Source organism: Xanthomarina arctica (genome assembly GCF_014638915.1).
GTDB classification, from domain to species: Bacteria; Bacteroidota; Bacteroidia; order Flavobacteriales; family Flavobacteriaceae; genus Xanthomarina; species Xanthomarina arctica.
Window position 1 is genome coordinate 980,412 of record NZ_BMFQ01000001.1, and the last position, 57,671, is coordinate 1,038,082.

A 57,671-nucleotide genomic window follows, 5' to 3' on the forward strand; every position below is an offset into this window, starting at 1 on the left:
AGGTCCACCAGTCCAACCAGTATTAATTAGCCAAACGTTCACTCCAGTTTCTTTCATTTTGGCACTTAACATTTCAGCATACTTCGTTGGATGCAAAGGCATAAAAGGTGCGCCAAAACAAGCCGAGAAGCTTGGTAATGGTTCATCAATTCCTGCTTCTGTTCCAGCTACTTTTGCAGTATAACCTGAAATAAAATGATAAGCTGCTTGACCTGGAGTTAATCGTGAAATTGGAGGTAACACACCAAAAGCATCTGCAGTTAAAAAGAAAATGTTTTTAGGGTTTTTTCCAATAGATGGAACTTGAATGTTTTTTATATGTTCAATAGGGTAACTTACACGTGTATTTTGAGTAATGGATGTGTCTTCAAATTGAACCTCTCCTTTGTCATTCATAATAACATTCTCAAGAATAGCTCCTGGCTTAATGGCATTAAAAATATCTGGTTCGTTCTCCTCTGATAGGTTGATAACTTTAGCATAACAACCTCCTTCAAAATTAAAGACTGTGTTTTCTTTTGTCCAACCGTGTTCGTCGTCTCCAATTAATTTACGAGATGGATCTGCAGAAAGTGTTGTTTTTCCTGTTCCAGAAAGACCAAAGAAAATGGCTGTATCATCATTTTCTCCTACATTGGCACTACAGTGCATTGGTAAGGTATTTTTAAATACAGGAAGTATAAAGTTTAAAGCAGAAAAAATACCTTTTTTAATTTCTCCAGTGTAACCTGTTCCACCAATTAAAGCTATTTTTCTAGTAAAATCTAAAATGGCAAAGTTGTGTTGACGTGTTCCATCAACTTCTGGGTCTGCCATAAATCCTGGAGCATTTACTATGGTCCATTCTGGTGTAAAGTTTTTCAACTCTTCTTCGGTAGGGCGTAAAAACATATTGTAAGCAAACATGTTGCTCCAAGGTGTTTCGGTAATAACTCGAATGTTTAATTTGTATTTTTCGTCTGCGCAAGCGTAGCTATCTCTCACAAAGACTTCTTTGTCAGATAAGTAATTAGTTACTTTGTCGTATAATTTTTGAAATGTATCAGATTCAAAAGGGATGTTTATATTTCCCCACCAAATTTTATCTTCAGTAATACTGTCTTTAACAATAAATCTGTCTTGAGGAGATCTTCCTGTAAATTCTCCAGTATTTACTGCTAATGCTCCAGAGGATGCTTCCACACCTTGTCCTTTAGCTATCGTTAAATCGTGAAGTTGTTTTGGTGATAATTGATATTGCACTTTGGCATTTTTGATTCCGTATTGTTCTAACGAAATCGATTTCGCACTTTGGGTATGATCAACCATAATTATTTTGTGTTGTTTAAAGTGCAAAATTATAATTTTAATTTAAACTAAGCACCTATTTTACAAATTATCAGTCTTGATTCTTAAAAAGTTTATTAACAATATTATCCATGAAATAATTAATAACAGACCACCAATTGGTGTTATAAATCCAATACTTTTAAAATTAAAGCTAGTTAATTCGTTTGTAGCTAATCCATAAATGGAGCCTGAAAAACAGATCAATCCTACTAATACTAAATAAAAGATAGCTTTTTTAGAGCTCAAACTCACATAAGTAGAGCTTCCAACAAACAAGAGTAAGAGTGCATGATACATTTGGTATTTAACTCCAGTTTCGAAAGTTCCTAAGGCCTGTTCCGAAATTGATTCTTTTAAGCCATGAGCGGCAAAGGCACCCAAAATAACACTTAAAACACCTAAAATACTTGCAGCAATTAATATTTTTTTGTTCATATAAATTAAGTTATAGAGTTTTTAAAACCCTTTGTATTTATTACTTTCGTGATTACAAAAATACTCAACAAATCTCATTATGCGAAAGATTTTGATTATTGGTGCAGGAAAATCTGCATCATACCTTATAAAATACTTGTTAGACAAGTCTGAACAAGAAAATTTGCTCATCATTGTTGGTGATGTTAATTTTACAAATGCCAAAAAGCTAATAGGAGACCATGAAAATGCACAAGCTATTATGCTTGATGTTTTCGATAAAAAATCAAGAGAACAGGCGATACAAGGTTCTGATATTGTGATTTCCATGTTGCCAGCACGTTATCATATAGAAGTTGCTAAAGATTGTATTACTTTTAATAAAAACATGGTAACAGCTTCCTATGTAAGTGAAGAAATGCACAAGCTGGACAAAGCAGCAACCGATAAAGGCCTCATTTTTATGAATGAAATTGGTGTTGACCCAGGGCTAGATCATATGAGCGCCATGCATGTTATTGATAAAATTAGAGACAAAGGAGGCGAAATTATTTTGTTTGAATCTTTTACAGGTGGTTTAGTTGCCCCAGAAAGTGATAACAATTTATGGAATTATAAATTTACTTGGAACCCTAGAAATGTAGTAGTTGCTGGACAAGGTGGTGCAGCAAAGTTTTTGCAAGAAGGCACTTATAAGTATATTCCATACAATAGATTATTTAGACGTACCGAGTTTTTAGATGTAGAAGGTTATGGACGTTTTGAAGGTTATGCTAATAGAGATTCTTTAAAATATCAGTCGGCTTATGGTTTAGACCATGTAAAAACTCTCTATCGTGGTACTATGCGACGTGTTGGGTTTTCAAGAGCCTGGAATATGTTTGTTCAATTAGGAATGACAGATGATGAATATACAATAGACGATAGCGAAAACATGAGCTATCGCGATTTTGTGAATGCATTTCTACCTTATAGTCCAACAGATTCAGTTGAACTAAAATTTAGACACGCTTTAAAAATAGACCAGGATGATATTGTTTGGGATAAACTTTTAGAATTAGACCTTTTTAGCAATAAAAAAATGGTTGAACTCAAAAAGGGAACTCCAGCACAAATTCTTCAAAGAATATTAGAAGATAGTTGGACCTTAAATGATAACGACAAGGATATGATAGTGATGTATCATAAATTTGGGTACAAATTGGAAGGAAAAATGCATCAAATAGATGCAACTATGGTAACACTTGGAGAAGATAGAGTTTATACAGCAATGTCTAAAACCGTTGGTTTGCCAGTTGCTATTGCGGCCTTAGCTATTTTAAATAAAAAAATTGTTACTCCTGGAGTTCAAATTCCTATTACTAAAGAAGTTTACGAACCTATTTTAAAGGAATTAGAAGCTTATGGAATTACTTTTAAGGAAACTGAAGTGCCATATTTGGGATACAACCCTTTAAACTTATAAACTCCATTATTTGAAAGTTGTTAATCAAAATATTGAAATAGACGGAATCGATAAAGCCATACTTCGCGCTTTAATGGGCGATGCCAGAACACCGATTTTGGAAATTGCCAGACTGGTAGGTATTTCTGGAGCTGCTATTCATCAGCGCTTGCGTAAACTAGAAAAATCAGGTATTATTTCTGGTTCTAAATTTGTAATTAACCCAAAAGTTTTAGGGTATACAACCATGGCTTTTGTTGGTATTTATTTAGATAAAGCCATGAGTAATCCGGAAGCTGTTAAGCAACTTCAGAAAATTCCTGAAGTATTGGAATGTCATTACACTACTGGAAATTGGAGTGTTTTTATTAAAATACTTTGTAAAGACAATGAGCATTTAATGCACTTATTAAACAAGGACATTCAATCTATTGAAGGAGTTTCCAGAACTGAAACCTTCATTTCTTTGAATCAGCAAATAGATAGACAGATTAAATTATAATAAAAGGCTCCTGAGAAATCAGGAGTTTTTTTTAACTTTCTCGGTATAATTAGAATAGGAGTAATATTTCCTTTTAGAATGTAACTCCAATTATATATTTAAATTTGAAAAAGTTACGAGGAATAACTTTTTTTGAAATTAATGAGTTGATATTCATCCATAAAAAAACCTTCAACATATAGTATGCTGAAGGTTTTATGTTTTTTATACGGTTATATTAATCTTTAGACATAAAAATACTCAACACATACCAGAATAATAACATTAAGGATGCAAACAGTCCTAAGGCTGCAGGAATATAATCGTCGGTACTGTATTTATTAACCAAATTAGATGTTTGATATAAGATAGAACCTCCGGCCAATAAACACATACCTGCAGAAAACCAAAGACCCATGTTAAAACCAAAGATGGTTCCGGCTATAATTAATCCAATAGCAATAAAGAAACCGATGGTTAATCCTGTTTTTAAAAATGAAAAGTCTTTTTTAGTTAGAAAAACCACAGCAGATAAGCCAGTAAATAAAGCTAATGTAACAATGGCAGCTTGATTTAACATTTCTGGACCAGAATCCATGTAGTAAGCAGCAATATATATTAGAGGCACAAAAATAAAAGCTTCAGCTAGAATGTATAAACCAAAAGCTAAGTATTGCTTGTTTTTATCAGGTGATTTCATGGTCATTTTTTCCGCATAGTTGGTTATAAACATAAAACCTCCTAACATGATAAGCCATTTAAAACCTTCCGTCATTGAAAGTGCAAATTGAACTATCATATCACTTTGAAGCAATAAGTATTCAAATAAAATAAAGACTAAAACACCACCCGCAACGTGCGCATAGGTTTTTTTGTAAAATTCAACTCTGTCTGTTGCAGAAAGTGTGGCTAGTAAAACCTTAGGTTTATTGTTCTCAAAAGGGTTGGGCGTTTGATTTTCCATAAGTAGTTTTTTTAGTTTGTTAAATGTAATAAAAAAATAGAACCGAACACTTTTTAAAAAGTGTTCGGTTTAAAATATGTCTTTTAATTTTTAGTTTCTATTACCGCCAAAAACCTGCATCGCCCAATATAATAAGGATGCTAAAGCGCCAATTGCAGCTACCAAATAGGTTCTTGCAGCCCATTTAAGCGCATCTTCAGAGCCTTTGTATTCTTCTGGTGTCACCATGTTTTTCGCTTTTAACCAAGCCAAAGCTCTGTTACTCGCGTCGTATTCTACAGGAAGTGTGATAAAACTAAAGATGGTTGCTAGTCCCATAAAAATAACACCAGCAACTGCTACGTACCAACCTAATCCAATTCCTGCCGCTCCACCTAAAATTAAGCCACCAATAATTAACCATTGAGACATTCCAGAAGTAACACTAACCATGGGTACCAAAGTTGAACGCATTGTTAACCAGCTATAAGCTTGTGCGTGTTGTACAGCATGACCACATTCGTGAGCTGCAACAGCAGCAGAAGCAGCATTTCTTTGATTATAAACGGATTCACTTAAGTTTACCGTTTTGTTTTTAGGATTGTAATGGTCTGTAAGTTGTCCTGGAGTAGAAATAACCTCTACATCTGTAATCCCATTATCTGCCAGCATTTTTTTGGCAATTTCTTTACCACTCATGCCGTTTTGTAACTGCACTTTAGAATAGAAAGCAAATTTCTTTTTAAGCTTATTACTTACCAACCAACTTACAAGCCCAATGGCTCCTATTAATATATAATATCCAATCATTTTATTTTGTTTTAAAAGATAAAGTTACATGAAATATATCAAATTCTAAGCCAAATATTTGTTAGGAAATTTTGTCATATTTATATGACGCCTCGAACTCAAAGATATTTGTAATGACCTCTCTTCAGATTCTGACTTCTAATTTTTTATGATGAGATTCCTGCCTTTTCAGCGACACTAAAGTTTCGTTGAAAAGGCAGAAGTTTTTAACCTACAATGTTCACAATCTTGCCAGGAACAATAATGACTTTTTTAGGCGTTCTACCTTGTAATTGTTCTTGAGTTTTCTCGTGAGCCATAACGGTTGCTTCAATATCTTCTTTGCTCATATCCATTGGTAATTCTAAAGTAAAACGCATTTTACCATTGAAAGAAATTGGATAATTTTTAGAACTTTCTACCAAATGACTTGCATCAAATATTGGAAACTCTGCAGTTGAAATGGATTCGTTATGTCCTAATTTATTATATAATTCTTCAGCAATATGTGGCGCATAAGGTGATAACAAAACTAATAAAGGTTCTAAAACTTGTTTGCTAGTACATTTTTGAGCCGTTAGCTCGTTTACTGCAATCATAAAGGTTGAAACAGAGGTGTTGAAAGAGAAATTCTCAATATCTTCTTCTACTTTTTTAATAGTTTTATGAAGTGTTTTTAGATTGTCTTTTGTTGGTTCGGTATCATTAACATTAAGTCCGTTTTCCCCAACATACAATTTCCATAATTTCTTAAGAAAACCATGTACACCTGTAATACCTGCTGTATTCCATGGTTTGTATTGTTCTAATGGTCCAAGAAACATTTCATAAAGTCTTAAACTATCTGCTCCATATTGTTCACAAATACTGTCAGGATTCACGACATTATATTTGGATTTAGACATTTTTTCAACTTCGCGACCTACTTTATAAACATCATTGTCACCTTCAATAATTTCACCTTTTTCTCCTATAAAAATAGCACTTTTGTAGTCTTCTCCAAATTCACCATCTTTCTTTAATCCTTCTATATCTAATTCGTCTGAAGCATTAACGTATTGTACTTTTACATGAATAGGTAATGGAACAATCATTAAGTTTTCTAATGCATCAGCATCCTGCAAACCAGCTATTTTTGCAAGCTTAACTTTAAGCTCTTTTAAATACAGTTTATTAGATTTCAAATCCCCTTTACTACTAAATTCGGAATGAGAGATATAAATATTTTCTAATTTTTTTAATAATTTGGCATTAGTTTTTTCTTCTTCTTTAGGATTAGCAAACATATAGCTAAGTCTGTAAGCAAAAGCACTTGTTCCCAAAATCATTCCTTGGTTTATCAGCTTTTTAAAAGGTTCTTCGATACCAACGAAACCTCTGTCTTTCATGAATTTTACCCAAAAGCGAGAATAGAGTAGGTGTCCTGTTGCATGTTCGCTACCACCAATATATAAATCGACATTTTCCCAGTATTTAAGAGCCTCTTCACTTGCGAAATCTAAGTTGTTTTGCGCGTCCATATATCTAAAGAAATACCAAGAACTTCCTGCCCAACCTGGCATGGTGTTTAATTCAAGAGGAAATACAGTTTCATTATCAATTAACTGATTACTGACCACTGAACACTGTTTAGTGTCCCAAGCCCAAACATCTGCACGACCTAAAGGTGGCTCGCCAGTTTCGGTTGGTAAATATTTTTCTACTCCTGGCAAACGAATTGGTAAATGTGCTTTATCAATCATTTGTGGCATGCCATTAACGTAATAAACAGGGAAGGGTTCTCCCCAATATCGTTGTCTAGAAAATACGGCATCACGTAATCTGTAATTGGTTTTGCCTTCGCCTTGACCTAGTTTTTCTAACTCGTAAATAGCCAGCTTAGACGCTTTTTTATAGTTCAAGCCACTAAGGAAATCACTATTTGCAATCACGACATTATCTTTTGAGGCGTAAGCTTCTTCAGTGATATCTACCCCTTCAAAAATGTTAGGAATAGGAATACTAAAATGTTTTGCAAAATCGTAATCACGTTGGTCTCCACAAGGTACAGACATAACCGCTCCTGTTCCATACCCAGCTAATACGTAATCACCTATCCAAATTGGAATAGGCTCTTTGCTAAAAGGATGTTCTGCATAGGCACCAGTAAATGCGCCAGAAATGGTTTTTACATCTGCCATTCTATCGCGTTCGCTACGTTTTGAAGTCGCTAAGATGTAAGCTTCCACTTCAGCTTTCTGTTCATCAGTAACAATTTGTGATACAAGTTCGTGTTCTGGAGCTAATGTCATAAAGGAAACCCCGAAAATGGTATCAGGTCTTGTTGTGAAAACTTCGATCTGGTGATTGAGCGTAGTCGAAATCACATCATGCTCACTTCGACTACGCTCAGCGACCACATTAGGAAGAACATTAAAAGTTACAGAAGCTCCAACCGATTTTCCAATCCAGTTTTTCTGACTTTCTTTTAAGGAATCGTTCCAATCTATCGAATCTAAGCCTTGAAGCAATCTTTCAGCATAAGCCGAAATTCGCATAGACCATTGGGTCATTTTTTTTCTTATTACTGAATGACCTCCACGTTCTGAAACGCCGTTAATTATTTCGTCGTTCGCCAAAACGGTTCCTAAAGCAGGACACCAGTTTACTTCGGTTTCAGCTAAATAGGTTAATCTATATTGTAAAAGAATTTCTTGTTGTTTTTTAGAGGAAAAATTATTCCAATCTTCAGCTGTAAAAGGATCGATGTTATCATCGCAAACAGCATTCACGTTGGCATTTCCTTCTAAAGTAAATATGTTTATTAAAGTTGAAATCTCTTCGGCTTTATTACTATCATTATTATACCAAGATTCAAATAACTGGATAAATATCCATTGGGTCCATTTATAATAACTTGGATCAGACGTTCTAACTTCGCGCGACCAATCGAAAGAAAATCCAATTTGATCTAACTGACGTCTGTACGTTTTAATATTTTCTTCAGTTGTCAACGCAGGATGTTGTCCAGTTTGAATCGCATACTGTTCTGCAGGCAATCCAAAACTATCATAACCTTGAGGATGCAAGACATTAAAACCTTTATGACGTTTGTACCGAGAATAAATATCACTAGCAATATAACCTAGCGGATGCCCAACATGTAATCCTGCTCCACTTGGGTAAGGAAACATATCGAGAACATAATATTTAGGTTTTTCGCTATGATTTATGGCTTGAAACGTTTTATTCTCAGCCCAATATTTTTGCCATTTGGCTTCTATCTCGTTAAATTGGTATTGCATTGTCTTGGTTTTCGCTTGTAAAAGGGCAAATTTAAACTTATTATAATAATATTGAAAGTTTAAACGTTGTAAACCACAACAGAATAGAATTCTTTTATATTTTTACATCATTAACAAAACATCTATGAGTTCTTCTTTTGAAAATTATCAAAAACGCAGATTAATTTCTTCTTATTTTTCAGTGGTATTAAGTATTGCTTTAGTCCTATTTTTATTAGGCTTGCTTGGTTTATTGATCCTAAATGCGAAGAAAGTTTCCGATCATTTTAAGGAGCAAGTTGTTGTAACTATCTACCTTAAGGAGGTTGCCAAAGATGTGGAAATTAAACAGCTTGAAAAAAGCTTGGCCATGTCTGAGTATGTAAAGTCTACAGAATTTGTTTCTAAGGAACAAGCTGCAGAATCTATGAAAGCCGAAAATGGTGAGGATTTTATGGAGTTTCTTGGTTATAATCCGTTGCAAAATTCCATTGATGTGCATTTAAAAGCAGACTTTGTTACTTCAGAACATTTAGAAACTATAAAAGAAGAAGCTATTTCCAAAAATTTTGTGGATGAGGTACGTTATGACGACGACTTAGTAACTTTAATGAACAATAACGTAAAGAAAATTAGCTTTTGGGTTTTGGTTTTAAGTGGCGTGTTTACTTTAATTGCCGTTCTATTAATTAATAGTTCTATAAGATTATCTGTTTATTCTAAGCGTTTTACCATAAAAACCATGCAAATGGTTGGTGCTACGAAACAATTTATTAGAAGACCTTTTGTATGGAAAAGTGTGCGTTTAGGAATTGTGGGAGCACTTGTAGCCTTAGTTGGGGTTGCCGTTGTGCTTTATTATTTAAATGAAACATTTCCAGAATTAAATCTCTTACAAAGCCCTATTTTAATTGGAGGCTTGTTTGCAGGTATCTTTTTATTAGGGATTATAATTACTTGGATAAGCACGTTTATTGCCACACAACGATTCTTAAATTTAAAAACAGACCAACTGTATTACTAATTTTAGAATCTGTTAACGTTTAAGTTTAAATAAAACTGTTAATTTGCACTTTCTAAGAATTAGAAGATTAAAAAACTTATCATGGGAGAACAAAAACGTAAAGAACATTTAAACGATGACTTTATCTTCGGAAAGAAAAATTACAAATTCATGCTTATTGGGTTAGCTTGTATTGCTGTTGGATTTGTTTTAATGTCTGGAGGCGGAAGCGACGACCCAAATGTTTTTAGTCCAGATATCTTTAGTTTTAGACGTATTAGGTTGGCTCCAACTTTAGTGTTAATTGGTTTTGGTTTTCAGGTGTATGCCATTCTTTTAAATCCAAATAAAGGTAAAAAAACCAATTAATAGCTTTCAAATTCCATTAACATTTTTAGCCCTATTCTTTGGAATTTGGTTTTTTAAATATTGATTATTTCACTTCATGAATATTATTGATTCAGTTATTTTAGGAATTATTCAAGGTCTTACCGAGTTTCTTCCAGTTTCTTCTAGTGGTCATTTAGAGATTGGAAAAGCCATTTTGGGCGACCATTCTATCCCACAAGAAAGCTTAATGTTTACTGTGGTACTTCATTTTGCTACGGCTTTAAGTACAATGGTTATTTTTAGAAAAGATATTTTTTCTATTTTAAAAGGGGTATTTTCTTTTCAATGGAATGAAGACACAAAACTTGCATCTAAAATAGTTCTTTCCATGATTCCTGCCGTTATTATTGGCTTTAATTATGAGTCTCAATTAGCGGAACTTTTTGGAGGAAGCCTACAATTAGTAGGTTTCATGTTGTTAATTACAGCTTTTCTACTTTTTCTAGCAGACAAAGCCAAAGACACAGACAAAAATGTCACTTTTAAAAACGCCTTTATAATAGGAATTGCCCAAGCCATTGCCATGCTTCCAGGAATTTCAAGATCTGGAGCTACTATCTCGGCATCGGTATTATTAGGTACAGATAAAACTAAAGCTGCTAGATTTTCATTTTTAATGGTTGTTCCATTAATTTTCGGAAAGATAGCCAAAGACATTCTTACAGGAGATTTAACTTATAATAGTGAAAGTTTTATGTCTTTAAGTGCTGGATTTATTGCAGCTTTTGTTTCAGGACTATTTGCATGTACTTGGATGATTAGTTTGGTTAAGAAAAGCAAGCTTAGTTATTTTGCTATTTATTGTGTAGTTGTAGGTATGATAGCTATCGTTTATTCATCTTTAAATTCATAAAATGGATGCTGACTATTTTCTTTCCGGACAGGTTTTATTAATCGACAAACCTCTTAATTGGACGTCGTTTCAAGTAGTGAATAAACTTCGCTGGGAAATTCGTCACGCGTTCAACATTAAAAAAATTAAGGTTGGTCATGCCGGAACTTTAGATCCGCTAGCTACAGGCTTACTAATTATTTGCACTGGAAAAATGACCAAGCAAATAGATACGTTTCAAGGACAAATAAAAGAATACACAGGAACACTTGTTTTAGGAGGCACAACACCTTCCTTCGATTTAGAAACCGAGATAAACGAAACTTTTCCTACAGATCATATTACCGAAAAAGCCATCCATGATGCCACCAAACAATTTATTGGAGAGATAGAACAATATCCCCCAGTTTTTTCGGCCTTAAAAAAAGACGGAAAGCGCTTGTATGAGTTTGCTAGAGCAGGAGAAGAAGTAGAAATTAGCTCAAGAAAAATTACCATTTCTGAATTTGAAATTACTGGTATTGAAAATAACAACATTCATTTTAGAGTGGTTTGTAGCAAAGGAACTTACATACGTTCTTTGGCAAACGATTTTGGGAAAGCTTTAAAATCTGGATCTCATTTATCTGCTTTAAGACGTACTAAAATTGGCGATTTTCATGTTGAAAATGCTCTCACTCCAGAGGCTTTTATAGAAAGCTTAACAACTAAATAGCGCTATTTTCCGTATATTAGAATAACGCTTTACATGCTTTTATACCCAATAATTGACTTTTGAATTTATCTAACAAACTTAAATCGCTTTTAATTACCTTGTTTCTTGCAGGAACTGTTGTGCTTTCTTTATTCAGTTTTCATTTAAAAAAGCAAAGCGAATTAATGGCCGAAAGTTATTATTTATTAGAGCCAGAAGTACCTAAAACACCTGAAGAACTTGAAGTTGAAAAATTAGCTGAAGCGGCAGAAAAACAAGCTTCTGAAACCAATAAAGCTTTTAACGAAACTCAAGATTATAAAAAGTTTGCGCAAGCATATCAGCCTATTGCGCCACCAAAAGATTATGTACCAAAACCTTCAGAAAGCATGTCGGAAGATGATGCTTCAGAATCTGGTTCAACTACAGCCACTTCAGAAATAGACGACGATGTTCTCTCGTCTTACAGCAGTATGAACGACGTTTTAAACAAACGAAAACCAAGTAGTAGCGCTCAATCTGTTAATAAAAAGAGTAGTATGCGTTATTCGTTAGTTAATAGAACCCACAAATTTTTACCTACGCCTATTTACTTATGTGAAGATGGCGGAAAAATAATAGTCAATATAACCGTTAATGCTTCCGGACTGGTTACAAATGCTAGTATAAATGCATCTTCTGCATCTAATAATGAATGTTTAAAAGAGCATGCGTTGAACTATGCCAACGATGCTAGATTTAGCAAAGATGCTTCAAAACCTTCTCAAATTGGGACGGTTACCTTTTATTTTGAAGGGAAAAATTAAACGCTAACTGTTAGCAAATTCATTAAATCGCTCATCACATTTTGTCCTTTATCCTTATTGTACCATTGTTGTAGTTCTTCTTTAAACTCTGGAGTAATCTCACCATGTTTCGTCTTGTAATCTAATACCAATTGCGTTGCACCCGTTGGTCTTGGACCATAAGAATTTATCACGCTATTAGATGCATCGTCTATAAGAATCAATTTTGGAATGGATTTTCCACCATTAGTTAAAAATTGGTTCATTAATAGTTCATTTTCATCACGAAGTACCACTTTAAAGTTGATGTTTTCGTTTAATTCAGCTAATTTATTAAATACAGGAACTACATGGGCAGCATCGCCACACCAGCTTTCAGTAAGAACCAACCAAGTTTGTTTGGTGTCAATACTAGCAAGTTCTTCTTTTATGCTATCTGAAACCTTTAAAGTTTTATCCCAACGTTTCATGCGTTGTTCGTTTAACTTGGTATAATTTACCATGTCTTCGCCTTGATCATCTCCAGTGGTTGAATTGTTTTCCACTAGATCGGCCACTAATTCTCTATATGCTTGATAAGACATGCTCTTATTCAAACTATCTTTTATTATTTGTTCCATAGGTGTGATATATATTCTAGCAAAAATAAGGGGTTAATCTTATTTGTTTTATGATTTATGTCATATCTATGTCTATCTTTAAGGAAGAAACTTACAATAGATGAGATTTTTAAATAAGTTGAAATGGATATCTGTTTTATCCTTTGTAGTGATTAGAGTTTTTGAGAAATTAAGTTATTTTGAAGGTTTTCCCACAACTGAATCTCAATTATTTAAAAATATAAGTTATCTAATAGCTTTAATATTCTTAATTGTTTTGATATCTGAGTTTCAATTAAAAAGTAGAAAACGAAATAGAACTAGAAAAACTAGATTAAATGACAAAAATTAAATGTGGTTGGTGTGTAGGAGATGATTTATATGAAGCGTATCATGATGAAGAATGGGGAGTTCCTGTAAAAGATGATGCTATTTTTTTTGAATTTCTAATCCTAGAAACCTTTCAAGCTGGTTTAAGTTGGATTACCATTTTGCGAAAACGTGAAAATTTCAGAAAAGCTTTTGATAATTTCGATTATAAAAAAATTGCTAATTATAAGCAAGATAAAGTTGATAGTCTCCTTCTAAACGCGGGCATTATAAGGAATAAATTGAAAGTAAATGCGGCCATTTCCAATGCCAAATTATTTATGGAACTTCAGGAAGAATTTGGGAGTTTCAGTAAATATGTTTGGAAGTTTGTGGATGACAAACCTATTAAAAGCAACTTTGAAAATTATAAAGATGCGCCTCCAACTACCGCCATTTCTGATGCCTTGAGTAAGGATTTGAAAAAGCGTGGTTTTAAGTTTGTTGGCTCAACCGTTATGTATGCATTTATGCAGGCTACAGGTTTGGTGAACGACCATGAGGTTGGGTGTTTTAGATATGAGAGCAAATAACTTAAAGATTTGTACTGGAAACATTCGAAGATTGCTCCAATATTTATTTCAAATACTCCAGAAATACCTCTCTAGAAATATCTTCAGCTCCCAAACTCGCTAAGTGGTTGGTGTAAACTTGGCAATCTATAAGCTTATAATCTGTGTTTTGTATGAAGGTAATGAAGGCTACTTTACTCGCATTGCTAACGGTTGTAAACATACTTTCTCCACAAAAAACACCATTTTGTAAATCGACGCCATAAAAACCTGCAACTATTTTGTTGTCTTGCCAAACTTCGACAGATGTTGCCAAACCTTGCTCATGGAGGTTTACATACCCATCTATCATGCTATTTGTAATCCAAGTTCCGGGTTGTCCCTCTCTTTTCGCATTAGAACATTCCGTAATTACTCTTTTAAAATCTTGGTTTACCGTTACCAGAAAGTCACTATTTTTTAATACCTGTTTCATGCTTTTCGAGACTTTTAATTTTTCAGGATAAAGTACAAATCTAGGATCTGGAGACCACCACAAAATGGGTTGGTCTTTTTCAAACCAAGGAAATATGCCACTTTTATATGCAAGAACCAAACGTTCCACAGATAAATCGCCTCCAAGTGCCAACAAGCCATCAGGATCTGCTTGCTCGACATTTGGAAAAATAATTTCTTGTGTTAAATAGGATATCATATTTGAATGGTATAAAAAAACCTCAACGTTTTCACATTGAGGTTAAATATATAAGATTTTTCATTCTAATGAATGACAACTTTCACCTAAAAAGGTAAATCGTCGTGATCGTCTTCATTTAAATCTTTAGCTGGTTCAAAAGCATCAGCTGGAGGCATTGGAGGCATGTTGCCACCTGAAGCATCTTGTTGAGCAACTTCAATTCTCCAACCTTGAATTGTATTAAAATATTTAATTTCGCCTTGAGGATTTGCCCATTCTCTTCCACGTAAATTAATACTAATTTTCACATTTTGACCCGCTTGAAAACTGTTCAATAAATCGGTTTTATCTTGAACAAATTCCACCATTATATGTTGTGGATATTGCTCTTCTGTTGTCACAACCACTTCACGTTTTCTAAACCCATTATTTCCAAAGGTTTGTGTTTCTCCAATAAATTTAATTTTTCCTTGTACTTCCATTTCTACATTTAATTTAAATATTCCTTTTTAGGAATTTGATATTCTACTTATGATAATAATATTTTCCAGGCGCTATTTATGTCACCAAAACTCAGATAATTATGAGCTAATTTATGCTTTTCTCTATGCGAAGCTGCTCTAATATCAGGATAACGTTCGCTAACCGTTTCGATAAATGTACTAACTTCTTCTGCACTTGGTAATGCATTTACATTTGCCAACATGCCTAAATCGTTTCCTGTTAAAATCATGCTATTCTTAACATCTTCTGGGAAACTATCGACACCAATTCCTAAACTTGTTAGAGGTTTTGGTAATTCGAAAAAGCCATTTCTGGCACGACTGTAAAAATTACCACCGGCTCTTGCAACTAAATCTAGTTTTTCTTGATCTATAACGCCTTCTTCATCCAAAACGTCTTCGTCGATATGAAGTTTGACAACTTCACATATTACCAAGTTTCCAGCACCACCTTCGTCACCTAAAGCAATAATTTCAATTACTTTGCATTCAAGTTGAATAGGAGACTCGGCTACTCTAAAAGGTTTTACTAAATCTGATTTTAGCATGGTTAACCCTGCTTTTTCAAATTCGTTTACACCTTCGGGATATTCTGTACTACTAAGCGATGCCTGGTGTACCATATCGTAATTAACCACATTAATCACCACTTCTTTAGTAAGTTTTACGTTTTCTAAAGTATGCTTGGTGGTATTATTTCTAACCCGACGTGCAGGTGAGAAAATTAAAATGGGCGGATTGGCACTAAACACGTTAAAAAAGCTAAATGGAGATAGATTTGGGTTTCCATTTTCATCCATGGTACTTGCAAAAGCTATAGGTCTAGGTGCTACAGCACTTAACAGATAACCATGTAACTTTCCTACTGATAAATCTTTTGGATTGAATGATGTCATTTATCTTTTTTGATTTGCACAAATGTAATAAATCTGTCATGGAACTAAAAATGATTTGTTTGCTAGTAACACAATATTATTAACAGATTTTACATTATATTTCAAAATAAAATTTGTTTTATGCTTTTTTCCAAACATAGAAATCTTACCAGATGGATTATTGTAGTGGCTTCCTTTGGTATTATTTCGCTTATTCTATGGAACACGTACGTGTTTTTTCAAAAATTTAAAATAGAAGAACAGTCTAAATTAGATATTTGGGCGGCTGCTTATCAAGAAATAAATTCCAATGCTTTAGACGAAAATGTCAACCCTTTAGTTGATAAAGTTTTTACGTCTGAAATTACAAATCCCATGTTTGTTTATAATGATGGAAGTGTTTTGATATCAAATAATATAGATGAAAAGAAATTTGACAAAGAGACTTCCATTAAAAATTTAATTATTCAATTTTCTGAGGAAAACAAACCCATTGTTATTTCTTATGAAGATAACATCAATAAGGAAACAATTATTTATGGTACTTTGTATTATGGGAATTCGGAGGTTTTAAACAAATTAAAATACTATCCTTTAGCCTTACTATTAATCATATTTTTATTTGGTGCTGTGGCTTATTTCTTCTACCGAAGTTCAAAAATTGCGGCTCAAAACAAATTATGGTCTGGAATGGCTAAAGAAACGGCACATCAAATTGGAACACCATTATCTTCTTTAATTGGATGGACTGAAATATTAAAATCTGAACATGTCAATCCAGAATACATAGTAGAAATTGAAAAAGACGTTTCGAGACTTCAAACTATTACAGAGCGTTTTAGTAAGATAGGTTCACTTCCTACCCTTGAAAAAGCAGACATTGTTAAAGAGACTCTAGAATCTTACGATTATTTAAAAACCAGAAGTTCCAAACTAATAGAATTTGAAATTCTTGTTCCTTCTGAAGAAATTTATGTAAATTTAAACAAGCAACTATACAGTTGGACCATTGAAAACTTAGTTAAGAATGCCATTGATGCCATGAAAGGTAGGGGTAAATTAAGGATAGAAATTACACAATTGGAAAATACGGTAAAAATAAATGTAAGTGATACAGGAAAAGGGCTTTCTAAGAGCCAATTTAATGCTATTTTTGAACCCGGTTACACAACAAAGAAAAGAGGTTGGGGTTTAGGACTTTCACTTGCAAAACGAATAATTGAAGAGTTTCATCAAGGTAAGATTAAAGTTTTAAATTCGGAAATTGGAAAAGGGACAACCATGCAAATTTCAATGAAATCGATTTAAATTATGGGAGAGAAATTTATTACAATAAAAGAGGTTGCCTTAAACAATAACTGTCCGGAGTGTTATAATACCAGCGGGCTTGAATTAACGTTTAAACAAAAGTTTGTAGAGACTAAATTTTATAGATCCATTACTAGCGAAACGGCACATCAATTAGAATGTCGTACTTGCAATACCAGTATTTATCCAATACAATGGACTGAAGATATTGAGCGTGTTTTTAATTATCATCAAAAGGCATTTACTCCAAAGAAACCTTCAAAGAAACTAAAAAGAGCGGCATGGTCATTAATAATCGGTCTTTTAATATTTAGTGTAGTATTAATTATTGGAGTCGCTTTACTCTCAAACTTATAAATGACTTTTAATAGCTTTTGCTGTATTTAGGAACTCTGAAAGAGTTAAAGCTGTTTTATTAAGAAACCTAATATCTTCCATAGAATTCAAAGGAATTAAATGCACATGTACATGTGGTACTTCGAGGCCAACAACAGTCATTCCAACACGTTTGCAAGGAATGGCTTTTTCTATAGCAATGGCTATTTTTCTCGAAAATGCCATAAGCTCTAAATATGTTTTTTCATCTAGGTCGAAAATTTTATTGACTTCTTTTTTAGGAATACACAGCGTGTGACCCTTTGCATTGGGATTAATGTCCAAAAAAGCAAGGAAATCGTCTGTTTCTGCAATTTTATACGAAGGTATTTCACCAGAAATTATTTTAGAGAATATAGATGCCATAGAATATGATGTATTTACGTAAATATAAAAAGATTCCTGTTTTGCAGGAATCTTTTTAGTAATAATTTCACTTCGACTCACTTCGACTTCGCTCAGTGGCCGACGCTCAGTGACCAAATTAAGGAATTTGTTATCTTGAGATTTCTAGAACATCAAATTTTAAAACACCATTCGGCACTTGTATTTCGGCTACTTCCCCAACAGATTTACCTAGCAAACCTTTTCCAATTGGAGAATTTACTGAAATTTTCCCTGTGGCTAAATCGGCTTCACCATCTGCAACCAAAGTATAAACAACTTCCATACCATTGGTTTGATTTTTGATTTTCACTTTAGATAAAACTAGTGCTTTGGAGTTGTCTAATTGAGATTCATCAATAAGACGAGCGCCAGCAAGTTGCCCTTCTAATTTTGAGATGCGCATTTCTAACATGCCTTGAGCTTCTTTTGCAGCATCGTATTCGGCATTTTCACTTAAATCACCTTTATCTCTAGCCTCTGCAATTGCTTGAGACGCTTTTGAGCGCTCTATATCTTTTAATACTCTTAATTCTTCTCTTAATTTTTTTAAACCTTCTTCCGTGTAATAAGATACTTTACTCATAACTTCATCGTTTATATATTATAAATTTCCCAAAACCATTCCTATATAATTAGAGAAATAGTTTGGGAATAACGCAAAAAATCTCGTTCACACGAGATTGATTTACAAATATACAAAATATTTAACTCTGTTTACTTTTTGTTGTAAATTGTAACCGAAAAATTAATTAAAAAATGAATCGTATTTATTATATTATTTTAATCGCATTTATGGTTGTTTCATGTAACAAAAGTGATGACAACGATAATGAGAATTGTAAATTTCTACTTGACGTACAAGTTAATAGGACTGTTAGCTTAAATTTGAATCCCAATCTTGAAATCCCAGGAAACTCCCTTTATATTCCTAATATTGGTAATGCAGGAGTTATAGTTATCAATTCTGGATTTGAATTTCTTGCATGGGATGCTGCAGACCCAAACCATGTACAAAATGGTTGCCGGTTAGTTTCAGATTCTGGATTTGAAGCGACTTGTAATTGTGAAGACAAAAATAAATACAGTCTTATAACAGGGCAACCTTTGGGAAACTCAGCGTTACAGTGTGGTTTAAGAAACTATCGTGTTGAAAGAATTGAAAATACACTTGTCATTTCTAACTAAAGCATGCTTTAAAACGTTATTATGTGGAAGTAAATGGAAATATTATTCGTGTTTTTAATAATTAAAAGAAATAGGAATTACCTTTCAATCTCAATGCTTAGGGATTGAAAGGTCTCCAAATTTAATCCATTTTAAAACGTAATAGGCGTAAGGCATTTAATACGACAACAATGGTCGAACCTTCATGAAAAATTACAGCCATTCCAATATTTGTTAACCCTAAGATTGTTACAGGAACTAACAAAGCAACAACCCCTAAACTGATAAAAATATTTTGTTTGATAATCCGTTTGGATTCTCTGCTTAAGCCTATTACAAAAGGAAGCATTTCAATCTTATCGGACATTAAGGCTACATCTGCAGTTTCTAAAGCAACATCACTTCCTGCAGCTCCCATAGCAACACTAACAGTGCTTAAAGCCATAGCAGGAGCATCGTTAACACCATCTCCAACCATGGCTATTCTTTTGTCTTCTTGTAACAGTTTTTTTATGGCTTCGACCTTATCTTCTGGCAGCAAATTACCTTTGGCTTCAGTCAAACCTATTTGTTTTGCTATGGTATCTCCAACATTTTGATGATCTCCAGTAAGCATAATCATTCGTTTGATGCCAATTTCTTTTAATCGTTTTAAAGTGCTAATAGCTGTCTTTCTTGGAACATCCATGACGCTTATTAATCCTGCAATTTCATTCTTAAATGCGACTAACATAACTGTGTGTCCATGTTTCAATAAATCAGTCATTTGAGAATGCACTGAATCTTCGATTGAAATCCCTTCATCTTCCATGAGTTTGGTATTACCTATAAATACCTTTTCATTTTTATAAATGGCTTCAATACCTTTCCCTTGAATGGCATTTATTTCGGAAGCTTTGTCTAAAAAGTCAATGTTGTAAGTTGTTTTTAGATCTTTTGAAATAGCCTTTGCCAAAGGATGATTGCTTAAACTTTCTACCTCTAAAACCATTTGAACAAAGTCTGTTTCATTAAAAGCATTAAAAGGAATAACGTTTGTTAACTTGGGTTTTCCTTCGGTTAAAGTTCCTGTTTTATCGAATGCAATGGTTGTAATAACACCCAAATCTTCCAGGGCTTTGCCTCCTTTTATTAAAACGCCTTTTTGGGCAGCTCTTGCAATACCGCTCAAAACTGCACTTGGAGTAGAAATTGCCAACGCACATGGACTAGCCGCTACCAAAACCGTAATGGCTCGATACAGACTTTCTGAGAAAGTTTCGTCTACAACCAAATAAGCAAAACATAATGTTACAACCAATATGATAACTATTGGGACATAAATTTTTTCGAATTTCTTAGTAAGGCGTTGGGTTGGCGATTTTTGTGTCTCTACCTCACTTACCATCTTAACCAATCTGGCAACCGTGGAGTCTTCACTAAGTTTTAAAACTAAAACCTCAATGTTTCCATCTCCATTAATGGTTCCGGTAAAAACAATATGGCTTTTGTCTATATCCTTAAAGTCTGGTAAATTATTGGTATTAGGAATAGCTGTTTTATCTACAGGCATACTTTCTCCAGTAATTGGAGCTTGATTGATACTACTGTTTCCTACAATAATAACACCATCTGCTGCGATTTTTGTATGAGGTTTTACTACAATAATGTCGTTTATTTTTAATTGCTCGATGGGTGTTTCTATCAATTTTCCATCTTTTTTAACTAAGGCAGTGTTTGGCGATAAATCTCCTAAAGCCTCGATAGACTTAGTTGCTTTATTCATGGCATAGCTCTCTAAAGCATGACCTAAACTAAATAGAAATAGAAGTAAAGCACCTTCGGCCCAACTGCCAATATAAGCAGCTCCAAGAGCGGCAACTATCATTAGAAAATCGATTTCGAAACCACCTTTAAGAATTTTATTGGTAGCCTCAATGGTTATAAAATATCCTCCAAAAAAATAGGCTATAATGTAACTACTTAAGGATATCCAACTTGGTGAAACTTCCGTTTTTTCTAAAATAAAACCAATTAGTAGAAAGAATCCGCAAAGTATCGAAAAATATAGTTCCGTTTTCTTTCCGAAAATTCCTCCGTGTTCATGGTTATGCGTTTCTTCTTTATGTTTATTCATATCATTCGTATTAATGGTCGTGACCTCCGCCACCTGCATTGAGTAACATGTACGTTCCTTTTATTAAAATTTTCTTGTCTATTAAAGAGTCTGGGTTTAGAATTTCAACATAAGACTCCGTTTCAACTCCTTTTTCAATTTTTACTTTTTCTAGTTGATATTCTGTCTCTGTCTCATTCTTTAAAATTAACACAAAAGAATGATCTTCAACCTCAAGAATGGCTTCTTTTGGTAATGCCATTCGTTTTGTATTACTAACAATAATATCGGCTTCTGTAAACATGCCAACAACAAATTGCGTTTGTCCTTCTTCTATATGTCCATGAATTTTTACACGTCTATTATTTTCATCTATAGTTGTCCCAACCAAATGCACTTCAGCATTAAAAATACTGTCCGAGGCTTCAGGAATTTTAAATTGAATTTTCTGTCCCTTTTTAATTTTTAAAATGTCTTTTTCGAAAACCGATAATTCTAAGTGAATATGGTCTGTATCTACAATTTCTAAAACAATATCTGAAGGTGATACGTAGCTTCCATTACTCACGTTTACCTTAGTCACATAACCGGCAATGGGCGCATATAAATTGATAGTAGATGTTATTTGTCCTTGTTCCACGGATTTCGGGTTAATATTCATCATTTGTAACTTTTTACCTAAGCCATTATAATGAGCTAAATTACTTTTATAAGTGCTTTCTGCTTTTAGAAAGTTCTTTTGAGAGGTGATGTTTTCATCATACAAAGTTTTTTGTCTCGTAAACTCAGACTTTAAATAGGTTAATTGCTCAGCAACTTCTAAATAATTTTGCTGAATTTCTACAAATTCTGGGTTTTCAAGGGTCACCAACATTTGTCCTTTATTTACCTTATCACCTATTAGTAAAGGTGTTTTTGTAACGTAACCACCAATAAAAGAAGTCACACTCGATTTGTTATGAGGTGGCACATCTATCATACCATTTACTTGTACGGTTTGGTTAAATTCTTGTTGGGAAATAGTACCAAAAGCCATGTTTTCACCTTCAAATTGTTGTTTTGTAATGTCTATTTCATTGGAGTCTTCATGAATTTCTTCAACAGTTTCCATGTTTTTTTCTGAATTTCCACAGGCTACTAAAACCAATGAAAAAATAAGGATATATAGGTTTTTCATTTTTATAAAATTAAAAAATTGATTGCAATAATTGTTTGATTGTAGGTGTTTAAATTATCCAAATAAGTAAGTTCGATGTCTTTTGCCGTTTCGATACTTTGTATGTATTGAAAGAAATCTATTTCACCTTCTTTGAAAGTGCGTTCAGCCGTTTTTATTATTTCTTCGGATAGGTTTTTGCCTTGGGTTTCATAATAAGTGATGGCTTCTTCGTACTGATGCAGTTTAGCCAATAACGATTGATATTCTGTATCTAACTTTACTTGATAATCTTGTAGTTGCTCTTCTACAACTTCCTGAGCAATTTTTGAAGCTCTGATTTTAGAGGCATTTCCACTAAAAAATAAGGGGATTTTGACACCAAAGGTGTAGCCAATAAAATTTTTGTCTATCTCACTGTTTGTACCTTGAAAATATTCCACATTTAAATCGGGTAACAGACTTTGTTTTTCTCTATTATTTAAAGCTTTATAGTAAATTTTAGAATATTCGAAAGCTTCCAAACCTACATTATCTTTTAAGGATAGGTTGTCTAACTCCAACTTTTTCAAAGGATTGTTAGCCATGTTTAAACTATCCACTTGTACCACTTTTTTTAATTGTTCAGTGGCTAAAACAATCTCTTGCAAGGCTTGTTTGTATAGTGTTTCCAGTTGTTTTTGTTTGGATTGTGCTGTAATCATTTCGAGATAATTGGTTTCGCCTAACTCAAAACGTCGTTTAGCGGAAACAGCAAAATTTTGGTATAAACTATCTAAAAACTGATAGGCTTCTGCCTTATTATTAGCATAACTTAATTGATAATATTTTGAAGTTACATCGCGCTTTAAACTTTGAAACCTAATATTATAATTAGATTCCTGTAATTGGTATTGAGCTTGATTCACTTTTTTATCGGCGAAATAAACGGTCGGAAATTTAAAATCCTGAGAAATACCAAAGATGTTTAATGGCTTATTATTCCCTGCCAGATTGCTTTCATCATAATTATAATATAAAGATGTTTTGTCGAAGCTAAAAGCGCTTTCTATTAATGCATCGGCTTCATCTATTTTTAAAGATGAAGCTTTTAAGCCTGAATTATTTTCAATGGCTAAAGAGACAGTTTCTTCAATAGTTAAAGGGTTTTGCTGCGCCTTCATTTGAAATGAAAACAGCAAAATCACGATAGCGGTTAATCCTTTTTTATTCATTTTAAGTTCTTTTTTTTGTTCCATCCAAGCATATAAAACGGGTAGTACCACAAGGGTTAATATGGTGGCACTTACTAAACCTCCAATAACAACGGTAGCTAAAGGACGTTGGACTTCGGCTCCTGCATTGGTGGAAATAGCCATAGGTAAAAAACCTAATGCCGCTGCCAAGGCTGTTAATAATACGGGACGTAAACGCTCGCTTGTGCCACGTTTTATGCGTTCTTCAATATTACTGATGCCTTGAGATTTTAGTTCTTTAAAATGCTCAATAAGTACGATGCCATTTAAAACAGCAATCCCGAATAAAGCAATAAAACCTACTCCTGCCGAAATACTAAAAGGTAAGTCTCTAATCCATAATAACAAAATGCCACCAACTGCGGAAAGTGGAATAGCAGAATAAATAATCAACGCATCTTTTACAGAGTTAAAGGCAAAATAGAGCAATATAAAGATGAGCACTAATGCTATTGGCACTGCAACCATTAATCGGGCCTTGGCACTTTGTAGATTTTCAAACTGTCCGCCATAAGTGATACTATATCCTGCAGGAAGTTTTAAGTTACTATCTATAATTTTTTGGATATCGTCCACAACAGATTGTAAATCTCGGTTTCTTACATTGACACCAACCACAATACGACGTTTGGTATCGTCTCTAGAGATTTTTGCGGGTCCTGTTGTATAGGTGATTTCAGCCAATTCACTTAAAGGAATTTTAGAGCCATTAGGAGTGTCGACATACAAATTTTTAAGACTTTCTAGATCTTTTCTTTGACTCTCGTCTAGACGAATAACTAAATCAAAACGTTTTTCGCCTTCAAAAACAGAGCCAACGGTTCCGCCAGCGAATCCCATAGAAATGAGTTGGTTTAAATCTGAAATATTAAGTCCATAACGTGCAATTTTACTTCTGTTGAATTTTACACTCATCTGTGGTAAGCCAGCGACTTTTTCAACAATAATATCTGACGCTCCCTCGACTTTTTCAATAAGGCTCTTAATCTCATTGGCTTTATTTGATAAAATGTCTAAGTCCTCACCAAAAATTTTAATAGCCACATCTGCTCTTACTCCCGTTACCAATTCATTAAAACGCATTTCTATTGGTTGGGTAAATTCCACATCCATTTCCGGAATTACAGAGAGTGCTTCTTTAAACTTATCGGCCAATTCGTCCTTACTAGAGGCAGAAACCCATTGGTTTTTAGGTTTTAATTTAATTATAACATCACTTTCTTCCATAGACATAGGGTCTGTTGGTACTTCGGCAGCCCCAATTCTACTAACAGCTTGCTCAACTTCGGGGAAATTATCGAGTAATATTTGTTCTATTCTAGTAGTAATTTCTATGGTTTTACTTAATGAGGTTCCCGTTTTTAAAACGGGTTGAATAACAAAATCACCTTCATCTAAAGTTGGCACAAATTCACCTCCCATTTTATTGAAAATCCAGCCACTTGAGATTAACAAGATTACTGAAAGAGAAATAACCAAACGTTTATTTTGTAGAGCCCAGTTTATTACTGGTTTATAGCCTTTATTTAATACCTTCATTAAGCGAACTGAAATATTTTTGTCGCTTTGAACATGAGGTTTTAAAACTAAGGAAGAAATTACTGGAACATATGTTAAACAAAAAATCATGGCTCCAACTAAAGCAAAACTGAAGGTCATTGCCATAGGTTTAAACATTTTTCCTTCAATACCGCTAAGAGATAAAATGGGGATAAAAACAATTAAAATGATAAGTTGTCCAAAGATGGCCGAGTTCATCATTTTAGATGAGCTTTTTAGGGTAATGATATCAATGTCTGCTTGTTGGTCTTGTTTTGATAGCGAGGTGATTTTGGCACTTTGCGTAGTAATTTGAAAGGCTATAAATTCGACAATAATAACAGCTCCATCGATAATAATTCCAAAATCAATAGCTCCTAAACTCATTAAATTGGCATCGACACCAAAAATGTTCATTAATGAAATTGCAAATAGTAAGCTTAAAGGAATTACGGATGCCACAACCAATCCTGAGCGCCAATTTCCTAATAATAAAACCACTACAAAAATCACGATTAAGGAACCTAAAATTAGGTTTTCGGCTACTGTAAATGTTGTTTTATCTATCAATTCTGTTCTTTCCAGAAAACCATTAATATAAACACCTTCCGGTAACGTATTTTGAATAGATGCCACGCGTTCTTTAACGGCCTTTATAATTTCATTGGAATTTCCATCCTTTAGCATCATAATTTGCCCTAATACTTTTTCGCCTTCTCCATTCCCGGTTATGGCGCCAAAACGAGTAGCGCTTCCAAAACCTACTTTAGCAATGTCTTTAATGTATATAGGAACACCATCGTTTTTAACGACTATGTTCCCAATATCTTCGAGAGATGTTACTAGTCCTTCGCCTCTAATAAAAAACGCTTGATTGGTTTTTTCAATATAACCACCACCTGCAACGCTATTATTTTTTTCTAAAGCGTCGTAAATTTCGGAAACCGAAATATGCATGGCATTTAACTTTTGCGGATTGATAGCAACTTCATATTGTTTTAAAAAGCCGCCCCAAGTATTGACTTCAACAACTCCGGGAATACCAGATAATTGGCGTTTTACCATCCAATCTTGGATGGTTCGTAAATCGGTTGTGGAATATTGATCTTTGAATTCTGGCTTGACATCTAGAATGTATTGATAAATTTCTCCCAAACCTGTGGTAATAGGTCCCATTTCTGGAGAGCCAAAACCTTCTGGGATTTTTTCGGAAGCCGATTTAATTTTTTCGGCTATCAGTTGTCTAGGTAAATAGGTGCCTAAACCGTCTTCAAAAACAATGGTAACTACTGATAATCCGAATTTAGAAACGGATCTAATCTCAATGACTCCAGGTAAATTAGCCATTTCTAATTCGACTGGATAGGTAATAAATTGTTCCACATCTTGAGTAGATAAATTTCTAGAAGTGGTAATAACTTGCACTTGGTTGTTGGTAATATCTGGAACAGCTCCAATAGGTATTTGAGTTAAGGAGAAAATTCCAAAACCAGCAACAAACGCTATAAATAGTAGAATAATAAGCTTATTCCTTAAACTAAATTTAATGATGTTTTCTAACATAATTCGTATGTATAAAGTGTTAAGCTATCAAAAGATAGCCTGTAAAAAAACTTAAATCACGGGTGAATTATGCGAATTTTGGTGGTTGAAAAACAGAATGTTTTTCGAATAAAGACTTAGATTCTTTATAAAAAAAGTTACAAGGAATTTCAACAAAAGGTTGATATTCCAAATTAAAGTTTAACGTTGGCAATGTAAATGCTACATTGGCGTGAGAACAGGTTTGATGATGTTTAAAAGGTAAATTTTCATGTCCATGATGTTCATTTTCATGTTGAAATTTGCTGTCTCCATAATGTTCTGCAATAAAATCTAAAAATGAGTCGCCATACGTTTTTTGATGATATTCGGCATGCTCAAACAGAACACTTAGCTTTGAAAAATCTTCAAAACTAAAGTTGAAGCTTTGTACAAGCATCAAAACAGAATAAGCTATGGCAACGATTTTATTCATATACGCTACAAAGTTATGAAAAATAACTACTTAGAAAGTAACTCTTGTTACATTATTAAAAATAAGCTTTTAATTGCACGCTTCCAGTATGGATAACTTTGATAGTTTCGCTCTTTCTACCTTGGTAGTTGAGGTTTAAGTCTAAAAACGAGGTGATTTTCTTTTGAGCTAAAAGACTCCATGTGTAGTTTTTTCCGGGTTGCAGGCCTTCCATCATTTGATAGGCAACAGGTGTGTTCATATCTCCTTCAAAATTATTAGAAAAATAATTAATCTCTCCAATGATTGACATTTTTTGAAAGTTTAAAAATGAAAAAGAAAGACCATAGTTTTGTTGGTTTAAAGTTTCTAAACTTCCAATGGTATTATTCTTGCTTGCGTATTGATAGAAGATATCAAAACGGATGTTATCGTTTAATAGGTAAGATAATTTGGGGTTTATATTGCCTTCGTCTATATCGTAATTTTTATTGGCAAAGTTTTCGCTAACACTTTTATTTGAATTCCAGCTTGTTTGAAAATTAATCAACCAATTTATAGCGAATTTATGATTGAAAAGTAAGATATGACTAATGATATCATTTTCAATAGACCCGATGGTTAGGTTGTTCTTTGTGTCATTTTTAAGAAAGGTATAGGATGTGGTATAATGTTGCTTTCCTCGATTAAAGAATAGGACATTTCTGAAATTTAATTGCAATCCTAATTCATTATCTGGATCGCGATAAAATGGATTTAAATTGATGCTATTTCCATCACGTTGGCTTTTACTATCTACCAAATATGATGTTTGATTATAAAAATGGGAAAGTGCTTTTTTAATCCCTGTTACTTCGCTAGACCATTGTTGTGGATTTATGGTGAACGTCTGACTCAACCTATTTTGATGCGTTTTTATAAATACCTGGTTAGGTAGTAACACGCGAATGTATTTTCCTTGATCTTGAAATTGAGCGATTTCAAATTCTTCTAATTCTTGAATGCCGTTGTTATTATAATCAATCCACAAGTAATTTCCTTGTCCAGGTTCTACTTCTACATAGGTAAATTCTTGTTGAGGCAAAGTTCCAGAATTGGTTTCATATACCGTATTCCAAAGAAAAAACTGTCTAACAAAACGTTGGCTATATTGGATTCTTGAGTTTAGAGAACGTTCATCTTCTATGGTTTCATCTGTATTATTTAAAATTCTGTAATTGGCATAAATGGATAAGTTGGTTCGTTCGTTTTGAACAACTCTAGAATCTAAATAAAAAGTGTTGGAGGTATTTACTTGTTGTAATTGGTTGTTTCTAATACTATCGTTTACACGGTATTTATAGCCGATTTCAGCAAAAACTTTGGTGCTATCTCCAACGCCTGTAAATAATTCGTAAGATTTATATTTTTGACTAATAGGTGTGTAAATATTAGTTTCGTTAATTTTTTGCTGATTATCTTCCATAGCCAATCTGGTGCCAACCCATGCCTTATCAAAACTGTAAGAAATTAAATTAAAGCTTCTAAAAAAAGCAGAGTAATTGGTGGTGGAAGAGGTGTTTAGCATACTAGATAGGGATACAATATGCCATTTATTAAGCTGTAAATTGGCTGAAACGATATGTCTACTTCCATTGAAATTTTTAGAATAATTTAAATACTCAAATTGATAACTGGCTATCCCCATGTCGTTATGGAAGGCTTGAGCCCCAGTCTTAATAAGGGTTTGATTTCCTAAATACGTTGGTAGGGTAGAAGTTCCAAGGGTTGTTAAATTCCAATCTCGATTAAATTCTGCATTATAAATACGTTGTATGGATCTAAAATCTTCTTGAATATAATTTACATCTGCATAAGCTTCTAGATTCCATAGACTATCATTTTTAATGATAACTTGATTAGCTCTTAATTTTCCTGCCAAGCCATTGTTATTTTCATCATCTAAGGTTGAGAAAAGATTCAAGTCGTTATCACTAGCAGCCACTTCAAAGCTCAGGGAAGTTTTTTCAGTTGGTTTATAATCGCCATTAATGACCGCTATTTGTAATTTTGTTGGAGCTACCAACAGAGTAATCGGGTCGTAATTTCCTTGTAGCACGCCTCCAATAGGTTCAACATATTCATAAATGGTGCTAATGGCATCGATACTGCTTATTATGTAATTCCCCAAATTATCACCTACCAACGAAAATCTGGCACTAAACAATTGATCGTCTGGATTGTTTGAAAACACTAAGGCTTCGACGCCATTTATATCTTCTTTTTTATATAAAATCCTATTTTCATTATAAGCTTCTGGTGTAATGGAAGGCGCTACCATTTTCGCTTTATCGTCACCAGCTTCGGCTAAAATTTCAACCTGTTCAGAAGATAAATTTTGTTGAATCGGATTATTTTTTGAATCGTTTTCACTATATATAGAAACCCCGAGGTTTAGTTTCTCGCTTTCATACCTTCCACCTCCAAACACTACCAAACGTGAATAATTTCTATCGCTATATTGATAATCTACGGTAACTCGCATTTCGGAAGTTACAGGGAACGTTGAGTTGAAAATAATTTCTCCAGCATTATAATCTATAATATAATCGTTGGACTCGCCTCGTTTTAATGGAATTCCATTAACATATACAGTTTCACTTCCTGAGACTATTAAGACATATAATTCTAGGTTTGGACCTCTTAGTTTATAAGGTCCTTGGTTGCCTTCTTGCGCTGTAAACTCGCTAGTAGTAAATTGTCCTCGAACCAAAGCTCCAGAAGCAAATAAATACGTTTGAGAATCTGGATGATGTATTGTAGCTCCTAACGATAAACCTTGTACGCGTTTGGTAAAGTTGGCAAAATAAGAATGCGTATTTGATAGATCAATGTCTCCAGCACGAATTTTCCAATTATCACTAAATAATTCTATAAAAACCTGATCGAATTCATCCAAACGTTGTGAATAACCACTTTGCTGTAAAGGGACGTTGGCATCTTGGATGGAAGCTCTTAAAGAAATACTTTCACTTAATTTCCCTGTAATTTGAAGATCTAACTCACTGTTTAAAACAGAATTTTGATTGTTACCTATAACCACGCCACGTGAAATACTTCCCGAAGTAGATAAACCATCAAAAGGAGTGAAGGTTCGTTTTTCGCTTGGTTGTGATAGTTTGTAAAGTTTAGCAAGGTTTGCATTATTTTCAACAATAACACTATCACTAATCTGTCTGTAAGTCCTAGTTAAGTAATTGGGGTATTTTAAATAATTTACAATTATAGAATCGGCCTCAATTGGTTTATTAAAAGTTATAATTGCTCTTTGGTAATCTACTGTATAATAGGAGGCATCAACAAAGGAGCTATCTTTTTTCTTGATGGTTAAGAAATTAGAATTGATACTTACACTGTCTATGGCAATAGAATCTGATACAGCAACCGTTTTTGTTCTGTAATTAGAATCCTGGTCTTGAGCAAAAGCCACAAAACCAAAAAGTAAAAATATAAGAGTAAGTATAAACTTCATCAAGTACTAAACTACATATCAATTAAAATATTTTGTTGATAGCTTTTGTTAAAACGGTTTTAAATTAATAGTGTAAATGTAAAGCATTATTTATTTTAGCTGAAAATAACTCGCTAATTTAATGTGTTGGGTTATTTCACATGTTTAATTTAAAAGAATACCTTTTTTAAGGGAAGAGCAAATGAAGATAATTTCTTATAACGTAAACGGGATTCGTGCGGCATTAAATAAAGGATTTATAGACTGGTTAAAAGCAGCAGATCCAGATGTTATTTGTTTGCAAGAAATAAAGGCCATGGAAGATCAGTTGGACCTAAGTCTATTTGAAGATGCGGGATATAAATATCATTATTGGTTTAGTGCTCAGAAAAAAGGCTATAGTGGAGTCGCTATCTTATCTAAAACAAAACCCAATCATGTAGAATTTGGTACAGGAATTGAGTCTATGGATTTTGAAGGAAGAAACCTTCGAGTAGATTTTGATGGGATTTCTGTTATGAGCTTGTATTTACCGTCAGGAACCAACGATGCTCGTTTGCAACACAAGTTCGATTATATGGACCAGTTTCAAATTTATATAAGCAATTTAAAACAGGAAATTCCAAATCTGGTTATTTGTGGCGATTATAATATTTGTCACGAAGAAATAGACATTCACAATCCTAAAATGAAAGGTGTTTCAGGATTTTTACCAGAAGAACGCACTTGGATTGGGCAATTTATAAATTACGATTTTATTGATGCCTTTAGATATTTACATCCTGAAAAACAAGAATATAGCTGGTGGAGTTATCGTGCAAATTCCAGAGCAAATAATAAAGGTTGGCGCTTAGATTACACAATGGTTTCAAAACCATTACAAGAAAAAATAAAAAGAGCCGTTATATTAAGAGATGCCGTACATAGCGACCATTGTCCAGTTTTAGTTGAAATTGAAAATTAAAACATATTTAATAAATCCAATTAGCAACAAACTAAATTTGAAATTAAAATTTAAACCCAAATATTAAAAATGAAAAACAGAATCTTAATTATAGCAATTACTACCGTTTTAATGAGCTCTTGTGTGTCTCCTAAAGTTTATAAAGACTTGGAAGGCAAATACACAACCTTAAAAAATGAAAATGGGGATTTAAAAAATGAAAATGAAAGTTTGTTGAGTGCTAAAAATGCAACGCAAAATGAATTGGATCAACTACAAACCGCATATCAAGAAGCCATTTCTCAAAGAGATAAATTGCAAGGAGATTATAATGCTTCCAAGGCTAATTTGGATAATTTGAAAGCTTCTTATAGTGCCTTAGAAAAAAACAGTTCGTCTGCTATTGCTGAAAACGTTAGTAAAAACAGAGAGTTATTAGCGCAACTAGAAGCTAAAGAGCAAGCTCTTGAAGCTGAAAAGTCTAGATTAGAAACTTTAAAAAGTGAATTAGAGATTCGTTCTAATCGTGTAGCAGAATTAGAAAGCATGATTGCTGCTAAAGATGCCGCGATGACTGCATTAAAAAATGCCATTTCTAAAGCCTTGGTAGATTTTGAAGGAAATGGATTAACTGTAGAGCAACGCGACGGAAAAGTATATGTGTCTATGGAAAACAAATTACTTTTTGAATCTGGAAGTTGGTCTGTAGGTGTAGAAGGTAAAAAAGCGGTTATGCAATTGGGAAGTGTTCTTGCAGATAATCCCGATATTAATGTGCTAATAGAAGGACATACAGATAATGTGCCTTACTCTGGAAATGGGATATTAAAAAGTAATTGGGATTTATCAACCAAGCGTGCCACAGCTATTGTGGAAATTTTAAATGACAATCCGAGTATCAATCCAGGAAATCTAACCGCTGCGGGAAGAGGAGAATATGCACCAGTGGCAACTAATGACACTTCTGATGGCAAAGCAAAAAACAGGCGTATTGAAGTTATCTTAACGCCTAAATTAGACGAGATAACAAAACTGCTTAATGATATGTAGTTATTAAATACTATGTAATTTTTTAAACGCGATTCGAAAGAATCGCGTTTTTTAATGAGATATTTTTAAATTGCATTATATTTTATTTTTCAACCTATTTCAAATATCATATGAAGCATCTTTATTTGGTTGTTTTAATTTTACTTTTTGTTTCGTGTTCAAACAATTCAAAAAAAGAAAGCTATGTGGATTCCAAAAAAATAACCTCTGTTCATAAAGATGGTTATGTTGGAGATGCACAATGTATTTCTTGTCATAAGGATGCGGTTGCTACTTGGGAAGGTTCCGATCACGATTTGGCTATGGAAGTAGCTAATGAAGAAACTGTTTTAGGAGATTTTAATAATGTGAACCAAAATATTGATGGAATTGCTTATGTCTTCAGCAGAAAAGATTCTGATTATTATGTTCAAGTTACCGAAATTGATGGTTCTGTAAACGACTACAAAATAAGTTACACTTTTGGAGTTACACCATTGCAACAATATTTAATAGATTTTGATAATGGAAAAAAACAAGTGCTTCGGGTTACTTGGGATGATATAAAAAAACAATGGTATCATCAATATTCTGGAGATGCTTTCGATCCTCACGACTGGATGCACTGGACACAAAGTTCGCAAAACTGGAATACCATGTGTGCCGAATGCCATTCCACAAATCTTCAGAAGAATTATATTGTTGATGAAGATAGATTCGAAACCACATTTTCATCCATAGATGTTAGTTGTGAAAGTTGTCATGGCCCAGCCGAAAAACATGTTAATTGGGCAAATAACATGCAAGACTCACTTCATACTAGTAAATATATTATAGCAGGAAATTCGCAATTTTCTCAAATGAATATGTGTGCGCCTTGTCATTCTAGACGTGCAAAACTTACCCAAAATTTAATTCCCGGAACAAATTTCGAAGATCAATATTTGCTTCAAAATTTATCTCAGGAGTTTTATCATGGCGATGGACAGATTGAAGCTGAAGATTATGTTTATGGTTCTTTTGTGCAAAGTAAGATGTACCATAATAATGTTACTTGTACTGATTGTCATGATCCACATTCCTTAAAATTGAAAGCTGTTGGTAATAATTTATGCATGCAGTGTCATGAGCCAAAATACGATAAGCCTACCCATCATTTTCATCCACAAAACTCAGAAGGGGCTCAATGCATCAATTGTCATATGACAGGTGTTACTTATATGGGAATTGATTTTAGAAGAGATCATAGTTTTAGAATTCCAAGACCTGATCAAAGTGTTACGTATGGTACACCAAATGCTTGTAATACATGTCATGCCGACAAATCAAACAAATGGGCAGCTAACAAAGTAGTGGAGTGGTATGGTTCAACTAGAGAAGAGCATTTTTCGGATGCTTTATTAATAAGTGGTCAAAATAATATCTCCAAAAAAGATCGTGAAGCTTTAGATGTATTTATCAACGATTTAAAATTTCCAGCCATTGCAAGAGCTTCGGTAATAGATAATTTACAAATAACAGAATCAAAACAATATGAAGCTTTGTTACAAGGCTTGAACGATCCATCACCTATGGTGAGATACGCTTCTTTACAAAAGTTTAGAGGCTTAAGTATAGAAGACAGAACGTCGATTGCTATTAAACATACAAACGATACAACAAAACTTGTAAGAATAGGTGCGGCTCAATTACTCCTTGATTTAGATGCTAATACTTTGACAAATGTTGATTTAAATGGGTTAACCAAGTCTAGAAAGGAATTGGAAGATATGCTTTATAGTAGTGCCGATTTTTCGAATGGACGTATGCAATTGGGAGATTATTACCTTCAAACAAACGATATCAATAGTGCTATAAAACATTATAAAATGGCGATAAAGTTAGATAGTCTGTTATTGCCTGTGTATTCCAACCTAGCTACCAGTTATAGTATGCAAGGTAAATTAAGCGAAGCGCTCAATATTTTAAACCTCTTAATACAAAAAGACCCAGAATCATCAAGATCGTATTATTTAAGAGCTTTATTGTATTTTGAATTAGAACAAAGCACCTTGGCTATAGCCGATTTAAAGAATGCCATAAACTTAGAGCCTTCAAATTCCAGATATTATTATAATTTGGCAACCTATTATTATCAAAGTAAAAACTTTAATGAAGGAGAAAAAATAATAAAAAGCTCCCTGAATATTGAGCCTCAAAATCCAGATTACAAATATCTTTTAGCATTAATTTATCAAGAACAAGGAAAAATTATAGAGGCACAAAAAATCATGCAAGAGCTAAATGTCAATCAACCTAAAAATGGTAATTAACAGATTTTTTCAGATACCCGCTTTATTTACCAGTTAGAATAAAATGAAATATACCAATTTACCACATACTAATATTAAAGTAAGCAAACTCTGTTTAGGAACCATGACATGGGGAAATCAAAATACCCAAGAAGAAGGTTTTGCCCAAATGGATTTGGCAACAGACAGAGGAATCAATTTTTTCGATTGTGCCGAATTATATCCAGTTCCTGCAACCGCAGAAACCTACTCCAAAACAGAACAGATTATAGGAAATTGGTTTAAAAAAACAGGAAAACGGGACCAGATTGTGTTAGCAACCAAAATCGCAGGCCCTGGAGATTATACGGCTCATATTAGAACCAATGGATTTAGTCCTGAAGCACTAAAGGATGCTGTAAACCAGAGTTTAAAAAGACTTCAAACAGATTATATAGATTTATATCAGCTTCACTGGCCAGAAAGACAGACTAATACGTTCGGGGTTCGGGATTATAAACACGAAGAAACGGATAAGTGGAAAGATAATTTTAATGAAATCCTTCAAACGTTTCAAGACATTATTAAAGAAGGTAAGGTGAGGCATATTGGTGTTTCAAACGAAAAAGCTTGGGGAACCATGCGTTATCTTGAAGAATCTAAAAACAACAGTTTGCCTAGAATAATAACCATTCAAAATGCCTATTCTCTATTAAATCGTGTGTTTGAAGGAGATATGGCAGAAATTTCCATGAGAGAAGATGTTGGACTTTTAGCCTATTCCCCTATGGCATTTGGGGTATTGTCTGGAAAATATATTAAAGGGACAGCTACCGAAAATTCTAGATTGAAATTATTTCCTAGATTTTCAAGATATAGTTCAGAACAAGCAAATCAAGCAACTCAAGCTTATTTAAAGCTAGCTGAAGAACATAATATGTCTTTAGCTCAAATGTCTTTGGCATTTGTTACCCAACAACCATTTATAACGAGTAATATAATAGGAGCAACAAATTTAATTCAATTACAAGAAAATGTAGAAAGTATTGAATTGAATTTAAGTCAAGAAATATTGGATTCTATTAATAAAATACATGGTATTTTTCCAAATCCAGCTCCTTAATCTAGCAGAATCTATTAAAATTTTAAAAATCGAATATTAACACAATTCACCGAAGAAACAAGTAGTTTATCTATTAAGTAAATGTTAACACATTCTTAATACAGAAATTTTATAATTTAGGTTTTTGGAATTTGTCAGATTGTAAGTGATCCATTTTCAATCTGAAATTCACTAAAAACTTAAGCTATTAGTAGTTAGTGGCTTACATAAAATAACTAACCTATTTTTATAAAATGAAAAAAATTACGCTATCTCTACTATTTGGGTTTATTTCCTTAATTGGGTTTTCTCAAATAGGTTTAGTAGAAAATTTCGACGCGGGTTTGACCTTGCCTACAGGATGGACGGGTACTGGATACTCCGGATCTGTATTTCAAACATGTAGTGTGGTGTCTTTAAGAGCCAACTTAAGTGATCAAAATTTTACTGACGATTTGATTTCACCGAACATTGTTGGTCAATCCAATGGTACTGATTTAACAGTAGCTTTTGACTATAAAATTGTTGACTGGCCTTCTGCAATCACACCAGCTCCTCCAGGTTGGGGAGAATTATTAGTGCAATATTCCACTAATAATGGAACAGATTGGACGACCATGGGAACTGTAAACGATGCTAATCACGTACCTGGAATTACCTGTAACAACATAAGTTTTGTGTTGCCTGCGGCAAATATTCCAACGGGTTCCAATTTTAAATTAAGGTTTTTAAATAATTATTTCTCAGGAAATTATTATTTCTACATAGATAATGTAACGGCTACACAAGTAGTAGTGGACCCACCTTCATGTTCTAATTTAATGGCCCCAGCAAATGGAGCAACTGGTGTGCCAATAACAGCCAATTTAAGCTGGGTGGCTGCTACTGGAATTCCTACAGGATATACCCTTTCTGTTGGAACAACTCCTGGTGGAACAGATGTGGTTGACAACTTAAATGTTGGTCTTTCAACAACATATGATTTACCAGAATTAAATTACTCTACAACCTATTATGTAACCATTTCGCCATTTAACGCTAATGGTCCAGCTATAGGCTGTTCTGAACAATCTTTTACTACTGGAGCAGATCCAAACGCACCAGTTGATTGTGGTTCGGGTATTCCTATTAATACAATTTTTTGTTATACAAATAACGATAGTACAAGCTTTAGTTTTGTAAGTAGCGATGGAGCTCCATTGGTAGTGATCTTCAACTCAGGAACTACCGAAAATAACTGGGATGAGCTTGTGGTTACAGACTCTGACGGTTCGAATATATATACTGGATATGGCGTTGCAGGTAACTTAGCGGGGTTAATGTTTACTTCTTCTGGAGACAGTATTACCATTGGAGTAACTTCTGATAGTTCTGGTGTTAGTTGTACAACCAATCCTTGGAATTTTGATGTTTCTTGTGTAGATACAACGGTTGTTCCTAATTGTAATGCCGTTTTAACCACGCCTGCAAATGGAGCAGTTAATGTCAATGAAAATGAAAATTTAACATGGAGTCCTGCTAGTATTTTTGTAACTGGTTATACACTTTATATGGGAACTACGCCTGGAGGAACAGATATTCTGGACGGAGTTGATGTAGGAAACGTTTTAACTTACGATCCTGGTACTTTAGCTTACGAAACAATGTATTATGTAACCATTATTCCTTATAATGATAATGGTCCTGCAATAAATTGTAATGAGCAAAACTTTACTACAAGACTAGATCCTAACCAAATTATTGATTGTGCTACAAGTCAAGTTTTAAATACGGTTTTCTGTTACGAAAATGGAAATAACACGTATCAAGAAATTTTTAGTTTCCAAAGTTCAGATGGAGCACCTTTAAACTTGTTCTTTAATTCTGGAACTATTGAAACTTGTTGCGATACCCTTAGAATTGAAGAAGGTGATGGAACTGTCCTTTACCAAGGTACAGGAGATGCTACAGGTAGTTTTGCCGGTCTTTCTATAAATTCCACTACAGATAGAATTGTAATGTTCTACGAAGCAGATAGTTCTGTAAGTTGTGGAAGTGGAAGTCGTACCCCATGGGATTTTGATGTATCCTGTATTGATACTACTGTTATTCCAAACTGTAATGCCTCTTTAACAAGTCCTATAGATGGCGCAGTTGGTGTAGATGAAGATGACGATTTAACTTGGAGTCCTGCAACTATTTTCGTTACTGGATATACCTTATATATGGGAACCACTCCTGGTGGAACAGATGTTTTAGATGGTGTTGATGTTGGAACGGATTTAACTTACGATCCAGGTACTTTAACTTATGGAACAACTTATTATGTTACTATTGTACCTTATAATACTAATGGTCCAGCTACAGGTTGTACAGAAGAAAGTTTTACAGTACGAAATGATCCATTCCAAATTGTGGATTGCGAAACAAATCAAATAGTAAATACCATTTTCTGTTATGAAAATGGAAATAATACATTTATAGAGACTTTCAGTTTTCAAAGTTCAAATGGAAACCCATTAAATATGTTTTTTCATTCCGGAACCTTAGAAGCTAACTGGGACACTATTAGGATAGAAGAAGGAAATGGAACAATTATTTATGAAGGAACTGGAACTGCAGGAAATTTAGCAGGCTTGTCTGTGAATTCCACTACTGATACTATGGTGTTGTTTTATGAAGCAGATGGTTTTGGAAGTTGTGCAAGTGGAGGTCAGACACCTTGGAATTTTGATGTGTCTTGTATAGATACAACTGCAGTTCCAAACTGTAATGCCGCTTTAACCATTCCATTAAATGGTGCTGTTGATGTAAATGAAAATACCGATTTAACTTGGAGCGCTGCTTCTATTATTGTTACTGGATATACACTTTATGTTGGAACCACACCAGGTGGAATAGATATTTTAAATGCTGTTGATGTAGGAAATGTTTTAACCTACGATTTAGGAACCTTAGCCTATGAAACAACTTATTATGTAACTGTAGTTCCTTATAACACTAATGGTTCAGCTAGTGATTGTACTGAATATAATTTCACTACAAGACTTGACCCTAATCAAATTATAGATTGTGATAATGGAGATGTATTAAATACGGTACATTGCTATGAAAATGGAGATAATACCTATCAAGAAATTTATAGTTTTCAAAGTTCTACAGGATTTCCTTTAAATATCTTGTTCAATTCTGGAACTATAGAAACCTGTTGTGATACTTTAAGAATTGAAGATGGAGACGGTACAGTTTTATATCAAGGAACTGGTAATAATGGTGACCTTGCTGGTTTATCGTTTACATCTACTACAGATAGAATTGTTGTTTTTGCTGAGGCAGATGGCTCAATAAGTTGTGAGAGTGGAAGTAGAGAGCCTTGGGATTTCGATGTTTGGTGTCAAACATGTTTACCACAAACCGTTACTTTTAATGTTGTAAACGGAGACTGTGTTACAGATCCAGATAATCCAGTTTTTGAAGTGCAAGTGGATGTTACTGATATGGGAGATGCAGAATCTATAACACTTACAGATAATCAAGGAAGTGCTCCTCAAATAATCACTGAAACTGGAGTATTGATTTTTGGTCCTTATGCAGCAAATACAAATATTGTAATTACTACAGCTAATACTAACGATCCTAATTGTACGGTTATTAGTAATCCATTATCATTCTTATGTCCACCACCACCAAATCCATGTTCTATTGTATTTGCTGGAGATGATACGTCTGTAGATTGTGCAACACCAGAAGCTGTGCTTGCTGCTAACTTCCACTTATATGGGCAAGACACAAATAATTACGAAATTAATGCCATAGATACTTGTCCTACGCCACCAGTTGATGGAGCAACACCTACTAGTATAGATGTGGATGACACTTGGTCTGAAGTTCTTGAGTTAGGTTTTGATTTCTGTTTCTATGGAGGCGTGTATAATCAAGTAATTATAGGGTCCAACGGTGTAGTGAGTTTTGAAATAGAGAATGCTGGAGATTATAACGGCTGGGATTTATCGCCATTTACTGGTGGTGTTTCGACCTTACCAAATTCAACGAATACGACAATAACTCAAGCTAACATATTTGGGGTAGGGCATGATATCGACCCTTCTGTATGTGGAAGTATTGACTATGTTGTATTAGGTTCCTCACCTTATAGACAGTTTGTAGTTAATTACAACGCTGTTTGTCAATTTGGTTCTGCTTGTAATTCACTTCAAAGCACATCTCAGATTATACTTCATGAATCGTCAAATAATATTGATATTCATGTAATAAGTAAACCAACGTGTATGAGCTGGAACGATGGTTTAGCGGTAGTTGGATTGCAAAATGTTGGTGATACTGCTGCTACTACACCTCCAGGTCGTAATACAGGAGTTTGGACAGTTACAGAACCAGAATCTTGGAGATTCTCACCTTCTGGAACACCAAATTACACTTTAGAATGGTTAGATGAAAACGGAAATATAATCGGAACAGAAGATACTGTTACAGTATCTCCTACTCAAACATCAACCTATACGTTCGAAGTTACTTACGACTTATGTACTGGTGGAACTGCTACAGTTTCAGATGAAGTGGAAGTTGAATATATTAACCTTTCAACTTTTGATTCTACTTTTGAAATGACAGCAACTTGTACTGGTGGTACTGCCGACATTCTTGGTGATACGGGAGGAACATTTACATTCAATCCTGAGCCAACGGATGGAGCAACTATTAACGTTTCTACTGGTGAAGTTATGAATGGAATTCCTGGAACAACCTATACTATTCAATATACAGTTGGAGAAGAAGCTTGTCCTTCTATAGGAACACAAACTTTAGAAGTGCCTGGAGCTGGTGATGCGTCCTTTACACTAACTGCAAGTTGCGATGGCGCAATTGCAACAATTACTGGATCTACTGGCGGAACATTTGCTTTTAACCCAGAACCTGGTGATGGAGCGATTATTGATGCAGACACAGGAGAAATTACAAATGGCGTTGCTGGAACAACTTATACTGTTGAATATGAAACTTCAGGAGATTGTGGAACTTCAAGTATGCAAACGGTAACCATTACTGGTTCGGATGATTCGTCATTTACAATGACAGCAAGTTGTACTGGAGCTACTGCAGAAATAACAGGAATGACTGGAGGAGTATTTACTTTTAACCCAATACCTTCAGATGGTGCCTTAATTGACCCAACAACAGGAGAGATTACAAATGGGGTTACTGGAGCTACCTATACAGTAGAATATGCAACAGATAGTGCTTGTCCAAGTACGACTACGCAATCTGTAACAATATCTTCACAAGAAGATGCTACATTTACATTAGTACCAACTTGCGATGGTGCAACTGCAACCATAACTGGAGATTCAGGAGGAACATTTACATTTAATCCTGTGCCAACAGATGGAGCAACTATTGATGCTTCTACTGGTGTTATTACTAATGGCGTTTCTGGAACAACCTATACGGTGGTATATACCACAGCAGGATCTTGTCCAGCAAACTCTACTCAAACGGTAACTGTAACAGGTACATCAGATGCTTCATTTAGCATGTTCCCAACTTGTAGTGGTGCAACAGCAAACATAACAGGTGATATGGGAGGAACCTTCGCGTTCAACCCAGAACCTGGAGATGGTGCAGTAATTGATCCAGTTACGGGAGAAATTACAAATGGTACACCTCAAGAAACTTATACTGTTGAATATACTACATCAGGTACATGCTCTGAAATGAGTTCTGTCTTGGTAACTTTATTAACAAGTCCGGAAGATGCGTCCTTTATTATTGTATCAATAACTTGTGATAATGCTACGGTTGAAGTAACTGGAGATACAGGTGGTACATTTGCACTTAATCCTCCTTCACAAGGTGGAGCAGTAATAAACCCTATTACAGGAGAAGTTACTGGTGCAGTATCTAATACCAATTATACTATAGAATACACGACGTCTGGTTCTTGTCCTGTTACCACAGATGAAACATTTAAAACAGAAACATGTGTTATCCCTCAAGTAATTACACCAAATGGAGATAATTATAATGATTCTTTCGACTTAACTGGCTTTGATGTAAGTAGTTTGGAAGTATTCAATAGAAATGGGATTAAAGTTTACAGTAGAAATAATTATACAAATGAATTTATAGGCATTTCGGATAATGGAGACGAGCTACCAACAGGAACTTATTTCTATGTGATGAGATATCAAGAAGACAAGGTAAAATCGGCTTGGGTATATATTAATAGAGAACAGTAAACTAACACAACCAAATTATTATAATGAAAAAACTATATATCATTCTCGTATTCTTGTTTGCATTACAAATGCATGCGCAACAAGACCCTCAATTTACACAGTATATGTATAACATGAACGTTATAAATCCAGCTTATGCTGGCTCTTACGATGGCGTAGCAATTGGGCTTCTGTATAGAAGCCAATGGGTTGGCTTAGATGGCTCTCCTAATACTGCTACTTTTAATGTAAGTTCTCCAGTAGGCAAAAGAGTGGGGGTTGGACTATCTTTTATTAATGATCAAATTGGGCCTGTTATAGAAAACAATGTCTATGCAGATTTCTCTTATACGCTTCCATTAGGAGGTGAGAATAAGTTAGCTTTCGGTCTAAAGGCAGGTGCAACATTCCATGATATTGGACTGGTTGATCTAGATGCTACAGATCCTAATGATCCCTTATTACAAACTAATATAAACCAAGCGACACCTAATGTGGGTGTCGGGGTTTATTTTTATCAAACAAATAAGTATTATTTGTCTCTGTCTATGCCTAACATGTTGAACTCAGTTCATTTAGATGATAATGGTTATAAAATAGGTTCAGAAACGCTACACTTCTTTGCTGCGGCAGGGTATGTGTTTAGCCTTTCAGAGAATTTTAAATTAAAGCCAAATACCATGTTTAAAATGGCTGTAGATGCACCTTTAAGTTTCGATATAAATGCGAACCTGTTTATGTATGATAGAGTTGAGGTTGGAGTTGGATACCGTTTAGAAGATTCTTTTATTGGAATGATTAATTTCTTAATCACACCTAATATTAGAGTTGGATATGCTTATGATAGTGTTATATCAGATCTTGATGTAGCAACATCTGCTTCTCATGAAATTTTTATAAATTTCGATATTCCACTTTTAAAGAAAGTGTCACGTTCACCTCGTTACTTCTAATTACTTAAGCTAAACATTATGAAAAAATTAAATATATTTTTTACAATCATATTAATGAGTAGTTTAAGTATAACTGCTCAAAACAAAAACACCCAAAATGCTGATAAGTATTTTAATAAATATGAATTTATTGAAGCTATCGAAGCCTATACTGTAATAGTAGAAAATGGAAAAGCCGACGAGTATGTCTATGGGCAATTAGCTGAAGCAAATTATAATATTTTCAGTACAGTAGAAGCTGAACGTTGGTATGCTAAAGCGCTTGAAACAAATCAAGATCCAGAAATGATTTACAGATACTCTCAAATGCTTAAAGCGAATGGGAAGTATGATGAATCTAATAAATGGATGAAAAAATTTGCTGATGCAAAACCTAAAGACGATAGAGCCATCGCTTTTATTGCAAATCCAGATTACATTCCAGGAATTTTAGAAGGGGAAAAATTATACGACATTTCATCTTTAGAATTCAATACTGAATATTCAGATTATGGAGGAACTGTTTTAGACGGTAACCTTTATTTCTCTTCAGCAAGAAACAATGCTAGAAGAAATTATGGTTGGAACGATGAGCCATATTTAGATATTTATCGTGTAGCTGTTGGTGGAGATGCCGCTGGTATTGAAGCAGAATTGGTTAATGGAGTAAATACAAGATACCATGAAGGATTAGTATCTTTTAGTCCAGATGGTAACACCATTTACTTCTCTAGAGAAAGTTTCTCTGAAGGGGATTTTGAAAAAAATAAAGAAGCAAAAACTAAAAAAAGTTTATTGTACTTATTTAAAGCAACAAAAGATGGTGAGAATTGGACCGATGTTCAACCTTTAATCTTAAACAATAAAGAGTACTCAGTAAAAAGTCCATCTGTAAGTAAAGATGGTAAAACACTTTATTTTGCTTCAGATATGCCTGGAGGTTTTGGTTATTTCGATATCTATAAAGCAGCGATTAATAGCGATGGTTCTTTTGGAACTGTTGAAAATTTAGGTGCTAAAGTTAATACGGAAGGTCAAGAAATGTTTCCTTATATAAGTGATACAGACGTACTTTATTTCTCTTCTAACGGTCATTTAGGTTTAGGAGGTTTAGATGTGTTTTATATCTCTGAATCTGGCGATGCTGTAAATGCAGGTGTTCCTGTAAATAGTAATTCAGACGATTTAGCTTTTACTATTAACGAGGAAACTGGAGAAGGCTTTGTCTCTTCCAATCGTCCAGGAGGAAAAGGTAATGACGATGTTTATGCACTTAAGCGTTTAGAGCCTTGTAATGTCAATGTTATCACAACAGTTGTGGATAATGTTACTAATAACCCTTTAGCTGGCGTAGCGGTTACTATTAAAGATGCTAGCGGACGTGTTGTTTCAACACAAACTTCAGATGCAAATGGACAATTGGAATACACAGTTTCTTGCGATAAGACTTTAGACTTTTCGGGCGTTTTAAAAGAATATGTAAGTAATAGTGTTACATTCTCTGGAAGCAAAGAAAAGGAAGCTTCATTTCAACTTAATTTAGATCCTATTGAGCATATTATAGTCGAGGATAGAGTTGTTCTAAATCCAATATTATTTGAATTCGATAAAGCAAACATAACAGAACAAGGCGCTTTCGAGCTTGATAAGCTAGTTGCCATTATGAATAAATATCCAAATATGGTTATTTTAGCAGAATCTCATACAGATAGTAGAGGACCGGCAAGTTATAATGAGAAATTATCTGATAGACGTGCAAAATCTACCGTACAGTATGTCATCTCTAAAGGTATTGAAGCTAATAGAATTTCAGGTATTGGAAAAGGAGAGAGCGATCCAAAAATTGATTGTGGTAATAAATGTACTGAAGAAGAATATCAAACAAACAGACGTTCAGAATTTATTATTGTAAGCGGAGGTCCTTCTAAATAAATATAGAAAACATCACGCATAAAAAAAGCCTTGCTAATATTTAGCAAGGCTTTTTTATTATTTAATTTGTTCACCATTTTTATCAAAAAAATGATATTCTAAGTATGTGTAAGCATCTCTTGGTAAAACTTTAACCCACTTCTTATGTTCAAAAAACCATTTTGAACGAATCGATGGAAAACCTTTAGTTAAATAGGCTGCTATAAAAGGATGCGTGTTTAAAGTTACCTTTGTATAGTCTTTTTTTAATAATTGCTCAAGATCAAAATTAATCTTTTGTACCAAGCCAATTGGTGCTTCAACTTCTTCGCCATTAGCTCCATCGGGGTTGTCCTCTCTGGTTTTAATGTTCATTTCTGGTCGAACACGTTGTCTTGTTATTTGAATTAATCCAAATTTACTTGGAGGCAATATTTTGTGTTTTGCTCTATCGTGTTTCATTTCATCTTTAAGATGATTGAAGAGCTTTTTTCTGTTTTCAGCTTTATTCATATCAATAAAGTCAACCACAATAATTCCTCCCATATCTCGGAGGCTTAATTGTCTTGCAATCTCAGACGCCGAAATTAAATTTACTTCTAAGGCAGTGTCTTCTTGGTTGTTTTCTTTATTAGATCTATTACCACTATTAACATCAATAACATGTAATGCTTCTGTATGTTCAATAATGACATATGCTCCTTTAGCCATTGAAACCGTTTTTCCGAAAGATGTTTTTATTTGTCTTTCTATTCCAAACTTCTCAAAAATGGGAACAGTAGATTGATATAGCTTAACGATTGATTCTTTTTTTGGTGCAATTTCCTGCACATAATCTTTAATTTGAATGTAAAGCTCTTCATCATCAACAACAATACTTGTAAAGGAGTCATTAAAAATATCGCGCAAAATAGACGATGCTTTATTTAGTTCTCCTAAAACTTTACTTGGATGATGTGCTTTATGTAGCTTTTTACACATTGCGGTCCAGCGACCTAACAAATTTTGTAAATCTTTATCTAGTTCGGCTACTTTTTTGCCTTCAGCTACTGTACGTACAATAATACCAAACCCTTGTGGAGTAATACTCTTAACAAGGCGTTTTAGTCTTTCTTTTTCTTCTTTACTTTCTATTTTTTGTGAAATAGAAATTCTGTCAGAAAATGGAACTAAAACAATATATCTACCAGCAATAGAAAGCTCTGAGCTTATTCTAGGGCCTTTGGTGGATATAGGTTCTTTAGCAATTTGTACTAAAATAGACTGATTTGATTTTATGACGTCATTAATCTTGCCGTCTTTATCAATATCTTTTTCAAATGGGAATTTGTTAAGAGAAAAATCTCTTAGTTTACCTGTGCTTACACTTTTTGTGAATTTTAAAAGCGAAGGGAGTTTTGGTCCTAAATCATGATAATGTAAAAAGGCATCTTTTTCGTAGCCAACATTTACAAAAGCAGCATTTAGCCCAGGAACAGATTTTCTTACTTTGGCAATAAACACATCGCCAACAGAAAAGTTGTTACTTCCTTCGTCTTTCTGTAATTCAATTAATTTTCCATCTTTTAATAAGGCAAAATCAACATGGTCTGAACTAGATCGAATAATCAATTCTTTATCCATTTTGTTAATTTTTATCCATACTTTAAAGTTGTAATGTCGTGAAGTTGTATAGGTGTTAAGTTGCAATCGTGCTAAGCAATAAACTTAACAAAAAACAACCAACAACTAACAACTAACAACCTACAACTATGCTGTACAGATGGATGATACAATTTTTATATCCACCGTAAAATACGGTAGGATATCACGTAATAACATATTCATGGGTCGATCCCATATTATAGGTATTACATGTCACAGGATTTTAATAAATCCGTGGAGTTTATACTAATGCAAGGTCATGCAAAATTTATAAACTCATGTCAAAGAACGTTTTTGTTATAAAACCAAAAAAGTAGTTATTAACTACTTTTTGGATTTATTTCTTTTTCTTGTGACGATTAGCGCGTCTTCTCTTCTTACGCTTATGCGTTGCAACCTTGTGTCTTTTTCTCTTTTTACCACTTGGCATAAGTACTGGTTTTTTAAATTAATATTATGGGTCTTTATTTAACCTCTACGTTTGATTTCACTCCTTCTACAAATACTTTTGCAGGTTTAAATGCTGGGATGTTGTGAGCTGGAATTTTAATGGTTGTGTTTTTTGAAATATTTCTTCCAGTTTTTTCCGCTCTAGTTTTAACTATAAAACTACCAAAACCTCTTAAATACACGTTGTCTCCACTCTCTAAAGAAGTCTTTACTTCTTCCATAAATGTTTCAACAGTTGCCTGAACATCACCTTTTTCTATTCCTAATTTCTCAGAAATTTTCGTTACTAAATCAGCTTTAGTCATTTTTAATCTATTTAAGTTACTATTAATTATTTAAAGGGATGCAAATATAGGAATTTAATATTCAATATTTCAAACCTAATTCATTTAAATTTAAGAATATAAACGTTTATTTTTGCTCTCAATAGACATTTTTAATGACCACTACAAAAGTTTTAACATCTTGGTACTCAATTAATAAACGTGATTTCCCATGGCGTAACACCATAAATCCATATAAAATTTGGCTCTCAGAAATTATTTTGCAACAAACACAAATTAAACAAGGACTCCCTTATTATGAGGCTTTTACAGCTAAATACCCCACGGTTTTTGACCTTGCCAATGCAGACGAGAGCGACGTTTTAAAATTATGGCAAGGCTTGGGTTATTATTCTAGAGCGAGGAACTTACATGCCACGGCAAAGCATGTAGTGGATACTTTAAATGGTCAGTTTCCTAACAATTATAAAGAACTTTTAGCATTAAATGGAATTGGAGATTATACAGCTAGTGCAATTGCATCCATTTGTTTTAACGAAAAAACGGCCGTATTGGATGGTAACGTCTATCGTTTTTTGTCCAGATATTATGGTATCGACACTCCTATTAATACTACAATTGGATTTAAAGTCTTTAAAGCTTTGGCTCAAGATATTTTAAGTAAGAAAAACCCAGCAGAACACAACCAAGCCATAATGGATTTTGGGTCCAGACAATGCACTCCAACAAACCCAGATTGTACTGTTTGTCCTTTTAATAAATCTTGTGTTGCTTTTAAGGATCATTTGGTAGATCAATTACCAGTAAAAATCAAAGCTAAGAAGCCAATAAAAAAGTATTTTAACTTTTTGGTTTTTGTTTCAGATTCTCGTGAAACCATTATAGAGAAGCGTGAGGAAAAAGGCATTTGGAAAAATCTCTATCAATTTCCGCTAATCGAAACTGAAAAAGATCCAAACTTAAAGGAATTTCATTCTCAATTAAAAGACTATACGATTATAAAGGACCTAAATTATGAGTTGTCCTTATATAATGATGTCGATATTGTTCATAAACTTTCACACCAACACCTTCATACTAAATTCTGGATTATTAATTTGAGAAAATTACCAATTTCAGGGATTCCTATTAAAAAAATTAGAGATTTTGCGGTGCCTGTTTTAATTGAAAATTTTATTGAAGACTTTAATTTTTAGAGCTTTAACAAATTCGTTCATAATTTTTTATTAAATTTAAAGAAATGAAAAGCAATTACGTAATTTTGCTGATTATTAACATATAAACAAATTATGTCTGGAACATTAAATAAGGTTATGCTAATAGGGCATTTAGGTGATGAAGTGAAAATGCACTATTTTGATGGTGGAAATTGTATTGGGCGTTTTCCTTTGGCAACAAACGAAACCTATACCAATAAGCAAACCAACGAGCGCGTTACCAATACAGAATGGCATAATATTGTTGTAAGAAATAAAGCTGCCGAAATCTGCGAAAAGTATCTTTCTAAAGGTGACAAAGTATATATTGAAGGTAGAATTAAAACCAGAAAATGGCAAGATGAAAGTGGAAACGATAGATATTCTACCGAAATACACTGTACAGATTTCACATTTTTAACAACTAAAAATGAGAATGATAATCAACAGACAAGCAATCAAACAGCTCAGAAACCTGTAGATATTAATAAAAATCAACCAGCTCAACAAGAAGCAGAAGACGATCTTCCTTTTTAACCATAAATTTATATAATTAAAGCTATAATCATTGGACCCTGAACCCTCGAGTTTTTATGCGTTTATTTCAACAATTGATTTTTCAATTGTTTTTGGTTTTTTATTGTTAGCGCTGCTACTTGCTTGCTCTGCACTTATTTCTGGCGCAGAAGTGGCACTTTTTTCTTTAAATAGAACCGATTTAGAAGAAGGTTTACAAGAAAACCCAAATACCTTTAAAATTATTTCTTCACTTTTAGAAAGACCTAAAAAGCTATTAGCAACCATTTTGGTGGCTAATAATTTTATAAATATTGGTATTGTTATTTTGTTTGCCTACTTGGGCGACTATCTATTTGCTGGTATTATACATCCAATTCTTAGATTTGTTGTAGAAGTAATAGTCATTACTTTTTTAATTTTACTTTTTGGCGAAATTTTACCTAAAATTTATGCCAGTAGAAATAAACTGAAATTTTCAAATTTTATGGCTTATCCTTTAAGGGTTTTAGATGTTCTAATTTCTCCTTTAAGTCTGCCTATGCGAAGTATTACTTTGGGGATTCATAGTAAATTAGGGAAACAGAAATCTAATTTAAGTGTTGATCAATTATCGCAAGCATTAGAATTGACTAGTGAGTACGATACAACAAAAGAAGAGCAAAAAATCCTTCAAGGCATTGTGTCCTTCGGAAATACAGATACCAAACAAGTAATGCGTCCGCGTATCGATATTTTCGCATTAAATATCAATCAGAAATATTTAGAAATTATTCCGGATATTGTAAGTCATGGGTATTCTAGAATTCCTGTTTTTGAAGATAATATTGACAAAATTAAAGGAATTCTTTATGTGAAAGATTTGTTGCCTTACATTGATAGAAAGCAATTTGATTGGACCAGTCTTTTAAGAGAACCATTTTTTGTGCCAGAAAATAAAAAGCTGGACGATTTAATGGCGGAATTCCAAGAGAAAAAAGTCCATTTGGCTGTTGTTGTAGATGAATATGGAGGTACTTCTGGTTTGATTTCTTTAGAAGATATTATTGAGGAAATTGTTGGAGATATTAGTGACGAATATGATGATGAAGATCTAGTTTATTCTAAATTAGACGATAAAAATTTCGTGTTTGAAGGAAAAACGCCCTTAAAGAACTTTTATAAAATCATTAAGCTTGAAAACGATTCTCTTTTTGAAAATGAAAAAGGTGAAGCCGAAACCATTGCAGGTTTTGTATTAGAAATTTCTGGTGGTTTCCCAAAAACAGGAAGTAAAATTAAATTCGAAAATTACTTGTTTACTATTGAAGCATTAGATAATAAACGTATAAAACGAGTTAAAGTTACTTTACCATAAAACCCATATGAAACATAGTCTTTTAGTTATCTGTATTCTTTTTATTTGCGTATCCTGTAAACAAGATCCTGTACCTAAACCCGAGGCTTATTTGAGATTGGAATTTCCTGAGGCTTCTTACCAAGAATTAGATGCTAATTTACCATTTAACTTTGAAAAAAATCAATTAGCATCTCAAGTTGAAACCAAAAGCTTGGAAGGTCCAACAGAAAGTTATGGAGTAACTTTACAATACCCTAGTTTAAAAGGAGCCATTTACCTTACCTACAAGAGTATCGATAATAACGAAGAGAATTTAATAGCTTTTTTACGTGATGCACAAAAATTCACCCAAGAACATACCAAAAAAGCTGATGAAATTGTGGAACAACCTTTCGAGAATAAGGATAGAAAAATTTATGGCATGTTATATGAAATAGGAGGTAATGCAGCATCGCAATCTCAGTTTTATGTAACAGATAGTACAAATCATTTTTTAACTGGTTCTTTGTACTTCTATGCAAAGCCTAATTACGACTCTATTTATCCAGCCGCGAAGTATCTTGAAAAAGATATTAAGCAAATTATGGAAAGCATTACCTGGAAATAAAAAAAGCATCTCTTCAAAATTTTGAAAGAGATGCTTTTTTTTGATCTTATATAGTTTATAAAATTTATTTCTTTTTATTAACCTCGTTTATATACTTTTCCAAAGCCATGGTCATTGAAGGGGTTTCAGGTGTTGGAGCCGCAATATCAACTCTTAATCCTTGATCTTCTGCAGCTTTAATGGTGGTATTTCCGAAAACGGCTATTCGCGTTTCATTCTGTTTGAATTCTGGGAAATTATGAAAAAGTGAATCAATTCCAGACGGACTGAAAAATACTAAAATGTCATATAAAACATCGGCTAAATCAGAGAGGTCGCTAATTACAGTTTTGTAAAAAACAGCTTCTTTCCAATTAACACCTAATTCGTTTAAAATTTTTGGTACTTCAGGTTTTAATTTATCAGTTGTAGGTAGTAAGAAATTTTCGTCCTTATATTTTTTAATTAAAGGAGATAATTCAGCAAAATTTCGTTTCCCAACATAAATCTTACGTTTTCTATAAACTACATATTTCTGAAGATAAAAGGCAACAGCTTCCGACTGACAAAAATATTTCATAGAATCAGGAACCTTGAATCGCATTTCATCTGCAACTCTAAAGTAATGATCTACGGCATTTCTGCTTGTTAAAATTATTGCTGAGTAGTTTTTTAAATCAACTTTTTGTAATCTTATTTCTTTTGTATCAACTCCTTCGACATGAATAAAAGGTCTAAAGTCTATTTTAACTTTTTGCTTTTCTTGAAGATCAAAGTAAGGCGAATTTTCGATTTTAGGTTCTGGTTGAGATACTAAAATTGTTTTCACTTTCATAGGCTAGAATGTGTTATACTTTGTTTTCTATTAGAACCTTATATACTATTAGATAAGGTCCAATTTCGAGTGCGCAAAGATATAAAATAAAATAGAAAAAATCTCTTTTAATTAAATTAAGATTTGATTTATAGGAAGTAAGCAAACCTATGGTGTTTATTAAGACTAAAAGGATAATAGCACTAAAAATTAAAGTCTCATTTGGAGAAATACTAAAAAGAAAAATAACATTTAGAGGAATTAGCACAAGTCCTAAGAAATTTTTATAGCTAGTTTTTTGAAATAAATACCTATCTATTAAATTGTCGATACTAAAAAGACTCCCGATAAGTCTTTCCAGTAAAACTTTAATTAAAATAAAGACACCGATACCAAGCATCAGTTTTAAAATAATTGGAAGAGATATTTCAATATTTTCAAATAGTGTATTGTAACTTATAAAGCTAAATATGGAAGCTGAAAATATGAGGTTGAAAAACAAAAGGCCATCAAATAAATCGATAAATTTTTGATCTTTAGAATAGATTTTTAAATAACTAGAATTAATTAAAATAGAAGCAAATTGATTGAATCTTTTTTCGAATAATAATTTAGTTATTGCCACAAAGACAAGGCTAATTACAATTAATATTATGAAAAAATCGTTAGAGAATATTGGACGTAACATGTTGTAAAATTATTATAAAAAATAATACTTATTTCATATTTTTTAAGGAATATTTAAAAAACTATCTCTTTTAAATAGTTTACATTTGTTGAAATTATACACTTTTTAATGAAAGACGCTATTGTCATTATCCCAACCTATAATGAAATAGAGAATATAGAAGCTATCATAAAAGCTGTATTTTCTCAAGATAAAGCGTTTCATATTTTAGTGGTGGATGATAATTCCCCCGATTTAACTGCTGCAAAGGTACAAGAATTGCAACAAGAGTTTAATGATAAATTATTCTTATTAAATCGAGATAAAAAAACAGGTTTGGGCACAGCTTATATCGCCGGATTTAAATGGTGTTTAGAAAAGGATTATCAGTATATTTTTGAAATGGATGCCGATTTTTCACATAATCCAGACGATTTAATCCAACTGTATAACGCTTGTTTTTTGGAGCATGCAGATGTGGCTATCGGTTCTAGATACATAGATGGTGTAAACGTTGTAAATTGGCCAATGAGTCGTATTTTACTATCGTATTTCGCTTCAAAATATGTCCGATTTATTACAAGAATGAAAATACAGGATACAACAGCTGGTTTTGTCTGTTATAAAAGAAACGTTCTAGAAACTATTAATCTAGATAAAATTGAGTTTGTAGGTTATGCGTTTCAAATAGAAATGAAATTTAAAGCTTATTTAAAAAAGTTTCAAATTGTTGAAGTGCCAGTAATTTTTACCGACAGAAAAAAAGGAAAATCTAAAATGAGTGGAGGCATTATTTCCGAAGCTATTTTTGGAGTTATTAAAATGAAATTAAAAAGTATTTTCAACAACAAATAATATGAGTACGATACTAATTAAGAATGCGAAAATAGTTAACGAAGGAGAGATTTTTGAAGGAGACATTCTAGTTGAAAATGATATAATAAAAGAAATATCTATTTCTATTAGTGCCAAATCCTCAGAGGTGCAGATAATTGATGCCGAAGGTAATTATGTTATTCCAGGTGTTATCGACGATCAGGTGCATTTTAGAGAGCCAGGTTTAACCCAAAAGGCAACCATTGAAACGGAATCTAAAGCCGCTATAGCTGGAGGGATAACGTCTTACATAGAAATGCCCAATACCAATCCGCAAACCACTACTATTGAAGCTTTAAATGATAAATTTAAAATTGCTGAAGAAACATCCTACGCCAACTATTCATTTATGTTTGGTGGTACAAACGATAATCTGGACGAAATTTTAAAAGTAAATCCTAAAGAGGTGGCGGGATTAAAATTATTTTTAGGTTCTTCAACTGGAAATATGCTGGTTGATAACCCAGAAGTACTAGAAAAGATATTTTCAAGTACAGACATGATTATTTCAGTTCATTGTGAAGATGAAGCTACTATACAAGCAAATTTAGAAATATATAAAAAGGAATATGGAGACGATATTCCTATCAAACTTCATCCACATATTAGAAGCGATAAAGCGTGTTATATTTCATCATCAAAAGCTATCGAATTAGCAAAGAAAACAGGAGCTAGATTGCATGTGTTTCATGTTTCTACTGGAATAGAAACCAAATTGTTTTCGAATAAAATTCCATTAAAAGATAAAAAGATAACTGCTGAAGTTTGCGTACATCATCTTTGGTTTAGTGAAGAAGATTATGAAGCCAAAGGCACTTTAATAAAGTGGAATCCGGCCGTTAAAACAGCAAAAGATAGAGATGAACTTTGGAAAGCTCTTTTAGATGGTAGAATAGATGTGCTAGCTACAGACCATGCGCCACATACACTAGAGGAAAAGAGACAAGTTTACACCAAAGCACCTTCTGGAGGTCCGTTAGTACAACATGCATTGGTAGCTATGTTAGAAGCACATCATAAAGGAAAAATTTCTATAGAAAAGGTCGTTGAAAAAATGTGTCATAATCCTGCCATACTTTTTCAAATTGAAAAAAGAGGCTTTTTAAAAGAAGGCTATTTTGCCGATTTAGTAATTGTAAACCTTAATAAACCTTGGACAGTTAATAAGCAAAATATACTATACAAATGTGGTTGGTCTCCATTTGAAGGAACAGCTTTTAAATCTAGAGTGACACATACTATTTTGAATGGTCATTTAGTTTATGAGAATTCTAAACTAAGTGCTTCCAAACATGGGAAACGATTAACTTTCAACAGATAAATGAGGAAAATACTTACAGTCATAACGTTGTTTGCTTTTTTAATTGCTTGTAGTAATTCTGCAAAAATAAAAAAGCCGAAGAATTTAATTCCTAAGGAGCAGATGGCTGATATTTTAATAGATGTGGCATTAATAAATTCCGCAAAAGGCATTAATAAATCTGTTATAGAAAAAAATGGGATTATTCCTGATGCTTATATTTATAAGAAGCACAACATAGACAGTTTGCAATTTGTTTTAAGTAATGAATATTATACCTATAACATAAAAGTCTATCAAGAAATAATATTGAAAGTGGATGATAGTCTTAAAAATCTAAGAATTAAATACGAAACTTTAGCAGATAGAGATCATGACGAACTTATGATTTTAGATTCAATAAAAAAATCTAAACGTAAAGTTAAAGAGTTACTTAAAGAACCTCTTAAAGAGAATCCAATTCCACCTAAAGATTTAAAAAAGAATTAGTGTTCCTTTATAAAAATAGAAGAAACGGCTTCAATACTTTTATCTATTGGTATGAACGTGTAATTTAAAAGTGTTTTAATTTTAGAATTGTTATAAGCAGATTTAGTTTCTAAGCTGTTTGCTAATTGTTTACTTAGGGTTCGCGGTTTTCCTGTTAACTTATGGTGAATCCAGTCTAATCTCCATCCTAAATTTAATAAAAAGGAACCTGCTTTTTTAGTTGGCGCTTTCACTCTTAGCGTCTTAGCAATCTGATTTATAAAATCTTTGTAAGACATGTTTTCCGCTACCAAAATAAAACGTTCGTTTTTAATTTGACCTTCCATGAGTCTTATCATACAAGTTACCACATCAAAAACAGCCACATAGCCTACAGCACCTTCTGTAAAAAAAGGCAAACCTTTATAGACTTTTTCAAAAATATTACCACTGCCATATTCCCAAATTCCTGGGCCAATTATAACACCTGGATTAACTATTACAACATCTAAACCTTCTTGAGTGCCTCGCCATACTTCCATTTCAGCACCATATTTTGTAATGCCATATACACTGTTGTCAGCTTCAGGATTCCAAATAGTTTCTTCATCATCTATATCGCTATTAATTGCTGTTCCTATGGTTGCAATAGAACTGACATAGCAAAGTTTTTCAACATGATTGGCAATGCAAAAGTTAACGATATTGGCTGTGCCCTCAATATTAGTTTTTCTTAATAAATGGTATTTGTTGGGTTCAAAAGAAACAAAGGCGGCGCAATGATACACATAAGTGACATCTTTAAAAGCTTCAGTTAATAAAGAAATATCTAGCAAATCGGCTTTAACCCAAACAATTTTTTTGAAGAGTTCCTCAGGGTTTTTACAATAATAAGAGAATACTTTTTTTACGATAGAAAGTTTTTTTTCGTCCCTATAAATTGCTTTTATAGGTTTATCTTCTTTTATAAGTTCGTATAATAAATGCGAACCAACCAATCCAGTACCTCCAGTAACTAATATCATGAAACTAAAGTAAAGAATTATTAATAAAGAGATAGTAATTATTCATTGATTTTTATCTTTGCCCAAATAAAACGATTAAAACAGGAATAATGGCTAATAAATTTGTTGAAGAGCTACGTTGGAGAGGAATGGTACACGATATCATGCCAGGAACTGAAGAACAATTAAATAAGGAAAGCACCACAGCTTATATTGGTTTCGATCCCACTTCAGATTCTTTACATATAGGTAGTTTGGTGCCTATTATCTTATTAATGCATCTTGAAAAAGCAGGACATAAACCTGTTGCCTTGGTTGGTGGAGCTACAGGAATGATTGGAGATCCTTCTGGAAAAAGCGATGAGCGTAATTTATTAAACGAAGAGACTTTAAATAAGAATGTTGAAGGTATAAAAAATGTGTTGTCACGTTTTTTGGACTTTAACTCTGAAGCAGCAAATGCACCTATATTAGTAAATAACTACGATTGGATGAAAACATTTTCATTCATCGATTTTGCTAGAGATGTTGGAAAACGAATTACCGTAAACTACATGATGGCAAAAGATTCTGTGAAAAAACGTCTTTCTGGGGAAGAAGGAAATGTGGGAATGTCTTTTACTGAATTTACATATCAATTAATTCAAGGGTATGATTTTTACCATTTACACAAAAACTACAATTGCTTATTGCAAATGGGAGGAAGTGACCAATGGGGAAATATCACCACTGGAACCGAATTGGTAAGACGTATGAATGTGGATGAACAAGCCAAAGCATTTGCTATGACTTGTCCGTTAATTACTAAAGCAGATGGCTCAAAATTCGGAAAAAGCGAAGGTGGAAATATCTGGTTGGATACAGATAAAACATCGGTTTATAAATTTTACCAGTTTTGGTTAAATACAAGTGATGAGGATGCAGAAAAGTATATTAAAATATTTACGTTCTTAGATAAAGTAACAATTGAAGCATTAGTTGAAGAGCATAAGCAAATGCCACATTTACGTTTGTTACAAAAGCGCTTAGCTGAAGAAGTAACTACCTTGGTTCATTCCAAAGCCGATTTTGATAATGCTGAAAAAGCTTCAAATATTCTTTTTAGCAAATCTTTTAAAGAAGATATTAAAACCTTAGATGAAGGAACTTTTTTAGATGTTTTTGAAGGTGTGCCGTTGGCAGAGATTTCTCAAGCAGATTTAAATGAAGGTTTCGATATGATTGCTGCTTTATCCGCAAAAACAGACTTCTTAGCATCTAATAGCGAAGCTAGAAGAGCTTTAAAGGAAAATGCGGTATCTGTAAATAAAGAAAAGGTTGATGAAGGTTATCAGTTAACTTCTGAAGACTTAATAAACAACAAATATATTATCCTTAATAAAGGAAAGAAAAACACCTATATTATTAAAGTGGTTTAAAAAATAATAAGGTCCCGAAATTATCGGGACCTTATTTACTAAAAACTAACTAACCAATCTT

The 57,671-nt window shown here is 33.4% G+C and carries 47 protein-coding genes (1 of these 47 only partly in view); 26 read left to right on the forward strand and 21 right to left on the reverse strand.

What is annotated here, in order from left to right; genetic code table 11:
• On the reverse strand, positions 1-1,308 hold the 5' portion of the coding sequence (pckA, locus tag IEV77_RS04275; protein WP_188462166.1) for a phosphoenolpyruvate carboxykinase (ATP). The gene continues 303 nt to the left of window position 1, outside the view; the window shows 1,308 of its 1,611 coding nt (coding positions 1-1,308); the start codon lies at positions 1,306-1,308; its stop codon lies beyond the left edge, outside the window.
• Between the two features lie 60 nt (positions 1,309-1,368).
• The gene (locus IEV77_RS04280) at positions 1,369-1,764 is read right to left on the reverse strand and encodes a DUF423 domain-containing protein (protein WP_188462167.1); all 396 of its coding nucleotides are present in this window, start codon (positions 1,762-1,764) and stop codon (positions 1,369-1,371) included.
• A gap of 79 nt (positions 1,765-1,843) precedes the next feature.
• Between IEV77_RS04280 and IEV77_RS04285 the strand changes: the two genes are divergently transcribed.
• Both IEV77_RS04285 and IEV77_RS04290 read left to right on the forward strand, forming a co-directional pair.
• On the forward strand, positions 1,844-3,208 hold the full coding sequence (locus IEV77_RS04285) for a saccharopine dehydrogenase family protein (RefSeq protein WP_188462168.1): 1,365 nt from the start codon (positions 1,844-1,846) through the stop codon (positions 3,206-3,208).
• 10 nt (positions 3,209-3,218) lie between these two features.
• Entirely contained in the window at positions 3,219-3,689 is a 471-nt protein-coding gene (locus tag IEV77_RS04290) for an Lrp/AsnC ligand binding domain-containing protein (RefSeq protein ID WP_188462169.1), read from the forward strand.
• A gap of 217 nt (positions 3,690-3,906) precedes the next feature.
• On the opposite strand, the gene IEV77_RS04295 is transcribed toward IEV77_RS04290, so the two are convergent.
• The 3 genes from IEV77_RS04295 to IEV77_RS04305 all read right to left on the reverse strand — a co-directional run bounded on the left by IEV77_RS04295 (position 3,907) and on the right by IEV77_RS04305 (position 8,684).
• The gene (locus tag IEV77_RS04295; RefSeq protein ID WP_188462170.1) at positions 3,907-4,632 is read right to left on the reverse strand and encodes a Bax inhibitor-1/YccA family protein; all 726 of its coding nucleotides are present in this window, start codon (positions 4,630-4,632) and stop codon (positions 3,907-3,909) included.
• Positions 4,633-4,722: 90 nt separating this feature from the next.
• Complete coding sequence (locus tag IEV77_RS04300) at positions 4,723-5,421, reverse strand: zinc metallopeptidase (RefSeq protein ID WP_188462172.1); 699 nt, start codon at positions 5,419-5,421, stop codon at positions 4,723-4,725.
• Positions 5,422-5,627: 206 nt separating this feature from the next.
• Positions 5,628-8,684 carry a leucine--tRNA ligase gene (locus IEV77_RS04305; RefSeq protein WP_188462173.1) on the reverse strand — a complete coding sequence of 1,019 codons (3,057 nt, stop codon included), beginning with the start codon at positions 8,682-8,684 and terminating at the stop codon, positions 5,628-5,630.
• A gap of 124 nt (positions 8,685-8,808) precedes the next feature.
• On the opposite strand from IEV77_RS04305, the gene IEV77_RS04310 reads away from it, so the two are divergent.
• The 5 genes from IEV77_RS04310 (at position 8,809) to IEV77_RS04330 (ending at position 12,388) form a co-directional block, all read left to right on the forward strand.
• Positions 8,809-9,687 carry a cell division protein FtsX gene (locus IEV77_RS04310; protein WP_188462175.1) on the forward strand — a complete coding sequence of 293 codons (879 nt, stop codon included), beginning with the start codon at positions 8,809-8,811 and terminating at the stop codon, positions 9,685-9,687.
• 81 nt (positions 9,688-9,768) lie between these two features.
• The gene (locus tag IEV77_RS04315) at positions 9,769-10,035 is read left to right on the forward strand and encodes a DUF3098 domain-containing protein (protein WP_188462177.1); all 267 of its coding nucleotides are present in this window, start codon (positions 9,769-9,771) and stop codon (positions 10,033-10,035) included.
• Between the two features lie 76 nt (positions 10,036-10,111).
• Positions 10,112-10,909 carry an undecaprenyl-diphosphate phosphatase gene (locus IEV77_RS04320; protein WP_188462179.1) on the forward strand — a complete coding sequence of 266 codons (798 nt, stop codon included), beginning with the start codon at positions 10,112-10,114 and terminating at the stop codon, positions 10,907-10,909.
• Between the two features lies 1 nt (position 10,910).
• Positions 10,911-11,603: a tRNA pseudouridine(55) synthase TruB gene (gene truB / locus IEV77_RS04325; protein WP_188462181.1), complete on the forward strand. Its 693-nt coding sequence runs from the start codon at positions 10,911-10,913 to the stop codon at positions 11,601-11,603.
• 59 nt (positions 11,604-11,662) lie between these two features.
• Positions 11,663-12,388 (forward strand): energy transducer TonB family protein, encoded by a 726-nt coding sequence (locus tag IEV77_RS04330; protein WP_229736574.1) that lies wholly within the window; start codon positions 11,663-11,665, stop codon positions 12,386-12,388.
• Here IEV77_RS04330 and IEV77_RS04335 read toward each other — a convergent pair.
• Positions 12,385-12,987 (reverse strand): thioredoxin family protein, encoded by a 603-nt coding sequence (locus IEV77_RS04335; RefSeq protein WP_188462183.1) that lies wholly within the window; start codon positions 12,985-12,987, stop codon positions 12,385-12,387. The two genes, IEV77_RS04330 and IEV77_RS04335, sit on opposite strands and share 4 nt — an antisense overlap.
• A 317-nt stretch (positions 12,988-13,304) precedes the next feature.
• Between IEV77_RS04335 and IEV77_RS04340 the strand changes: the two genes are divergently transcribed.
• Positions 13,305-13,868 carry a DNA-3-methyladenine glycosylase I gene (locus IEV77_RS04340; RefSeq protein ID WP_188462185.1) on the forward strand — a complete coding sequence of 188 codons (564 nt, stop codon included), beginning with the start codon at positions 13,305-13,307 and terminating at the stop codon, positions 13,866-13,868.
• A gap of 43 nt (positions 13,869-13,911) precedes the next feature.
• Here IEV77_RS04340 and aat read toward each other — a convergent pair whose 3' ends face one another.
• The 3 genes from aat to IEV77_RS04355 all read right to left on the reverse strand — a co-directional run bounded on the left by aat (position 13,912) and on the right by IEV77_RS04355 (position 15,922).
• Entirely contained in the window at positions 13,912-14,541 is a 630-nt protein-coding gene (gene aat, locus IEV77_RS04345; protein ID WP_373282321.1) for a leucyl/phenylalanyl-tRNA--protein transferase, read from the reverse strand.
• An 86-nt stretch (positions 14,542-14,627) separates the two neighbouring features.
• Positions 14,628-15,005: a DUF3127 domain-containing protein gene (locus IEV77_RS04350; RefSeq protein WP_188462187.1), complete on the reverse strand. Its 378-nt coding sequence runs from the start codon at positions 15,003-15,005 to the stop codon at positions 14,628-14,630.
• Positions 15,006-15,052: 47 nt separating this feature from the next.
• The gene (locus IEV77_RS04355) at positions 15,053-15,922 is read right to left on the reverse strand and encodes a flavin reductase family protein (protein WP_188462189.1); all 870 of its coding nucleotides are present in this window, start codon (positions 15,920-15,922) and stop codon (positions 15,053-15,055) included.
• A 120-nt stretch (positions 15,923-16,042) separates the two neighbouring features.
• Here IEV77_RS04355 and IEV77_RS04360 point away from each other — a divergent pair, with 120 nt between their 5' ends.
• The gene (locus IEV77_RS04360; protein ID WP_188462191.1) at positions 16,043-17,209 is read left to right on the forward strand and encodes a sensor histidine kinase; all 1,167 of its coding nucleotides are present in this window, start codon (positions 16,043-16,045) and stop codon (positions 17,207-17,209) included.
• Positions 17,210-17,212: 3 nt separating this feature from the next.
• Positions 17,213-17,566: a hypothetical protein gene (locus IEV77_RS04365; protein ID WP_188462193.1), complete on the forward strand. Its 354-nt coding sequence runs from the start codon at positions 17,213-17,215 to the stop codon at positions 17,564-17,566.
• Here the strand turns inward: IEV77_RS04365 and IEV77_RS04370 are convergent.
• Positions 17,561-17,950 carry an HIT family protein gene (locus IEV77_RS04370; RefSeq protein WP_188462195.1) on the reverse strand — a complete coding sequence of 130 codons (390 nt, stop codon included), beginning with the start codon at positions 17,948-17,950 and terminating at the stop codon, positions 17,561-17,563. The two genes, IEV77_RS04365 and IEV77_RS04370, sit on opposite strands and share 6 nt — an antisense overlap.
• Positions 17,951-18,080: 130 nt before the next feature.
• Positions 18,081-18,554: a transcription elongation factor GreA gene (gene greA, locus IEV77_RS04375; protein WP_188462197.1), complete on the reverse strand. Its 474-nt coding sequence runs from the start codon at positions 18,552-18,554 to the stop codon at positions 18,081-18,083.
• A gap of 173 nt (positions 18,555-18,727) precedes the next feature.
• On the opposite strand from greA, the gene IEV77_RS04380 reads away from it, so the two are divergent.
• Positions 18,728-19,156: a Rieske (2Fe-2S) protein gene (locus IEV77_RS04380; protein WP_188462199.1), complete on the forward strand. Its 429-nt coding sequence runs from the start codon at positions 18,728-18,730 to the stop codon at positions 19,154-19,156.
• A gap of 121 nt (positions 19,157-19,277) precedes the next feature.
• Here the strand turns inward: IEV77_RS04380 and IEV77_RS04385 are convergent, their stop codons facing one another.
• The 5 genes from IEV77_RS04385 to IEV77_RS04405 all read right to left on the reverse strand — a co-directional run bounded on the left by IEV77_RS04385 (position 19,278) and on the right by IEV77_RS04405 (position 30,667).
• The gene (locus IEV77_RS04385) at positions 19,278-21,251 is read right to left on the reverse strand and encodes a heavy metal translocating P-type ATPase (RefSeq protein ID WP_188462201.1); all 1,974 of its coding nucleotides are present in this window, start codon (positions 21,249-21,251) and stop codon (positions 19,278-19,280) included.
• Between the two features lie 10 nt (positions 21,252-21,261).
• The gene (locus IEV77_RS04390) at positions 21,262-22,407 is read right to left on the reverse strand and encodes an efflux RND transporter periplasmic adaptor subunit (RefSeq protein WP_188462203.1); all 1,146 of its coding nucleotides are present in this window, start codon (positions 22,405-22,407) and stop codon (positions 21,262-21,264) included.
• Positions 22,408-22,409: 2 nt separating this feature from the next.
• Positions 22,410-26,723, reverse strand: coding sequence for a CusA/CzcA family heavy metal efflux RND transporter (locus tag IEV77_RS04395; protein ID WP_188462205.1), 4,314 nt, complete (start codon positions 26,721-26,723; stop codon positions 22,410-22,412).
• Between the two features lie 67 nt (positions 26,724-26,790).
• Complete coding sequence (locus IEV77_RS04400) at positions 26,791-27,177, reverse strand: hypothetical protein (RefSeq protein ID WP_188462206.1); 387 nt, start codon at positions 27,175-27,177, stop codon at positions 26,791-26,793.
• A 55-nt stretch (positions 27,178-27,232) separates the two neighbouring features.
• Positions 27,233-30,667, reverse strand: coding sequence for a DUF8818 domain-containing protein (locus tag IEV77_RS04405; RefSeq protein ID WP_188462209.1), 3,435 nt, complete (start codon positions 30,665-30,667; stop codon positions 27,233-27,235).
• Between the two features lie 181 nt (positions 30,668-30,848).
• On the opposite strand from IEV77_RS04405, the gene IEV77_RS04410 reads away from it, so the two are divergent.
• From IEV77_RS04410 to IEV77_RS04440, 7 genes are all read left to right on the forward strand, one after another.
• Complete coding sequence (locus tag IEV77_RS04410; protein ID WP_188462210.1) at positions 30,849-31,610, forward strand: exodeoxyribonuclease III; 762 nt, start codon at positions 30,849-30,851, stop codon at positions 31,608-31,610.
• 69 nt (positions 31,611-31,679) lie between these two features.
• Positions 31,680-32,639 (forward strand): OmpA family protein, encoded by a 960-nt coding sequence (locus IEV77_RS04415; RefSeq protein ID WP_188462212.1) that lies wholly within the window; start codon positions 31,680-31,682, stop codon positions 32,637-32,639.
• Positions 32,640-32,749: 110 nt separating this feature from the next.
• Positions 32,750-34,930 (forward strand): tetratricopeptide repeat protein, encoded by a 2,181-nt coding sequence (locus IEV77_RS04420; RefSeq protein ID WP_188462214.1) that lies wholly within the window; start codon positions 32,750-32,752, stop codon positions 34,928-34,930.
• A 43-nt stretch (positions 34,931-34,973) separates the two neighbouring features.
• On the forward strand, positions 34,974-36,011 hold the full coding sequence (locus tag IEV77_RS04425; protein ID WP_188462216.1) for an aldo/keto reductase: 1,038 nt from the start codon (positions 34,974-34,976) through the stop codon (positions 36,009-36,011).
• A 233-nt stretch (positions 36,012-36,244) separates the two neighbouring features.
• Complete coding sequence (locus IEV77_RS04430; protein WP_188462218.1) at positions 36,245-42,226, forward strand: NIDO-like domain-containing protein; 5,982 nt, start codon at positions 36,245-36,247, stop codon at positions 42,224-42,226.
• Between the two features lie 23 nt (positions 42,227-42,249).
• Positions 42,250-43,158 (forward strand): PorP/SprF family type IX secretion system membrane protein, encoded by a 909-nt coding sequence (locus IEV77_RS04435; protein ID WP_188462220.1) that lies wholly within the window; start codon positions 42,250-42,252, stop codon positions 43,156-43,158.
• A gap of 18 nt (positions 43,159-43,176) precedes the next feature.
• Positions 43,177-45,069, forward strand: coding sequence for an OmpA family protein (locus IEV77_RS04440; RefSeq protein WP_188462222.1), 1,893 nt, complete (start codon positions 43,177-43,179; stop codon positions 45,067-45,069).
• Between the two features lie 57 nt (positions 45,070-45,126).
• Here IEV77_RS04440 and IEV77_RS04445 read toward each other — a convergent pair whose 3' ends face one another.
• Both IEV77_RS04445 and IEV77_RS04450 read right to left on the reverse strand, forming a co-directional pair.
• Positions 45,127-46,671 (reverse strand): Rne/Rng family ribonuclease, encoded by a 1,545-nt coding sequence (locus IEV77_RS04445; RefSeq protein ID WP_188462224.1) that lies wholly within the window; start codon positions 46,669-46,671, stop codon positions 45,127-45,129.
• Positions 46,672-47,156: 485 nt separating this feature from the next.
• On the reverse strand, positions 47,157-47,447 hold the full coding sequence (locus IEV77_RS04450) for an HU family DNA-binding protein (RefSeq protein ID WP_188462226.1): 291 nt from the start codon (positions 47,445-47,447) through the stop codon (positions 47,157-47,159).
• A gap of 134 nt (positions 47,448-47,581) precedes the next feature.
• Between IEV77_RS04450 and mutY the strand changes: the two genes are divergently transcribed.
• From mutY to gldD, 4 genes are all read left to right on the forward strand, one after another.
• On the forward strand, positions 47,582-48,622 hold the full coding sequence (gene mutY, locus IEV77_RS04455) for an A/G-specific adenine glycosylase (protein ID WP_188462228.1): 1,041 nt from the start codon (positions 47,582-47,584) through the stop codon (positions 48,620-48,622).
• A 93-nt stretch (positions 48,623-48,715) separates the two neighbouring features.
• On the forward strand, positions 48,716-49,159 hold the full coding sequence (locus IEV77_RS04460; RefSeq protein WP_188462230.1) for a single-stranded DNA-binding protein: 444 nt from the start codon (positions 48,716-48,718) through the stop codon (positions 49,157-49,159).
• Positions 49,160-49,190: 31 nt separating this feature from the next.
• Positions 49,191-50,495 (forward strand): gliding motility-associated protein GldE, encoded by a 1,305-nt coding sequence (locus IEV77_RS04465; RefSeq protein ID WP_188462232.1) that lies wholly within the window; start codon positions 49,191-49,193, stop codon positions 50,493-50,495.
• Between the two features lie 7 nt (positions 50,496-50,502).
• On the forward strand, positions 50,503-51,084 hold the full coding sequence (gene gldD / locus IEV77_RS04470; protein WP_188462234.1) for a gliding motility lipoprotein GldD: 582 nt from the start codon (positions 50,503-50,505) through the stop codon (positions 51,082-51,084).
• A gap of 64 nt (positions 51,085-51,148) precedes the next feature.
• Here gldD and IEV77_RS04475 read toward each other — a convergent pair whose 3' ends face one another.
• Both IEV77_RS04475 and IEV77_RS04480 read right to left on the reverse strand, forming a co-directional pair.
• A complete protein-coding gene (locus IEV77_RS04475; protein ID WP_188462236.1) occupies positions 51,149-51,898 on the reverse strand; it encodes a uroporphyrinogen-III synthase in 750 nt (249 codons plus the stop codon).
• Positions 51,899-51,911: 13 nt separating this feature from the next.
• A complete protein-coding gene (locus tag IEV77_RS04480; protein WP_188462238.1) occupies positions 51,912-52,565 on the reverse strand; it encodes a DUF4271 domain-containing protein in 654 nt (217 codons plus the stop codon).
• Positions 52,566-52,673: 108 nt separating this feature from the next.
• Here IEV77_RS04480 and IEV77_RS04485 point away from each other — a divergent pair, with 108 nt between their 5' ends.
• From IEV77_RS04485 to IEV77_RS04495, 3 genes are read left to right on the forward strand one after another with little or no spacing between them, the layout of a single operon-like run.
• Positions 52,674-53,399 carry a polyprenol monophosphomannose synthase gene (locus tag IEV77_RS04485; RefSeq protein WP_188462240.1) on the forward strand — a complete coding sequence of 242 codons (726 nt, stop codon included), beginning with the start codon at positions 52,674-52,676 and terminating at the stop codon, positions 53,397-53,399.
• 1 nt (position 53,400) lies between these two features.
• A complete protein-coding gene (locus IEV77_RS04490; protein ID WP_188462242.1) occupies positions 53,401-54,741 on the forward strand; it encodes a dihydroorotase in 1,341 nt (446 codons plus the stop codon).
• On the forward strand, positions 54,742-55,209 hold the full coding sequence (locus IEV77_RS04495) for a DUF4296 domain-containing protein (protein WP_188462244.1): 468 nt from the start codon (positions 54,742-54,744) through the stop codon (positions 55,207-55,209).
• Here IEV77_RS04495 and IEV77_RS04500 read toward each other — a convergent pair.
• Positions 55,206-56,213 carry an NAD-dependent epimerase/dehydratase family protein gene (locus tag IEV77_RS04500; protein ID WP_188462245.1) on the reverse strand — a complete coding sequence of 336 codons (1,008 nt, stop codon included), beginning with the start codon at positions 56,211-56,213 and terminating at the stop codon, positions 55,206-55,208. The genes IEV77_RS04495 and IEV77_RS04500 overlap by 4 nt on opposite strands.
• 89 nt (positions 56,214-56,302) lie before the next feature.
• On the opposite strand from IEV77_RS04500, the gene tyrS reads away from it, so the two are divergent.
• Complete coding sequence (tyrS, locus tag IEV77_RS04505) at positions 56,303-57,610, forward strand: tyrosine--tRNA ligase (protein WP_188462247.1); 1,308 nt, start codon at positions 56,303-56,305, stop codon at positions 57,608-57,610.
• Positions 57,611-57,671: the final 61 nt, after the last annotated feature.

Bases quoted from the DNA above. Each gene is read 5' to 3' on its own strand.
- IEV77_RS04280 (WP_188462167.1), bottom strand. From the start codon at position 1,764: ATGAACAAAAAAATATTAATTGCTGCAAGTATTTTAGGTGTTTTAAGT.
- IEV77_RS04285 (WP_188462168.1), top strand. From the start codon at position 1,844: ATGCGAAAGATTTTGATTATTGGTGCAGGAAAATCTGCATCATACCTT.
- IEV77_RS04295 (WP_188462170.1), bottom strand. From the start codon at position 4,632: ATGGAAAATCAAACGCCCAACCCTTTTGAGAACAATAAACCTAAGGTT.
- IEV77_RS04300 (WP_188462172.1), bottom strand. From the start codon at position 5,421: ATGATTGGATATTATATATTAATAGGAGCCATTGGGCTTGTAAGTTGG.
- IEV77_RS04305 (WP_188462173.1), bottom strand. From the start codon at position 8,684: ATGCAATACCAATTTAACGAGATAGAAGCCAAATGGCAAAAATATTGG.
- IEV77_RS04310 (WP_188462175.1), top strand. From the start codon at position 8,809: ATGAGTTCTTCTTTTGAAAATTATCAAAAACGCAGATTAATTTCTTCT.
- IEV77_RS04315 (WP_188462177.1), top strand. From the start codon at position 9,769: ATGGGAGAACAAAAACGTAAAGAACATTTAAACGATGACTTTATCTTC.
- IEV77_RS04320 (WP_188462179.1), top strand. From the start codon at position 10,112: ATGAATATTATTGATTCAGTTATTTTAGGAATTATTCAAGGTCTTACC.
- truB (WP_188462181.1), top strand. From the start codon at position 10,911: ATGGATGCTGACTATTTTCTTTCCGGACAGGTTTTATTAATCGACAAA.
- IEV77_RS04335 (WP_188462183.1), bottom strand. From the start codon at position 12,987: ATGGAACAAATAATAAAAGATAGTTTGAATAAGAGCATGTCTTATCAA.
- IEV77_RS04340 (WP_188462185.1), top strand. From the start codon at position 13,305: ATGACAAAAATTAAATGTGGTTGGTGTGTAGGAGATGATTTATATGAA.
- aat (WP_373282321.1), bottom strand. From the start codon at position 14,541: ATGATATCCTATTTAACACAAGAAATTATTTTTCCAAATGTCGAGCAA.
- IEV77_RS04350 (WP_188462187.1), bottom strand. From the start codon at position 15,005: ATGGAAGTACAAGGAAAAATTAAATTTATTGGAGAAACACAAACCTTT.
- IEV77_RS04355 (WP_188462189.1), bottom strand. From the start codon at position 15,922: ATGACATCATTCAATCCAAAAGATTTATCAGTAGGAAAGTTACATGGT.
- IEV77_RS04360 (WP_188462191.1), top strand. From the start codon at position 16,043: ATGCTTTTTTCCAAACATAGAAATCTTACCAGATGGATTATTGTAGTG.
- IEV77_RS04365 (WP_188462193.1), top strand. From the start codon at position 17,213: ATGGGAGAGAAATTTATTACAATAAAAGAGGTTGCCTTAAACAATAAC.
- IEV77_RS04370 (WP_188462195.1), bottom strand. From the start codon at position 17,950: ATGGCATCTATATTCTCTAAAATAATTTCTGGTGAAATACCTTCGTAT.
- greA (WP_188462197.1), bottom strand. From the start codon at position 18,554: ATGAGTAAAGTATCTTATTACACGGAAGAAGGTTTAAAAAAATTAAGA.
- IEV77_RS04380 (WP_188462199.1), top strand. From the start codon at position 18,728: ATGAATCGTATTTATTATATTATTTTAATCGCATTTATGGTTGTTTCA.
- IEV77_RS04385 (WP_188462201.1), bottom strand. From the start codon at position 21,251: ATGAATAAACATAAAGAAGAAACGCATAACCATGAACACGGAGGAATT.
- IEV77_RS04390 (WP_188462203.1), bottom strand. From the start codon at position 22,407: ATGAAAAACCTATATATCCTTATTTTTTCATTGGTTTTAGTAGCCTGT.
- IEV77_RS04395 (WP_188462205.1), bottom strand. From the start codon at position 26,723: ATGTTAGAAAACATCATTAAATTTAGTTTAAGGAATAAGCTTATTATT.
- IEV77_RS04400 (WP_188462206.1), bottom strand. From the start codon at position 27,177: ATGAATAAAATCGTTGCCATAGCTTATTCTGTTTTGATGCTTGTACAA.
- IEV77_RS04405 (WP_188462209.1), bottom strand. From the start codon at position 30,667: ATGAAGTTTATACTTACTCTTATATTTTTACTTTTTGGTTTTGTGGCT.
- IEV77_RS04410 (WP_188462210.1), top strand. From the start codon at position 30,849: ATGAAGATAATTTCTTATAACGTAAACGGGATTCGTGCGGCATTAAAT.
- IEV77_RS04415 (WP_188462212.1), top strand. From the start codon at position 31,680: ATGAAAAACAGAATCTTAATTATAGCAATTACTACCGTTTTAATGAGC.
- IEV77_RS04420 (WP_188462214.1), top strand. From the start codon at position 32,750: ATGAAGCATCTTTATTTGGTTGTTTTAATTTTACTTTTTGTTTCGTGT.
- IEV77_RS04425 (WP_188462216.1), top strand. From the start codon at position 34,974: ATGAAATATACCAATTTACCACATACTAATATTAAAGTAAGCAAACTC.
- IEV77_RS04430 (WP_188462218.1), top strand. From the start codon at position 36,245: ATGAAAAAAATTACGCTATCTCTACTATTTGGGTTTATTTCCTTAATT.
- IEV77_RS04435 (WP_188462220.1), top strand. From the start codon at position 42,250: ATGAAAAAACTATATATCATTCTCGTATTCTTGTTTGCATTACAAATG.
- IEV77_RS04440 (WP_188462222.1), top strand. From the start codon at position 43,177: ATGAAAAAATTAAATATATTTTTTACAATCATATTAATGAGTAGTTTA.
- IEV77_RS04445 (WP_188462224.1), bottom strand. From the start codon at position 46,671: ATGGATAAAGAATTGATTATTCGATCTAGTTCAGACCATGTTGATTTT.
- IEV77_RS04450 (WP_188462226.1), bottom strand. From the start codon at position 47,447: ATGACTAAAGCTGATTTAGTAACGAAAATTTCTGAGAAATTAGGAATA.
- mutY (WP_188462228.1), top strand. From the start codon at position 47,582: ATGACCACTACAAAAGTTTTAACATCTTGGTACTCAATTAATAAACGT.
- IEV77_RS04460 (WP_188462230.1), top strand. From the start codon at position 48,716: ATGTCTGGAACATTAAATAAGGTTATGCTAATAGGGCATTTAGGTGAT.
- gldD (WP_188462234.1), top strand. From the start codon at position 50,503: ATGAAACATAGTCTTTTAGTTATCTGTATTCTTTTTATTTGCGTATCC.
- IEV77_RS04475 (WP_188462236.1), bottom strand. From the start codon at position 51,898: ATGAAAGTGAAAACAATTTTAGTATCTCAACCAGAACCTAAAATCGAA.
- IEV77_RS04480 (WP_188462238.1), bottom strand. From the start codon at position 52,565: ATGTTACGTCCAATATTCTCTAACGATTTTTTCATAATATTAATTGTA.
- IEV77_RS04485 (WP_188462240.1), top strand. From the start codon at position 52,674: ATGAAAGACGCTATTGTCATTATCCCAACCTATAATGAAATAGAGAAT.
- IEV77_RS04490 (WP_188462242.1), top strand. From the start codon at position 53,401: ATGAGTACGATACTAATTAAGAATGCGAAAATAGTTAACGAAGGAGAG.
- IEV77_RS04495 (WP_188462244.1), top strand. From the start codon at position 54,742: ATGAGGAAAATACTTACAGTCATAACGTTGTTTGCTTTTTTAATTGCT.
- IEV77_RS04500 (WP_188462245.1), bottom strand. From the start codon at position 56,213: ATGATATTAGTTACTGGAGGTACTGGATTGGTTGGTTCGCATTTATTA.
- tyrS (WP_188462247.1), top strand. From the start codon at position 56,303: ATGGCTAATAAATTTGTTGAAGAGCTACGTTGGAGAGGAATGGTACAC.